A 57,671-nucleotide genomic window follows, 5' to 3' on the forward strand; every position below is an offset into this window, starting at 1 on the left:
GTTCCATCGCCTGCACACAGGCGCGGGCATAATCCGGCGCCGGCACAAAATTGCGCCGCAGCGGTTTGGGCAAGGACTTGATCAGGGCAACACACTTCTCTTCCCTGAGCCCCGGCACCTGCCAGTCAAAATCGGTTTCATCCAACTGATTGAGCAGCGCCACCGGAATAAGCACAGAGACGCCGTCATCCTCAGCCGCCGGTTCAAAATGGTAACTCAGCTTAAGGCTGAGATTGCCCTGCTGCCAACTGTCGGGGAAGTCCAATGCCGATACATGGGTGTCATCCCTTTGCATCAAGAGTTCGCGGCTGAAATTGAGCAGCTCAGGGGTCTCTCTTCTGGCCTGTTTCCACCAGGTGTTGAATTTGGGCTGGTTGTATATCCCTTGTGGAATACGTTCATCGTAGAAGGCGAACAAGGCATCGGTATCCACCAGAATGTCGCGCCGCCGCGATTTGTGTTCGAGATCTTCCACCTCTTCAAGCAACGCCTGGTTGGCCTTGAAGAAGGCTTCATTGCAGCGCAGCTCACCCTCGGCCAGAGCCGAGCGAATAAAGATTTCCCGAGCCTTAACCGGCTCCAGCGGGCCAAACTGTACCCGGCGGCGGTTGACTATGGTGAGGCCATAGAGCACCTGATTTTCCAGGGCGATCACACTGCCCTGTTTGGCTTCGAAATGGGGCTCGTTGTGCTGCTTCTTGACCAGATGCGCCGCCAGAGACTCGAGCCATACAGGATCTATGCGGGCGCAGGTACGGGCGAACAGGCGTGATGTTTCGGTAAGCTCGGCCGCCATAATCCACTTGGGGCCCTTCTTGGCCAGCGGTGAGCCGGGAAACACAAAGAAACGTCGGTTGCGGGCCCCCAGATACTCGTTGTCTTTATCCTTGAAGCCGATATGGCTCAGCAGCCCCGAGAGCAGCGCCTGGTGCAGTGGCTCATATTCGGCGGCCTGACTGTTGAGGCGCCACTTGAGGTCGTGCACACTCTGACGCAGCTGGGCATAGAGATCCTGCCATTCGCGAATACGCAAATAGGCCAGATACTCGGCCTTCACCTGCTTGCGGAACTGACTGGATGACAGGCTCTTCTGTTGCTCTTTGAGGTACTGCCACAGATTGAGCCAGGCAACAAAGTCGGAATCTTTATCGGCAAAACGGCGGTGGGCCTCATCAGCGGCCTGTTTCTTCTCATGTGGCCGCTCACGGGGATCCTGAATCGATAACCCGGCGACAATCACCATCACTTCATGCAGACAACCCAGCTTATTGGCTTCAAGCACCATGCGGGCCAGGCGGGGATCGACCGGGATCTTCGCCAGATCGCGCCCGAGCGGGGTCAGTTTCAGCGCCCCTTTGTGTTTGCTCACCGCCTGCAACTCTTCGAGCAGCAGGAAGCCGTCGCGGATATGGCGCGGATCCGGTGGCTGAATGAAGGGGAAACCCTCAATGTCACCCAGGCCTATGGCCAGCATCTGCAGGATCACGGATGCCAGGTTGGTGCGCAGAATTTCAGGATCGGTAAACTCAGGCCGATTGATAAAGTCCTGCTCGTCATAGAGGCGGATACAGATCCCAGGCCCAACCCTGCCGCAACGTCCCTGGCGTTGATTGGCACTGGCCTGGGAGATGGGCTCAATCGGCAAACGCTGCACCTTGGTGCGATAGCTGTAGCGACTTATCCTGGCAGTACCTGGGTCGATAACATAGCGGATCCCTGGCACAGTCAGCGAGGTTTCGGCCACGTTGGTGGCCAGTACAATACGCCGCCCTGGATGCGGCTTGAATACCTTGGACTGCTCGCCGTATGACAAACGGGCATAAAGCGGCAAGATCTCGGTATCGCGCAGGTTGCGTTTTTTCAGCTGCTCGGCGGTATCGCGGATTTCGCGCTCGCCGTTCATGAAAATCAGAATGTCCCCCGGGCCTTCGCGACAGAGCTCATCGACGGCGGCAAAGATGCCGTCCATCAGATCCAAGTCGGCATCGTCATCCTGCAACAGGGGGCGGTAGCGGGTTTCCACCGGATAGGTGCGGCCGGACACTTCCACCACGGGCGCATTGTCAAAATGCTTGGAAAAGCGCTCCACATCTATGGTGGCCGAGGTGATGATCAACTTGAGATCCGGGCGCTTTTGCAAAATTTGCTTCAGATAACCCAGAATAAAGTCGATGTTGAGACTGCGCTCATGGGCCTCGTCTATGATGAGGCAATCATACTGACTGAGCCATTTATCCGATGCCAGTTCTGCCAGCAGGATACCGTCTGTCATCAGCTTGATATAGGAGTCCTGGGAAACCGCATCGGCAAAACGAACCTTAAAACCCACCGCCTGACCCAGCTCTGTCTTGAGTTCATCGGCAACCCGGCTGGCCACGCTGCGGGCCGCCAGGCGCCTTGGCTGAGTGTGACCAATCAGACCACGGCTGCCAAACCCCAAGTCGAGACAGATTTTGGGCAGCTGAGTGGTCTTGCCCGAGCCGGTCTCACCGGCCACTATCACCACCTGATGATTGATGATGGCCGAGGCGATTTCATCGCGCTTTTGTGACACCGGCAGCTCATCCGGATACGCGATGACAGGCCTGTCTGCCAGCCTTTGCTGCGCCCTTTCATAAGCCTGCACCGCAGCTTCACTGAGCTCGGCGAGTTTTTGCTGTTTGGCTTCTGAGTCGGGGCTTTTTTTCAAGCGGAACAGGCTGCGGCGAATGCGCGCCGCATCGGCCTGAAAGCAGAGATCCAGATATTCGCGGGAGAGAGGGTGCAGCTTAGCGTTCAAAACCTGTGTCCATTGGGGATCAAAAACGGCGATCCTAACAAGGATACGCCGTCTTGGGTATGCTTACTGACTGATAACGCCCAAATTTCAGTCAAATCAAGCGCAGTTGTCAGGCCGGGGTCAAATAACACTGCTGCATATAGCTGTTCATGGCCTTGAGCACATTGGTACGGTTGATGGTGCCCACCACCTTACCATCTTCCAGCACAGGGTATATTTTCGGTTTCTGCCCCAGCATCTGCTCGGCCAACTGCAACATGCTGTCATCCGGCCTGACCCAAAGGACATCGGCGCGCATGCAGTCGCGCACCACGGCGGTCAGATCGCAGTGATAACTGCTCTTGAGCATGGCGGCCATGCAGTCTTGCTGTGACAAAAAACCCACCAGGCTTCCTGCTGCATCCACCACGGGCGCCCCGCCCTTATTGGCCTCAAGCAGTTTTTCCACCGCAGTGGCTATCGACATATCCGCCTTCAACAGCACTGGCTGACGGTCCATATGATCACGTATTTTTATTGAATCCATAGCTTTCCCCAAGTTCAAAACGGCTTCATTGTTCAGTGTAGCCAATATTTTGCCCTTGGGGTTAAAGCCAACAGCGATTGCCTCAATCCAAAATTTTATGCTTCTTGCACAGGACTTGGGCCATTTACTGCGAACCACGCCTTGCTTCCAGGCCTGTAAGCCGATGCGGTGCACAGATGGGACTTGCTCGCACCTTCCTTAGTTATCTCGCCAGATCATCACTTCCGCCGCTTGATTGCTCTTGCGCCAGGCACGGTACATGCCTTCGGTATTGAACGGCGTTGCCACATTGCCTCTTTGGTCTATGGCTATCACCCCGCCACTGCCGCCGGCAGAGATCAGCCGCTGATTGATCACTTCATCGGCGGCCTGCAGAATCGATTTTTGCTGGTACTTGGCCCTGGCACAGATATCACCGGCCACATGGAAACGGATAAAGTACTCACCGTGACCGGTCGCCGAAACGGCGCAGACCCCATTCTCGGCATAAGTGCCGGCACCTATCACAGGTGAATCACCGATACGGCCATAACGTTTGGCTATCATGCCACCAGTCGAGGTCCCTGCCGCCAGATTGCCCTGCTTGTCCAATGCCACTGCGCCGACGGTGCCGAACTTATAATCGAGATCCAGAGGACTCAGGCGCGCCTGAAAGTCTTTATTGGCTTCGGCGGCGTTGATTTTGGCCTTGGCATCGAGAAGCTGTTGATAGCGCGCCTTGCTGTCAAAACGGTTGCCGGGCACCAGCTCCATTCCCATCGTCAAGGCGAACTCCTCGGCGCCCGCTCCCGAGAGCATCACATGTTCTGACTTGTCCATCACGGCTCTGGCGAGATCGATTGGATGAAGTATATGTTTAACCCCGGCAACGGCACCGGCATTCATACTCTTGCCATCCATGATGGAGGCATCCAGTTCATGACTGCCATCAAAGGTATACACGGCGCCAATACCGGCATTGAATAAAGGGCTGTCTTCCAGCACTCTGATGGCGGCCTGCACCGCTTCCATGCTGGCGCCGCCCTTATCCAACACCTTATAACCGGCATTGACGGCTTCGGTAAGTTTGTCACGGTAGGCTTTTTGCTGCTCTTCAGTCAAAGCCGCCTTGGATATGGTGCCGGCGCCGCCGTGAATGGCAATTGCAAACGGCACCTCTGCAGCCTGAACCGACATCATACCTCCCAGCAGGAGTCCCAGGCTCAGACTTAGATTTTTTATTTTTGTTTTCATTGTATTGCTTCCATATTAACGACTGCTGTCTTTGTAACCATTTTAGGTCGGGATGGCAATCTGTTACTTGCCTGAGCCGAGATCTGAGGCGACAATAGCAATAATGTAACGCTAAACAAAAGTTCTGATTTCCTTGACCAAAAACAGTCGCTTTCCCGCATATATCCTGAGTTTTGCGTCGATCATACTGGCCAGCCCCCGGGCAAATGGCGCCGATGATCCTCTGCTTAATCTCCGCATCGAAGGGGTATCGGGCGAGCTTGAGAAAAATATCCGCGCACACTTGGGTAACTTTCCTGAATCCAAGGTGCAACGCCGTGCCTATCTGTTTAATGTCAGCGACAGTGTCGAGGCCGCGCTGGAATCCATGGGCTATTACCATGGCAGGCTGGAACAGGAAATCAAGGAAAACGAACAAGGGCCGTGGGAGCTCAAGCTTACAATTACCCCAGGAGAAGTCACCCGTTTGCAATGGGTCGATATCCGCCTCGAAGGTGAAGTGCTCAACGACCCCTGGATCAATCGCTGGCTCAGCCAGATCAAGATCAAACCAGGCGATCCCCTCAACCACGGCGATTATGAACAGATAAAATCGCAGCTAATATCGCTGGCGCTGGCTCGCGGCTATTTTGACGGCCATTATCAGAAATCGGAGATCCGGGTGAATCGCGATCTCAATCTGGCACAACTCAACCTGTATTTTGACTCGGGCAAGCGTTACCAGTTTGGCGAGGTGAGCTTTGAGGGCCACAGCCTGCAGCCGCAATTGCTCGAAGATTTGGTGCCATTCCAACCCGGCGCCCCCTACAGTACCCGCAAAGTCACACAGCTTAATCAAGAATTGTTGGATACCGGCTATTTTTCCAATATCAAAGTGTTACCTCAAATTGACAAGTTGACTGAAGACAGCATACCTGTGCGGGTCGAACTGAGCCCAAGACCGGATCATTCTATAGAACTGGGTCTGGGTGCTGATATCGGCTCCAGTACAGACAGTAATCTGGATCCCAGAGTCAGAGTGACCTGGCGTACTCCGCAGCTCAACAGTTACGGCCACTCTCAGGAAACCAGTATAGAATGGTCGAGAGACAGACCCAAATTCCTCTCGACTTATACCATCCCCCTGACTCACCCTTTGGATGACCAGCTCAAGATCCGTGTCGGCCTGCTGAGGGACAAATACGGTGTGACCCAAGACTATGTGCCAGAGGATAGGGACTTTAGCAACACAGGTCAGTTGGAATCGACCAAGAAGCTTTTCGGAGTTGGCCGCAGCAAGCGGCTCAATAACGGTTGGCTTCTCAATTACTCGCTGGAGGCAATCCAGGAAAGCTATACCCAGTCGGGCGTTGATTATGACCCACAATTCCTGTTGTTTGGCACCACGCTATCGAAGACCAGCCGCGGCGACAATAGCCTGGACCCCAAGTCGGGTTTCAGGCAACTTTATAGCATTGAATATGCCGATCCTTCGCTGGGTTCAGATGTTCGCCTGACCCGGATGCAGGCCAAGTTCAAATGGATTGAGACTTTCTTTGACAAGCACAGATTTGTCTCCCGGCTCGATCTCGGGGTCAACCTGGCAGCCGAAGGCGATCTGGCAATCATTCCTCCCTCATTGCGTTATTTTGCCGGTGGCGATCAGAGTATTCGTGGTTACAGCTACCAAGAGCTCGGCCCCCACCTGGATTACACCAATGACAAAGGCGGCCTGTCTCGGGAAGTTGTCGGTGGCCGCTACCTGGCAGTCGGCAGCCTGGAGTATCAATATTACCTGACCCCAAGCTGGCGCGTGGGCACCTTTGTCGACGCAGGTAACGCCTTTGATGTCAATCAATTTGATCCTGTGGTTTCTGTAGGTGGTGGTATTCACTGGATATCCCCCATAGGTCCCATCAAACTGGATGTGGGCTTTGGCTTGCACGAATCCGATGCCGAAGACAGACCCTGGCGTATTCACCTTACCATGGGGACAGAATTATGAGCCAACCCCCGATGCAACAGGAACCCAACTCAAGCAACAAACAAATGGCAAAGAAACCGTCTCCCCGTTGGCTCAAGTGGCTGAAGTGGTCTACCCGTACCCTCTTGTACATTCCGCTCGGCTTGCTGGTGCTATTGGCACTCTTGCTGGGCACGGCGCCCGGTAGCCATCTGGCGATATTTATTGCCAGTGCTCTGGTGCCGGATCTGGAGCTGGAATATGCTTCCGGCACCCTGAACCGGGAGCTGCAACTCAAACAGGTACACTGGCAGATGGATGGTATCAGTGTCGGTGCGGATGCCTTGACCCTTGCCTGGCAACCGGCCTGCCTTTTGCAAAAACAGTTATGTGTCGACACCCTGGAGTTAACAACAACCCGGGTCAACATAGACACCCAGGCCTTAGCCTCAGATTCAGAGGCAGAGGAAGAAACGCCAAGCTCGGAAGAGCTGATACTGCCCTTTGGCATCAGCCTGAAACAAGCAAGCCTCACGGATATTCAAGTGCGGGTCGATGAGATGCACTTTGATGCTGCGGCATTGAATACCGCAGCCAATTGGCAGGAAAGTGGATTACAAGTCATCCAGCTTGAGAGCCGCGGGCTCAGCGTGCTGCTCCCGGAGTCAAATTCGCCAGAAGCGCAAGCGGCAGACAAAGACAAATCAGCCGCCGCGGCTAAGCAACAAAAAGCGGCGCAAAAAACCGAGACTGAACAATGGGTGCTGGCGAACATGCCAAAGGTTGCCATGCCTTTCCCCATCTATTTAAAACATGCCGAATTGCTGAACTCGCGTCTGCAAATTATGGGTAGAGATGACAACTTCCAGGAGCTGCGTCTCAGCGCCAGCTACATAGACGCCGAGCTGCGAGTCAACGAGCTTTATGCCAAACACACTGATGCCAGTCTGTCGCTGGAAGGTGAACTGACTCTGGATAAGCACTGGCCCATGGCACTGACGGCGCAACTGGAGTTACAGCGTTTACCTGAGCTACCGGGACTCGAGCAGCAACAGCTGGATCTCACCCTCAAAGGTGATTTCAGCGACTTGCAGCTTAAGGCCAAACTCAGTGGCAAGCAGAGCCTGGCGCTCAATGCCAGTGTCAACCTCACCAAACCGGAACTGCCCTATTCACTGAATATCTCAGAAGGAGAACTGCACTGGCCCTTTGACCTTGCTCAGTACAGTGTCAACGGACTAGAGCTGGAAAGTCGCGGCGACCTCAAGCAACAAACCGCCAGCCTGGTTACACAACTAAGTACCCCCTTCTACCCCGAACTAAACCTCAATACCCGCCTGGTACATCGAGGCCAAAGACTCAAGATTGAAGAGTTCAGCGGTGACAGCAGTGCCGGTAAAGTAATGCTTCTGGGGACGCTGGATTATGCCCAAGCCATAGCCTGGGATGCAAAGCTCGAACTTTCACATTTCAACAGCGGCGCGATAACTCTGCCGACAGCGAAGGAAGCTGCCAAAGAAAAAGAAGCAAATAGCCAAATCACCCAAAATAATAACACCAGCGACAGCGAAGCAGTCAGTGCACAAAGCCAAGCTGACGAAAGCAAATCTGATGAAAGTCAGGCTGAAGATACGCCGGTGATCCCATCCAGCGATATTAGCGGCCAGCTTGCCACTCGTGGCAGTTGGCAGAACGGCAAATGGCGAGTGAGTCTCAAACAGGCTCAACTTCATGGCTTATTGGACCGCCTGCCGTTTGAACTGACTGGCGATCTGGAGATAGATGATTCGCTTGAGCTCAGCAGCCAGGGATTATCGCTGCGGGCACTCAATACCCGCCTGGACCTTTCCGGCAGCGCCAAAGAGCAATGGGATCTCAGTGCCACATTGGACGTGCCCGATTTCAATCTCTGGCATCCCGATGCGTTTGGTGCGTTAACTGCCGATATCCAAGTGGTGGGAGATGCCAAACACCCACAGGTACAGCTAAGGGCCGAGACCCAGAGCATCAGATTTGGCGATTTCAACCTCAGTGGCAGCCAACTCAAGGCGCTCTATGCACCACTGGATCTGCATGAGTTTGCCTTGTCGCTGAAAACAGGTGAGTTTGACGGCGCAGGAATTCATCTTGATGGCATCACTCTCAGGGCCAAGGGCAATGAACAGCGGCAGAAACTGGGACTGGAAACCCGGGGCGATTTGCAACTGGATACTGCCATCCACAGTAAACTGGATCTCACCAAACAAAAGGCCAACATAGAACTTAGCAAATTCAACTTGGGATCCGTTCTGGGACTCTGGCAACTTGAACAAACTGCGTCACTGGACTGGGATCTCAAGCAAAGCCGAGGCGAGCTCAGCGCCTTTTGTTTAAGCCATCCATCCAGCCGACTCTGCCTGACCGATAATGTCAGCCTGGCCGACAAGGGTGAAGCCAAGTTGCACTATCAAGGGCAACCTGGGCAACTGCTGGCCAAGCTGTTACCCGAGCGCTTCACTTGGCAGGGCGATGCCTCGATGGATGCCGCCGTCGCCTGGAAACCCGGCGCGCGTCCACAGGGCCAGCTCAACTTCCAGTTGGCCCCCGGAACGGTAAGCCTTAAACGCAAACAGCAAGCCAGCGCCAGCATCGACTATCAGGCACTGACACTCAAGGCCACCTTGGACGATGATGCACTGAGAAGCCATATTCTGTTCAATTCCGATGCTCTAGCCCGCTGGGAAAGCCAGTTGGATATCAAGGTAACTCCGGATAGAAGCCTCAGTGGTTACGTCAATATTGACCAGGTCAACCTGCAACTGCTTGGTCAGTTTATGCCGCAGCTCGAAACCATTGAGGGTTTACTCGCAGCCAACTTAACATTGGCTGGCAGCCTCAACAACCCCGAACTCAGCGGCCAGCTCAGTCTGCGTGAAGGTGCCCTGGCTAGCACAGCCAACCCGACTAAACTGGAGCAAATCTCCCTGGACCTGGCTTTTGTCGGCCAAACCGCCGAGCTCCAGGGCCAATGGATGATGGGCAGCGGCCAAGCCAATCTCAGTGGTCAGTTGCGCTGGCCACAGGGTCAATTCAGTGGCGATATCCAGCTCAAGGGACAAGAACTCGGCGTTATTCAACCGCCGCTGGCCATTGTCAATATCAGTCCGGATATTCAACTGCATTTCAGCCCGGACGCGCTCGATATCTCGGGCGAGATAAAGGTACCTTCCGGCAACATCAAGGTGGTGCAACTGCCAGCCGGCGGAGTGAGCGTATCATCCGATGTGGTGTTCAGTGACTCCATTTCGGAGCAGGAAGTCAAAGCATCGCCCATGGCCCTGAGTGCCAATTTGAACATAGATGTCGGTGATAAGCTGGCTATCGATGGTATGGGTCTCAAAGGGATGTTGGTGGGTACCTTGCGCATGCAACAAGCGCCCCAAAAGCCGCCGCAACTCTTTGGTGATATCAAGGTGGTTAACGGCAGCTATAAATTCATGGGTCAGACGCTGAAAATTGCCACAGGTGCGGTACAGTTTGTAGGGCCTATGCAGATCCCCAACCTCAATATCGAAGCCATTCGGGAGATCCGCGATGAAGATATTACCGCCGGGGTACGGATCACGGGTACCCCCAAAAAGCCAATAGTGACCCTATTCTCCAACCCGGCCAAGGAGCAGGCGGAGATCATTTCCTATATCGTTCAGGGGAAAGGTTTTGGTGCAGGAAACGAACAGAACAACTCACTGATGATGGGCGCCGCGCTGTCGCTGAGCTCCCAGGTTGATGGTGGCGCCATTTCTACCTTGGGTGACACAGCTGCTGGGCTGGTGGAGATGTTTGGTTTCTCCAATGTGCAGTTGGATACCAATGATGATGGTAAAGTCGCCATCAGTGGCTATATAGGCAAAGATCTAATGATCAAATACGGTGTCGGTGTATTCAACCCAGGCTATGAGATGACAGTCCGTTACTATCTGTTGTCGCAGCTCTATCTGGAAAGTGTATCCGGCACTCTGGGCCAGTCTCTGGATATCTACTACAGCTTTGATCTTTAAGCGGTAAACAGCTCTCGGCAGCAGATACCAACCTTGCAGGCCGCGGCGACTTACCGGACATAAACATGCGATTCTGACTTAAAAGTTAGAATACAGACATAAAAAAAGCGCCCATGGGGCGCTTTTCAACATCCAATTATCGATTAAGCGTAAACGAAGTCTACGTGCTCAATCATTGGCTTGAATACGTGACGCTGCATAGCCTGGGCACGTACTTTAACTTCTTTACCGTCCAGAACTATAGTCAGATCGCTGGTATAGAAGTCTTCGTTGGTTTGGATGTTGATGATATCTTTGTGTTCAAACACGATAGCAACGGCTTCTTTGCCGGCGCCATAGATAACACCTGGAACTTTCCCGTCACGACGCAGGCGGCGGCTCGAACCTTTCCCAATCTCAGTGCGGGTTTGTGCTGGAATAGTGTAAGACATAATAATACTCTTTAAATAGTCAATAACTGGCAACTATTTTCGACCAATAGCTGCCTTCATATAAAGCGGGCGAATACTAGCACAAAGACAACAAAACAAACAAGTTGATTTGGCCTTTACAGGTAAAAGCAAAACCTACTTCCCCACTATCCTGCTGTTGCTCATCTGTAACATCTGTAATCATTACGAAAAGCCATTGCTTAGCAGAAGTTTTACCCTGATCGAGATCACAATTTTTCCATCCAGCTGCTGCTACCCTGCTTTCAGTAATCTGGTTTTATTACATGAAGCAGGCCGATGAACGCCAATCTGCAGCAACTGATACGGGATGATAGCCTGTGCTATAAACTAGCCGCGGAACTCCATTACCTGATCGAACATGCTCCCTTTCAACAAGAGAAGCTCGACCTGATTTTATTGGAGTTTCTCGCCTGTAATCAGCAGAAAAGCGGCCATCTGTTACACCTGATGCGTGCCTGCAGTTGTCCGGATCTTATCGAGCAATTGAGCTCAGATGCCCTTTTTTATGACAGACTCAACACCTTGGTCGCCGACTGGCAACAAACTCGCGAACTGTTACGTCTCAGATTCCAATTCAGCGAGTTGATGGCACTGCTGGAAGACAGAAAACCCCGCGAACAGAGCTTTATCCGCAGGGCAGAAACCGATCTTTCTATGGTAGAAAAACCTACCAACTGCGCACCGGCCCGCAGTCAATGTGGACAAATCCCGACTTCGGATAATAACCGACTCCCCCTAGTTTTAATGACAGGGCAGCCTCACGCAAAGTCTGAAGTTTAACACCGGGTATCGCGATATCCATCGCCATACCCCGCATATGGTAACTCTTCTTGGCTACACCGCTACTCTTACCGGCCAACATGGCGTTGGTTTTAGGCGAACGATAACCTGAAATCACGTGGATCTCTTCAGAAATCGACAACGTCTGCTGCAAATTGAACAGAAGATCGAACAGACGTTTATCCATGGGAGCCGCCAGGTTCTGCCTATGATCCCTAAGCAGATGGCTGAACTGAGACAGAGTGCTACTCTGATAATGACCGTCTTTCCAATAAGTCCCATCACCACGCTCCCCTGTATGGCGATTATAAAAACTCAGGTATCGACTACCTTTGGTAGACCGACTCGCCATCGCTTTTGAAGGAAGCATAGAAACCATTGCCGCGCCACCAAGACCCATCAACAACTGCCTACGGGCAGGACATACTACTGACACTTATTCACCTTGCACAAAAAACAACCACAAGGCGGCAAATTATACGGGATTAACGCCAAGGTCAAGCGCCGATTTGGCCCCAGCGCAGGTAAACTTTTCTCGGGGAGCAGGCGAAAAATGGGATAATTCCTTGTGCCATATTAAGTTAATGCGACAGGCTTAACGTTCGGTCAATGCGGCAAAAAAATCAGTTGATGATAATGCCGGTATACCTCAAGGGCCTAACAAATGCGCTTCACTCCCCGACCGCAGCTCTGGCTTGTTAGCCCATTCAGTATCCAATCTCGTCTGTGCCTCAGTAGCCACCTTAACCCCCGGGCTCAACTGATAGATGTCGCTGCGAAATTGCGCTCTTTCCCGCTCATCTATCCAGGCTGTCCAATAAACCAGATGAACAGGCAGGCGCTGTTCAAATGCAAACCATTGAGTGGTGTGATAATCACTCTGCATCCGTTGCCAGCTTCTCTTATCCCGTACCAGATTATTAGCCATCCAGGACGCCAACTCTTCCACCTTGTCGACCCGAATACAACCTGAAGATAGGGCGCGATTGGCCCTGGCAAACAGATGCTTGTCCGGTGTGTCATGCAGATAAACACTAAAGCCATTGCTGAAATGAAATTTGTAACGCCCCAGGGCATTATCGGCACCCGGTTGCTGCACCAACCGATAAGGGAAACGGCCTCTCGCCTCTTTTTGCCAGGCTTCGGCACTCTCTTCAACTTTATTGCCCTGATAATCATAGACATTGAAATGCCGCTGCTGCAGATATTCACCGTCTTTACGGATCTGCGGCAGTAAGTCGCGCCTCAATATGCCCCTTGGCACAGTCCAGGTTGGATTCAAAACAATGTTGGATATCTCACTGCTGAGCAGTGGGGTTTGACGATAAGGTTTACCGACTATGACCTTGGATCGTAGTTGCACCTGGTTGTCATCCACCAGAGTCAACTCAAACGCCGGGATATTCACCAACAGGTAACGCTTCCCCAACTGCTGTTTATAAACGGTGCGAGCGACGAAATTGCTGGCCAGCATGCGGGCACGTTGCAATGGTTCAGTATTGAGCCAACGCAGTGTATCTGGTCCTATGATGGCATCGGTTTTAAGCCCGTGGCGGGACTGAAACACTTCTACCGCCGAAGCCAACTGCGGTGAATAAACCTTGTTTTCTCCCGGAGTCTCCTCAAGATCGCCAAGCCAATATAAACGCCTGGCAATCGTCGGGATCAGCAGATGGCTATCACCTGGGCGTAACCAACCTCCGGGATCCAACCTAGGCCATTGATGCCGCTCTGCGAGCCAGATCAAATAGCGTATCCGGCTGCTGGTTGCCAGATAATCATCCCCCTGAGGTTCCAGCGCCAGCGCTCGGCTGAGCGAATCCGCATCAGAAGCTAGCGTGTTGAAGGCCAAAGGAACGCCGCGGCGCTTCCAGAAATACGCAATATCCTGTTCTATGCCCTCACGCAACTCCAGCTGTAGATTGAGATCACCACGGCTCATGGAACGTAAATCTTCGGCAAACTCTTGCCCTTCTGGCAGCAGAGCCAGCAACTGCAACTGATTATTCAGGGTCCTGAGCGCGGCATCATCGGCTTTCACTGTAAAGACCGCACTGCAGAGGAGCACAATGATCAGTAAAGGCATTAACACGCACTTTGTCATATCGGCCTCCCGGGACATAAACTCAATTATGGCAAATATGCGCTGTGATTCGATGATATTTTGCAAACAACGGGCTGAATAGCCGTTGATTAACATGGAGCATTAACAGGCAACTTATTATTAGCGATTGATAATTAACCAGTTATCAGCACAAGCCTGTGATTATAGAGCTTATTCTGATATAAAATCCTGCCAAAGTAGTAACAGGCAATATAATGAACAGACAAATGCTCATTCGGCAGATGGCCGAAAGACAACAGATCTCAAAGGCTCAGGCCAAAGTACAACTGCAACATATTCTCGCCAGCCTTACCCAGGCTCTCAGTGAAGGTGAAAAGGTTTATCTGCCGCAATTCGGCACTTTCGAACTCAGATACCACCTTCCCCGCAACGGTCGTAACCCACAAACAGGCGAACCCTTGGAGATTGCCGGCAGCAATCAGCCAAGCTTTAAAGCTTCCCCATCACTGAAACAGGCACTACAGCAAGATTAATCCGTTCTCGGGGCAGGATCTCTGCCCCTTCACAAAAGGCGATGCCTGTTTTCAGCCAAAGGTAACGATACTGACGCTTGTATCTGAAGTTTGGGCCGGGATTGGATCTGATATAAGTCAGCCGCCATTACGGACGTAAGCTTGGCTTGAAAACAAGTAATAAGTTTGCTTGGAGTGACTTTAAGGGAATTCAATGAGGAGGACTAAATTTGGAGGCGCGACCCGGAGTCGAACCGAGATCGACGGATTTGCAATCCGCAGCATAGCCATTCTGCCATCGCGCCTTCTTGGGATCACAGCATCTGAGTGCCATGTAAGATTGGAGCGACATATCGGGTTCGAACCGATGACCTGTACCTTGGCAAGGTACCGCTCTACCAACTGAGCTAATGTCGCATCACTTTTCTTGCTTTGTATTCAGAGCCAGCCCTGACTACGGATTGGCATTCTACGCTTTTAACCCCGACTGTCAACGAAGAATTAGTGCTTAACTGTTTGCTTGAACACTAAATAATCTTATCGAAACATTATTGTGCAACCAGGTACAAATTAGCGCCTTTTAACCGGCTATCAGATCCTTCCAGGCGGCCTTGATATAGCTGATCATCGACCAGAAGGTTAAGAAAGCCGCCACATACAGCAAGGCGTAAGCGGCATATATCATCCAATCACCCTGCTTCCAGATAAGGCCGATAATTGCCACCATCTGAGCAGCAGTCTTGTACTTGCCAATCCAGGATACCGCCACAGCACCGCGTTTACCTATCTCTGCCATCCACTCACGCAGTGCCGATATCACCAACTCACGTCCTATCATAAACATCGCCGGCAGGGTCAGCCAGATAGTGTTGTAATCTTCGACCAATAGCACCAAAGCCGTGGTCACCATTAGCTTATCGGCTACTGGGTCAAGGAAGGCGCCGAAACGAGTGGACTGCTCCAGTTTACGGGCCGCATACCCATCCAAGGCGTCAGTAATAGCTGCAAGCCAGAAAACAAATGCAGCAACAAACGGTGCCCAAGTGTACGGAAAGTAAAATACCAGAACAAAAACAGGCAGTAAGAACAACCTAAACCAGGTAAGGGCGATGGGTATATTAAACGGCATGATAAAACCAAATAATCAAAAGCAGCGCCAATCTTGCCTGATTTTTACTACCCCCGCAATGCATCGTGTATCGTTTGAGCCATTTCTGGACTGATCCCGGGCACTTTTGCCAGTTCTGCCACACTTGCCCCCTTCACTTGTTGTAATCCGCCCAGATATTGCAGCAAAGCCTTGCGTCTTTTCGGGCCAATCCCAGGAATAGACTCCAAGCTTGAGGTGTTGCGGGTCTTTTGACGTTTATTCCTATGACCGGTAATCGCAAACCTGTGGGATTCATCGCGAATATGTTGAATAAGATGCAGCGCCGGCGAATCATCCGGCAGTGAAAAGCTCTCTTCGGTATCACCGAAGATAAGGGTTTCCAACCCGGGTTTGCGGCTTTCACCTTTGGCGACCCCGATAAGCGTGGGTACGGCCTCTATTCCGACAAACTTCTCGTTGACCACTTCCTGAGCCATTCTGAGTTGTCCAAGGCCGCCATCGATAAACACGATATCCGGGATCTTACCTTGGGCACTGACCTTATCAAACCGGCGAGTCAAGGCTTGCTTCATCGCCGCATAATCATCTCCGGGAGTTATGTCCTTGATGTTGTAGCGCCGATACTCGCTCTTGTCTGGCCCTTCGCGATTGAACACCACGCAGGAGGCCACAGTGCTCTCCCCCATGGTATGACTGATATCAAAGCACTCCATACGTTTAATCGGGGTGCTTTGTTCAAGCGCCTCTTCAAGAAGAAGAAATCTTTGCTCCACCGTATTGCGGTGAGCCAGCTTGGTATTGACCGCATTGGTCGCATTGGTCTTGGCCAGACGCAGATAACCGGCTCTGTCGCCCCTGACCCGAGTGCGGATGGCCACTTTCTTGTTCAGCGCTTCCATCAACACCTGTTCCAACTCTTCCAACTCCTCGTAGCTGTCACTCAGGAGAATTTCCCGCGGGATAGTACGTTGAATATCGACGTTGAGATAAAACTGCAGCATAAAGGCTCTGAGTACCTCGGCCATTTCAGTCTGCGCCGGCACGCTAGGGTAATAACTGCGACTGCCAAAAATCTTGCCCTCGCGAATGAACAACAGGTGGAAACAAGCAACTCCTGAGGCGTAGTGCACCCCAATCACATCAAGGTCACCATGGCTGGATGATACTTCCTGCTGCTCGGCCACTCGTCTGAGCGCCATGATCTGATCCCGATAGCGTGCCGCCTGCTCGTAAGCCATAGACTCGGCCGCCAGTTCCATTTTCTTGACCAAGGCGCTGAGCACCTGCTGATCCTTGCCCTTGAGAAACAGGGTCGCCAACTTGACCTGCTCCTGATATTCCTCATCAGAGACCTTGCCGACACAAGGGGCACTGCAACGCTTGAGCTGGTACTGCAAACAGGGACGCGAGCGCGACTTGTAATAGAGATCGTCACACTGACGAATAGGAAACAGCTTCTGCATCAAATGCAGACTTTCACGCACCGCACCACCATTGGGATAAGGCCCGAAATACAGCCCTTTCTCCCGCTGTGGCCCCCTGTGATAGGCGAGCCTGGGATGCCGGTGCTGGCTCAATAAGATAAAGGGATAAGACTTGTCATCTCTTAGCAGCACATTGTATTTCGGCAAGTACTGCTTGATGTAATCATTTTCCAGTATCAGTGCTTCAGTTTCACTGTGAGTCAGTGTCACATCGATATTGGCGATATGGGACACCAGCGCCTGAGTTTTCACATTAGGGAGATTCTTGCGAAAATAAGATGCGAGCCGTTTCTTGAGATCTTTGGCCTTGCCCACATAAATCACGCTACCGCCGCTGTCGTACATACGATAGACGCCCGGTGCTGAGGTCAGATTTTTAAGAAAAAGCTTGGGATTGAATTCCTGCGGCATGAACCCACTCTATAAATAACGGCTGAAGAGATAAAGATTTCAGGGACAGAAAACAACAAAGAAAGAGGGAGCCGTGGCTCCCTATGTAAATCAGAACTGCCCGGTGTCGAGCATTTTATACCGAATCGCCAATCGGGTCAGCTCCACATCGCCGCTGATCCCCAGTTTGGCGAACAAGCGATAGCGGTAGCTGTTAACCGTCTTGGGACTGAGGTTCAACTGCTCGGAGATATCATTGACCTTCTCACCATTGGTGATCATCATCATGATCTGCAGTTCCCGCTCTGACAGCGACTTGAAGGGGTTCTCATCAGTCTGATCAAACTGGCTCAAGGCCATCTGCTGAGCAATTTCCGGTGACAAATATCGCTGACCGTGAGCAACTTGCCGAATGGCTTGAATCACCTCAGGCGGCTTGGCTCCCTTGGTCAAATAACCGGAAGCACCGGCTTGCATCACCTTGGTCGGGAAAGGATCCTCTGAGTGGATAGTCAATACTATGATTCTGGCATGAGGCTGATAACGCAGAATTTTCCGGGTAGCTTCAAGCCCCCCTATTCCGGGCATATTCATATCCATCAAAATCACATCGGCTTCATTCTGCCTGCTCCACTGCACAGCAGCTTCACCATCACCGGCTTCTCCTACAACTTTAATGCCTTTTTCATCTTCAAGGATCCGGCGGATCCCGGTTCTGACCAACTCATGGTCATCCACCAAATATACGGATATCAACTTCAACCCACCTTATTATTGTCGGCCTTATCGTGTAGCTCTGTTTCTTCGAAGCCTTTGGGATAATTTAGCCGATCTGCCAACAATAGAAAAGCGCAAGTTAACTTTATGATTATAAAAGAAACTCATTCGTATATCGGTACCAATTGTCATCAGTGTGCAACAATCTTGTTTTTTGTTGCCGAAGAATTTGCTTGCAAAGGCGATGACACACCACCCAAAACAGTGTCATATCCAGCTAAGCAAATGAAGTTCAATCCTCATCTATCAACATATGTAAGTTTCGGCCAACTCGTTTCAGATCTCTCAGGGCAGTTGCTTGTGTAGCCATACGCAGCGGCCTTTGCTGAACTTTGATGGTATTGTACAAAATATCCATGTCATCGCGCTTGGTATGGGTAAATTCGATAGTGCCATAAGGAGTCTTGAAGATACCCTTTCGCCCCGTAGTCATCACAGTAAGATAGCTGATAGGGATCTGCGAAATCACCCCGTATTCAGACAAAGCCGATTCCAGCGAAACATAGTTATACTCACCACGCCGCAGTGCACAGGCGATGTGCTCCACCGCATAACTATCTCGTCGGCTCAGCGCAAACAGGTATACACCGCGGCAGGGCCTTTCCAGGATCCCCTGCTTTATCAACCTCGACAGGCTTTGTTTGAATGCTTCCTGGGTATCATCGAAAAACACCCGCCTGAGATTCCCTTTGGTGTAAACATAGATACCTTGAAGGTCAAAACGATGTAGCCGTTGCAAAGCAGTACTGATATCCATAACGCCACCAAGTCAACTTAAAAGTTAATAATAGAATACCTAAGTGTCCACTTAATACCTATTGATAACTGACTTTGTCTGACTAAACGGCCCTATTTATCGCGCTGAACGTTGCAATCCTTTGCCAGGAACAGCCTAAATCAGCCTTTGAATAATGGCGCAGGAATCCGCCAGCGTAGATGCGCAGCAAAAACGATAGATATCCCAACCGACACCAGAAAGAATCCTGTTATTTGATGAGCAAGGCGCTATTGATGCTCACAAAGGCAAGAAAGCTATCCGCTATTAAATGGTTAAGAAAGGTGCAAACCAGTCTCAAAATAGCCCCAGGCTGAGGAGCATCATATTCAAATCTGCTTTCAGGACTTGTATCACAACCACTGTTACTCACTTTAAAGGCATTGATGCCTAATACATTTACGGCGTCATATCGAAGAAAACCACAAAATACGGTTGATTCGGCTACACTCAAAACTGAACTCACCACAGGTTTGATAAACTAGGTTTAATCGCTAAAAAAGCGCGATTTCAGCCTCTCTGCTTCAGGAGAACCTATCGATGAACTCCCCTTTTACCACCCATGGAGCCTTAAGCTGGCACGAGCTGACCGCCAGTGACTCCGAACAGGCGATGCGATTTTACGGTGAGATTTTTGGATGGAGTTTCAAAAAAATGCAGTTACCACAAGGCCCCTACCACATTATAGAAAATGACGGCATCAGCATAGGTGGCATCACTGACAGCCCGGCGCCGGCCATGCCAAGCAACTGGACCGGCTATATTACCGTGAAAGATGTCGACGCCGTCGCCATCAAGGCCAAAGAGTTAGGAGGCGATATTCTTTATGGTCCGGAAGATATTCCCCAAGTAGGCCGATTTTGCTGGATCAAGGATCCCTGCGGCGCCATTATCGCTGCCATCACTTACAACAGCACCAAAGGATAGGTAACGAACAGCAGCTATGGTTTGAGGTTTGAGGTTTGAGGTTTACGATGTTGACCCGCAACATCCCGAATATTTCCAAACTTGAATATCGCCCTTTTACGAATGAAATGTTCAGGGAAAAATTCTTGATTATTGCAGCTTTAATTAGCAATGTTTTCTTTTTGTATCATGCATGTATAAGGCCGGATAACAGAGATTATAGATTCAGAAGTGACTTACAAAGCATGCCGAATACGCGTTAGAATAACGCCAACTTTTTGCTGTAAACCTGCTTCAAGGGATCTCACACCGTTATGCCCAATGTGCTGACTCAGCTCTTTTCCCGCTTTCGCCGGGCACCACTCGCCATCAAGACAAGCGTCTATCTGCTCCTCGGGTATAGCCTCTACGCTCTGCTGCTTGGTGGGCTTGCTCCCTGGGTAATAAAGTCGCAAACCCCAAAGCAATTGCAACAGCTGCTCGGCCGTCAGGCCAGCCTGGGCGATATCAGCATCAACCCTTTCCTTCTCAGAGTCCGCCTGGATAATTTCGCCCTGCAGGAGAGCGACCCACAGCAAGTATTTATGTCTTTCACGCAGCTTGAGTTGGAGCTGGCATTTTGGCGCTCGCTGACCCAAGGGGCCATAGCCATAGATCACATCCACCTCGCTTATCCACAAGTGAAGCTGCAAAGGCTTGCGTCAAAGAATGGCCAAGCTCAATTCAACTTCAGCGATATACTCGCCCACCTTGAAGCCAAGCAAACACCGCAAGCCGAGGCTACAGAAGACGCCTCTGAACTGCCCAGAGTCATTGCCCGGGATATCCGGGTGACAGAGGGTAAGTTCGCTTATATGGATAAGATCGCCAATACAGAGCTCAGTTACGACAAGCTTAATTTCAGCCTGCAAGCTTTGGATACCAAGGCCTATAGCCTCAGCCTGCAGGAAGACGAAAACAAACCGGTACTGGCGAAAGATGCCAACCGCTATGCCCTGTCATTGACCGGCAGCGATAACGGACAATTGCAGACTCAAGGCCAGTTTCAGCTGCAGCCTCTCGAAATCACCGGCGAGCTGCAACTGGCCAAAATTTCCCTGCTGCCCTTCTGGCCGTTTGCCGATGGGCTTATTGCCGCCAAACTCAGTGACGGTGAACTCAGCTTCCAAAGCCAGTACCAGTTGAAACAGCAACAAGACCAACTGCATTACAGTACCCACAAGGGCCGGTTTATTCTGGAAAACCTGCTGTTCTCCGACCAACAGCAAGCCAGAGTCAAGCTGCCACTGTTGGCACTGGATAACATTCGGGTGGACGGCGACAACCAGAGTGTTAATGTCGACGAACTGGCGCTGCAAGGCCTGTGGGCCTATGCCCGCCTGGATAAGCAAGGCCTGGATCTGCAACAGCTCTTTATGCCCGCCATGCCTGCCACAAATGCCAAGCCGAATGACATAGCGGCCAAGGCGCAAGTGGAACCAGCACTAGCCCAACCAGAGGCGGCAGATGAAACCGAGGCGCTAAATAAAGCTACAGTGCAAGATAAGGCCACAGCGAAAGAAAAAGCCACAGTGCAAGATAAGGCCACAGCGCATACAGCCAAAGAGCCAAACAAAACTCTGGAGCAAGACAAACAATGGCTACTGAGTATTGGCAAAATCAGTCTCAAGGATACAGATCTCAATCTGTTTGAGCAGCAGCAAAGCAATGGTGTCCACTGGCGTGTTTACCCTTTGGATATCACCACAGGTCCTGTGCGTTCCGATCTCGAAGGAAACATAGACTACCAGGTGCAACTGGCACTGAGTTCTGATGCCCAAAAACAGCCAGAGACCAGCCAGGGCCAGTTCAGCTCCACCGGCGCAATAGATGCCAATGCACGTACTGTCAATGCCGAGCTGACGCTGACCGAGTTGGAGCTGCAACAGTTCCAGCCCTATCTGGCGCCCTACCTCAATATGCAACTTGAAAGCGGCAAGTTGAGCACTCAGGGCAAGTTCACTGCCAACGCCGAGGGTAAGGCCCATTTTCAAGGACAAGCCGCAATTGGCAAACTGCTTATCAAGGATGGATTGGCATTTGAGCCTCTGCTGAAATGGCAGAATATGACGATAGATGCGATGAACTTTGATTCCGAAGCAAACAGCCTGAAAATCAGCAATATATTGCTGGAACAGCCATACGCCAAGGTGATGATCACCGAAGATCAGCGCACTAATATCGGCGAGCTGATCCGCGCCGAACCACTTGGTGATAACTCAGCGGCTCAGTCGCAGGCAAAACAAAGCCAGGCAAACGAAGCGCCGCAGCAAACCGCCGCCAAGGAAAAAAACACCGCCAAGACTGCTGCAGATAAGGCATTTAAACTGGATATCGGCAGCATTGCCATCAAAAGCGGCTCGGCCTATTTTGCCGATAACTCCCTCACCCCTAACTTTGCTTCAGGTATCGAAGGGCTGGAAGGCAAGATAAGCCACCTATCCTCCACCCCGGGAACCAAGGCCAGTGTCGATATCAAGGGCAAGATAGACAAGTATGCTCCAGTCACCCTTAGAGGTGAAGTGAATCCGCTGCTGGAAAAACCCTATCTGGATCTGGATTTAGTATTCAAGAGTGTCGAGTTGACCTCGGTGAATCCCTATTCGGGCACCTATGCCGGTTACTACATAGACAAGGGCCAGCTGTCTTTGGCGCTCAACTATCAATTGGAAGACAACCAGCTGAAGGGAGACAATCATCTGGTGATAGATCAGCTCAAGCTGGGTAAACCCAGTGATTCCGATCTGGCCACCAGTTTGCCGATTACCTTGGCTATCGCCCTTTTGCAAGACAGACATGGGGTAATAGATCTTGGCTTACAGGTTTCAGGAGATCTCGACAGTCCAAGTTTCAGCTTCGGCAGCATAGTGATGACCGCCATCACCAACGTCATCACCAAGGCGGTCACCGCCCCCTTCTCTTTGCTGGCCGGTCTGGTTGGCAGCGATGAAGAGCTGAATCTGGTCGCTTTCCAACCCGGTATAGCCACGCTGGACGCTGACGCCGAAGATAAGCTGAGCAAGCTGGCCAAGGCGCTGGATGACCGACCCAAGCTACAATTGAGCATTGAAGGCGGCGTAGCATTGCGGGAAGACAGTGAGGCGCTGGCAGAACAAAAACTGCAGCAGCAACTGCTCAAGGCCAGCAAGCTTGCGGCCCTGCCGGACGAGCTGAGCGCCAGTCGCTTCCCTACCAAAGGTAAGCTTGCTGATACCCTGGTAGCGCTTTTTGAGCAGCAGCTCAAACAGGATGCCGATGCGGAAAAAGACAAAGTGAAGCAAAAGCTTGCCGAAAAAGCCGGCAGTGAAACAGTCGATGAAGACGCTCTGCTGACTGTATGGCATATGGGCCTTTACAACCAACTGCTCAGCGCCCAAGAGATAAGCAATAATGAGCTGGCCAATCTGGCTCAGGCCAGGGCCCAGGCCATCAAGGCCTTCCTGGTAGACAGTGCTGCCGTTGCCCCCGAAAGAGTCTTCCTGCTGGACAGCAAGACAGAGATGAAACAGGATGCTTCTCAGGCAATTTTGTCGCTGAATGCCGATTAACCAATAGCGATAACCCCGGAACCAGGCGCGCACGCGCGCCTTTTTACCCGGATCTGAGCTCAGACTTTCTTATCAGGGGATTACTTGTTGCGACACTTTTCCTGACGAGCCATCAGACTGGAAGTATCCCAGCGGTTACCGCCCATGGCCTGTACTTCACCGTAAAATTGATCGACCATGGCGGTCAGCGGCAGATGTGAGCCATTGCGTCTAGCTTCATTGAGGGCGATGCCCAAGTCTTTGCGCATCCAGTCCACCGCAAATCCAAAATCATACTCACCCTTCAGCATGGTCTTGTGACGATTTTCCATTTGCCAGCTCTGGGCCGCGCCTTTGCTGATCACCTCAACTACCTTCTCGCCATCTAGCCCGGCGCTCTTGGCAAAATGCATGGCTTCAGCCAAACCTTGTACCACCCCGGCGATGCAGATTTGATTGACCATCTTGGTCAACTGCCCAGCGCCAACATCTCCCAATAGTTCGGCGCAGCGGGCATAGGCAGCCATCACAGGTTTTACCCGCGAAAATACCGCCTCAGAGCCGCCGGCCATAATGGTCAACACTCCATTCTCGGCACCAGCCTGACCGCCGGAAACCGGCGCGTCCATAAAAGCGATGTCCTTCTCGGCCAGCAAAGCGGCCAACTCCCGCGCCACATCGCATGAGGCAGTGGTGTGATCGACAAAGATACTGCCCACAGCCATACCATGCACAGCGCCCTCTTCACCCAGTACGACCTGGCGTAAGTCATCATCATTGCCGACACAGGCAAAAACAATATCCTGTCCCTCGGCGGCTTGGGCCGGAGTCGCGCAGCAGCGCCCGCCAAACTCTGCCGCCCAGGCTTCAGCCTTGGAGAAAGTACGGTTATAAACAGTGACCTGGTGCCCCTGTTTTTGTAGATGCCCAGCCATGGGATATCCCATAACACCTAGACCGAGAAATGCGACATTCGCCATGATATTTCCTTGATTATTTATGCGCGGGAACAGATTGGCCCAATTGCCGACCATGCTGCAAAGCCTTTGGCGTAAAGCCAAGAGTGACAATTCAAGCCGATGTTTAAGCCGCATTTTGCCATGAGGCAGCATAAAGGAGAAGTTGATACGGGCAAACTCAGCATCCCGCATACAGAAAAGAGCCACGAATGTGGCTCTTGAAATCATCACTCAAGGATGAACGTGCGCTTCCATTTCCGCACCGATTTTCTTGCGCATCTCCATCAACTTGATTGCCGAGTCCCTAAGCTCTATGTCTCTTGCCGATGTCGGCTGCCATTCAGGCACAGGCGTTGGTTTACCTTCATCGTCTACCGCCACCATGATGACAATACAGTGAGTGGTCAACTGACGTTCTGAATCCTTGGGATCGCCGGCTCTGACATCCAAACCTATATGCATGGAGGTACTGCCGGTATAGATCACCTTGGCGCTCACCTCCACTATATTGCCCACATGTATGGGTTTGACAAACCTGATCCCCCCGGCGTAAACCGTGATGCAGTATTTACCACTCCAACCGGCCGCACAGGCATAGGCAGCCAAGTCAATCCACTTCATTACGGCGCCGCCATGTACCTTGCCGCCAAAGTTGACGTCTGCGGGCTCGGCCAAAAACCTCAGGGTTATTTGTCTCTCTGTTCCTGCCATGGGATCCTCTCATCAGGCTTGGCGGTCTGCTGACCGCACTTGGCTGAGAGTGTACGCGAAAATTTCGCGATCACCCAAACTTAGATACCAGGAAACTTCCGCCAATCACCAGAGGTAAAGCCAGCCGATAGATCCAAAGCTGCAATTTGCTGCTGATAAAACGGGACAAATGAAACAGTGAGTAAATTCCCATCCCCACCAGGAAGGTGCCCAGCACCTCTACCCCGGCCATCACATCGGCATCGCCGCCGGCATAAACCGCCGCTGTCAGTAAGGCAAACCAAAGCATGGTATAGGCGGCTATGGCCAAACTAAAAGTGCGAACACCAATCTCCATCGCTGGTTGCCACCGGCTGTTTTCACCCCGTACCAACTCGGTCAAATTGGCAGCAATCGCCCCAAGCATGGCCATAACAGGAAACATTGCAGGATTGAGCATAATGAAAACTCCAGAATTATTTGGCGGGATTCTGGCGCTATATTCAAAGAATGCCAATAGAGATGAACAAAGGTTAATTCTGGATTTAGCTTTAAAATATGACTAACTGATTTTAAAGATAAAAAAAGCGCCATCAGGCGCTTTTACAAGTGGTAACCTTAAACTCGCTTCAGTAGCAAGGAGCCATTGGTGCCACCGAACCCAAAAGAGTTACATAGCACATGCTCCACTTTGGCCTGACGCGCGGTATGGGCAACAAAGTCCAGATCGCAACCTTGGTCCGGGTTGTCCAAGTTGATGGTAGGCGGAACCACCTGATCTTTAAGAGCCAACGCGGAGAAAATGGTTTCCACTGCCCCGGCAGCACCGAGCAAATGCCCCGTCATTGATTTGGTGGAGCTCACCATCAGCTTGTAGGCATGATCGCCAAAGATAGACTTCACTGCCGCCGCTTCGGCCTTATCGCCTGCCGGCGTAGAAGTACCGTGAGCATTGATATAACCTATGCTTTCGGGGGCCAGGTTTGCATCTCTCAGCGCATTTTTCATGGCAGACGCAGCGCCGGCACCATCGGCTGGCGGCGAGGTCATATGGAAAGCATCGCCGCTCATACCAAAACCAACCAGCTCGGCATAAATCTTGGCACCGCGAGCCTTGGCGCGCTCATACTCTTCCAGGACTAACACCCCGGCGCCGTCACCGATAACAAAGCCGTCTCTGTCTTTATCCCATGGGCGACTAGCCGCCTGAGGGTCATCATTACGGGTAGACAAGGCCTTGGCTGCGGCAAAGCCACCGACGCCCAGAGGACAAGTGACATCTTCCGCGCCACCGGCCACCATCACATCGGCATCGCCATAAGCTATGGTACGGGCTGCGAAACCTATGTTGTGCACCCCAGTGGTACAGGCGGTTGTCACCGCAAAGTTAGGACCAGTCATGCCGTACATGATCGACAAATGACCGGCAATCATATTGATAATGGTGCTGGGCACAAAGAAGGGGGAAATTTTACGTGGGCCACCGGCCATCAAGGCGCTGTGGTTTTGTTCAATCAACCACATCCCCCCCATACCGGCGCCGATAGCGGTTCCGACTCGACTGGGATCTTCTTTATCCATCTCCAATCCGGAGTCACGCATGGCCTGAATGCCGGCAGCCATACCATACTGAATAAAGAGGTCCATCTTGCGGGCGTCTTTACGGGACAGATACTGCTCTACGTCAAAATCTTTGACTGAGCCTGAAAAACGGGTGCTGAATTCGCTGGCATCAAACTTGGTGATAGGCGCGATACCGCTCTGACCTGCCAGCAAGGCTTGCCAGGTGCTGTCCACTGTGTTGCCGACCGGGGTCACCAGACCCAGGCCAGTGATAACAACTCGACGTTTAGTCACTGTGTCCACCTTAGATTAACGGGTGAGTTACCATGATAGGCTAGGCTGTTGCAGCCTACCATTGCCTCCGGCCAGCAGCCGAATGGTCACAAGACACGATAATACATCGGCTGATACTGGTACAACCAGAAACTGACGGGGCGAAAACAAAAACAGGCGGCAATTATGCCGCCTGTTTTCTGGAATTCTGGATTACTGATTCTTGGAAACGTAATCGATCGCTGCCTGAACGGTAGTGATTTTCTCAGCTTCCTCATCAGGGATCTCGGTATCAAACTCTTCTTCCAGAGCCATAACCAACTCAACAGTGTCCAGAGAATCTGCACCCAGATCGTCTACGAAAGAAGCTGCTGGCTTAACGTCTTCTTCTTTAACGCCCAGTTGCTCTACGATGATTTTCTTTACACGTTCTTCGATGTTGCTCATTAGTTTTCTTTCCTATTCAAATTACGCACTTGCGTAAGATTGCGAGTAGTTTATTAGATTTGACCAACATTGCAAGCCTAGAATTTGTGGTCTAACCACGATTTTAAGCCCTCAATTGCTGCAGATCACCACCCAATTGCGACAGTATCCCTGCCATTCGCCCTTAAACCATATACATCCCGCCATTTACATGCAAGGTTTCCCCTGTGATGTAAGCAGCAGCATCAGAGGCCAAAAAGAGCACGGCGTTGGCAATTTCCTGTGCCTGACCCAAGCGCTCCATTGGAACCTGGGACATGATGGCCTGTTGCTGATCTTCTGTCAGCTCATCCGTCATATCTGTCTGGATAAAACCAGGAGCAATAGCATTAACTGTAATTTGACGAGATGCAACCTCTCTGGCGAGAGATTTTGTAAATCCGATCAAACCCGCTTTGGCCGCAGAGTAATTTACTTGGCCTGCATTGCCCATGGTACCTACCACAGAACCAATATTGATGATACGGCCATGACGTTTCTTCATCATTGAGCGCATCACTGGCTTGGATAACCTGAAAAGAGATGTCAGGTTGGTGTCCAGGATATCCTGCCACTCATCCTCTTTCATCCGCATCAATAAATTGTCACGGGTGATGCCAGCGTTGTTCACCAGAATATCAACATCGCCGGCTTTTTCTTTGATCGAGGCAAATAAATTTTCAACAGATTGTGGATCTGTGACATTCAGCACCAAACCCTGGCCCTTATCGCCCAAATAAGCCGAGATGGCTTCGGCGCCGCGCTCACTGGTTGCAGTACCGAATACTGTAGCACCGGCTTCGGCCAGAGTCGTTGCAATCGACTTGCCAATACCACGGCTGGCGCCAGTAACCAGGGCAATCTTGCCGGTTAAGTCTAATGTTACGCTCATGAAAAGCTCCTTATTCGATCAATGCAGCTAAAGAAGCGGCATCGTTGACTGCCTTGGCAGTAAGGGATTTGTTAATGCGTTTGCAAAGCCCGGTCAAGACTTTACCCGGACCCACCTCATAGAGCTCGGTGACGCCCATGGCAGCCATGGCTTCCACGGTTTCGGTCCAGCGCACAGGGCTGTATAGCTGACGAACCAAGGCATCACGGATATCAGCAGCATCTTGAGGCTGGGCGACATCCGCATTGTTGATTACGGGGATTTGCGGCTGGCTAAATTCGATATCACCCAGAGCAGTGGCCAATTTATCGCCAGCGGGCTTCATTAAAGCGCAATGGGAAGGCACGCTCACAGGCAAGGCAACCGCCATTTTGGCGCCTGCAGCCTTGCAGGCTGCGGCGGCGCGCTCAACTGCGTTTTTTTCACCGGCAATCACCACCTGGCCTGGGCTATTGTAATTAACCGGGCTAACCACAGCGCCTTCAGCACTGTCTTCACAGGCCTTGGCAATAGCGTCGTTATCCAGGCCTATGATGGCAAACATGGCGCCGGTTCCGGCAGGAACGGCTTGTTGCATCAACTGACCACGCAGCTCAACCAACTTAACGGCATCGGTAAACTTGAGCACCCCGGCACATACCAGCGCCGAGTATTCACCTAGGCTATGACCCGCCATCACGCTGGGCGCGGCTTTGCCGGCTGCTTGCCAGGCGCGATACAGAGCGACACTGGCACTCAGCAAGGCAGGCTGGGTCTTGTCAGTCTCGTTAAGAGTTTCGGCCGGACCTTGCTGGACAAGCTGCCACAAGTCGTAACCCAGCACTTCACTGGCTTCACGAAAAGTCTCGGTCACGACCGGATAGCCTTCGGCAAGATCAGCAAGCATGCCTACAGCCTGAGAACCTTGTCCCGGGAACACGAAAGCGAAATTTTCCATATTCATTTACCTATGATTGCAGGCAGCAAAGCTGATGCCGCTGCCCGAGTCTACTGATCTGCCCGGCAGATCAACTAGTATGCATTGAGACGTCCTACTCACTTGTGCGAAGCAAGTAGGCACTGAGTATCAGAAGCGAACCAAAGCGCTACCCCAGGCAAAACCGGCACCAAAGGCCTCAAGCAGCAGGAGTTGCCCGCGCTTGATGCGGCCATCGCGCACCGCTTCATCCAGTGCAATCGGCACTGAGGCAGCTGAAGTATTGCCATGTTTGGCCAGCGTCAGCACCACTTTATCAAGACTCATGTCCAATTTCTTGGCTGTGGCATTAATAATGCGGAAATTGGCCTGGTGTGGCACCAACCAATCTATTTCTGACTTGTCGACATTATTCAATCTCAGGGTTTCTGTCACCACATGGGATAACTGAGTGACGGCGACCTTGAAGACATCGTTGCCCTTCATGGTCATAAAGCCTACAGCCTCGGAGGTTTCTCCGGCTCTGGGCGGAAAGGCGCATTTGAGCAGTTCACCATGACGACCGTCGGCATAGATGTGGGTAGAGATGATCCCCGGTTCTTCACTGGCGCCCACCACGGCGGCACCGGCACCATCACCAAAGAGAATAATGGTGGTTCTGTCTTCCGGCTCACAGAGCCTGGAAAGCACATCGGCGCCTATTACCAGCACTTTCTTGGCCGCACCGGTTTTCACGAACTGATCGGCAACCGACAGCGCGTAGACAAAGCCGGAACAAGCGGCCGCGACATCAAATGCGGGGATGGTATGAACCCCCAACATGGCCTGCACTTCACAGGCAGCAGCCGGAAAAGCGTTTGCCGCACTTGTGGTGCCGCAGATAATCATATCGAGTTCGCCGGCTTCGATGCCTGCCATTTCAATGGCCTTCAACGCCGCCTGATAACCCATAGTGGCAACCGTTTCACTGGCATCAGCGATCCGACGCTCAGAAATACCCGTGCGCTCAACAATCCACTGGTCACTGGTTTCCACCATTTTTTCCAGATCCTGATTGCTACGCACCTGCGCCGGCAGATAACTGCCAGTTCCAAGAATTTTTGTATGCATAAGGAGAAATCAGCTGTTTATATCTAAAAGTATCGACTCGAGACGCTGCTTGATCATCTCTGGGAGTCGACGTCTTGCTTCAGTGACTGCCAAGCTAATCGCTTGTAAATAGGCAGTTTCATCCGCATTCCCATGGCTCTTGACGACTATTCCGCGCAATCCTATCAGACTTGCTCCATTATAGTGGTCGGGGTTCATCTGTTTGAGCACGCTTTGAATACTGGGAGCCAATAATTTGGCCAACATGCGTACAAAAAAGCCTCGGGTCAGCCCTTCCTTAAGCTGATGGATCAACAGTCTGGCAATGCCTTCTGAAGTTTTCAGGGTAATATTACCGACAAAACCGTCGCAGACAATCACATCGACTTTGCCGCGGTAAATCTCATCCCCTTCGATAAAACCTTGATAATTGATTTGAGGAGTATGTTGCAACAACTGGGCAGCCTGCTGCACCTGGTCGTTGCCTTTGATCTCTTCGCTGCCGACATTGAGCAGCGCGACCTTGGGTCTGGGTTGTTTGGTCACGGCTTCGCAGAGCACTGAACCCATGACGGAAAACTGGAACAAAGTATCTGAATCACAAGACACATTGGCCCCGAGATCCAGTAGATAGACTGGCTTATGGTTGATGGTGGGAAGACAACTGACCAACGCGGGTCTGTCTATGCCCGGCAGCGTCTTTAGTACCACCTTGGCCATCGCCATCAGCGCGCCGGTGTTACCTGCGCTGACACACGCCTGAGCCTCACCTTTATGCACAGCATCCAGCGCCCGACGCATGGAACTGTCACGCCGACAACGCAAAGCATGCACTGGCCTGTCAGACATACTGACCACTTCAGTGGTATGTCTAAGTTCAATTCTATCGGTAATGTCTTGCCCGCATTGGGCCAGGTATGGTTGTATCTGGTCTTGATCACCAACCAGAATAAACCTGAGATCTGGATATAATTTAAGTGCCTGCAGGGCTGCAGGCACAGTCACGTGGGGGCCATGGTCGCCACCCATCGCATCTAACGCAAGCGTCAGACTCGTCATAAGACAATCAACAACTTACTTGTTGATTACCTTTTTGCCACGGTAGAAACCGTCAGCAGTCACATTGTGACGACGATGCAGTTCACCGCTGGTAGCGTCTACAGACAGCTGAGCAGTGCTCAGTGCATCGTGTGAACGGCGCATACCGCGCTTTGAACGAGATTTTTTATTCTGTTGTACAGCCATTGATCTGTCTCCTGGATTACTTGCTCTTCAGTTTTTCTAACACTGCAAACGGATTTGGACGCTCCTCTTGAGCGGCTTCAATCTCGCCTATGGCCACATCCTTGGAACCTGTATAACATTTATCTATGTCATGGGTCGGTATCAAGGGCATAGCCAGTATCAATTCATCTTCAATCAATTGATGCAGACGAACTTCGCCAATTTCATTGTACTCAATAGGGTCATACGCATCCGGGAGCTCATCGATTTCAGCTTCATTCCGGCAAGGACTGAAACTAAACTCGACCGTAACCTCTGTGGTAAATAGTGTCATGCAGCGTTGACATAGCAGAGTGAGCTCCGTCACAGCCTTCCCTTTCAGGTAGACTATCCCCTGTAAATCCACACCACACTCAATTGACACTGTCACATCGGAACAGTCGCCGGCACATAATTCATTCAATCGCTTCAGTTGCGTACCAGGAACAACACCTTGATAGCTAAGGCGACTGGTCGCAGCACGAATGGGATCAATTGAAACCGGTATCTTTACTGTTTGCATAAGGCGCGCATATTATAGTTTGAAACCGCCGGAGTCAAAGGAAAAATGATGATGTGGCTCGCAAAGGAAATAAAACCTGTGCAGTCCTCGCCATCATAGGCCTGTTCCAACGGGTTCGAAATTGACGGACGCCGAATTCTACCCAAGCACAGGACTCTTCACAAGCCGTTGCCGCGCAAAATAAAGCCAGTCATCTCATCTCAAAGCCACTCTTGCCAGGCATTGGCAAATTTGGCGACAATATCCGGCTCTCACAACGCTTTGGAACCCAAGATATGACCCACCAAGATGACAATACCAAGGCTGCGGTTTCCCCCACAGAACCTCAGTTGATTTTAGCCTCAACCTCAAGCTATCGAAAGGCACTATTGGCAAAATTAGGTTTGGCGTTTGAGTGTGTGGCTCCCGAAGTAGATGAAACGCCCCGGCCTGATGAAACCGCCTTTGATTTGGTCAGACGTCTGGCAGCAGTCAAAGCACAGGCCGGGGCAAAGCAACTAAGCAACGCACTGGTGATAGGTTCAGATCAGGTTGCCGTGATTGATGGTCAAATCGTCGGCAAGCCACTGACTGAAGAGAAAGCCTGCCAGCAATTGCAGGCCGCCTCGGGGAAAAGTATTACCTTTTATACCGGGCTGGCACTCTATGACAGCCGCAGCGACCGAACTCAAGTGGAAGTCGAACCTTTCATTGTGCATTTCAGAAACCTGAGCCAAGATGAAATCGTCGATTATGTTCGCCGCGAGCAACCACTCTGGTGTGCCGGCAGCTTTAAGTGTGAAGGCTTGGGCATCGCCCTGTTCCGAGCCCTCGAAGGACGGGATCCCAACACACTAATAGGTTTACCCTTAATCCTGCTTATCGAAATGCTCTCCCGTCAGGGGATTAAAGTATTGGGAGATACTGCATCGTCCGGAAGCTAAAGCATTCAAACACTGAATTGCACTCTTGCTTCTCTTTGCTTGTAGCTCGCTCGCCAAGATACATGCGCCATATTGAAACAATATGATATAGATGTCGGATGCGTCTGAATCTTATCTCAACAAGGTAAATTTACGTGCGACCACGGGGCTTTCACTCTACTATAATAACAATTAATCAACATATTTCTTTTGATGATCCCCTGTAGAGTGAAAAGATGACAGATACCGAAGAAGCCTTGGCTCTACTAGCTGCGCCCTGTACAGATAAGCGTTTTTTTCAACGGGCACTGCGCGCACTCGCCTTGGTGACCCAATGTCGCTGGGCAGGTTTTGGCCGACTTAAAAATGCCTCACAAGGCGAGGTCATTGCCTTTTGTGACAACAAACAGTCCCTCCCTGGGTTTGATTTTGAACTGGCGGGTTCTCCCTGTGAGTCTCTCTATCAACAACAGGAAATCTGCACTCATCTACTCCACGCCCGTGATCTGCAAAAACGTTTTCCCCACTTTAGCCTGTTCCGCGAGATAGGCGCCCAGAGTTATCAGGCCGAGCTGATCCTCGGCAGCGATGGCAAACCGGTCGGCCATATTTTTGTGCTAGATACCCTGCCCCAGGCCGAAAGTGCAAAGTCAAAAGAGTTTTTCCGGATCTTGGCCCAACGTATCGGTCTCGAATATCACAGGATGTTGGTCAGTCGCGAGCTCACCATGCACAAGCAGATGATAGCCACCACAGATCATCTGCTGGCATTTATCGGTACAGACTACTGCTACCATATGGTCTCCAAAGGGTATGAGCAGCTTTTCAACCGCACCCAAGAGGAGATAATAGGTAAGCAGATAGCTGAGCTGCACGGTGTAAAGACATTTGAGAAGAAGATCCGACCACTACTTGAACGGGCCTTTAACGGCGAAACACCGGAAGCCAATCATTGGTTGCATCCACCGCATCTAACAGCGCCGCTGCTGATGAGTGTACGACACTCACCCTGCATCAATGATGCTGGCGAAATTTGCGGCGTCATAGTCTCGTCCCACGACATCACCCGCCTGTCGGCGCTGGCATTGTCCAGTCTGGGCACTGAAGCATTGAACCTTAATACCGGGAGCCTTAATACAAAGAACCTAAGCCCAGAGAACCTAAACGCAGAGAACCTAAACGCAGAGAGCCTGAGCCCAAAATTATGCCCGGAGTTAAAAACCGCCAATTCCTGAAATTGCACGCCACGTTTTTAACAGAATACAGCAAGCAAAAGGCCTGCATCTGCAGGCCTTTCAAGGATGTGTTTAGGGAAAGGTTCCAATGAAAATCACAGATGGTGCAACAGCCCCAATGGACTATCGATAATGGCCTTTGGCGCCGCTTCATGTAAGCGTTCGCGGCTATGGGCGCCATAACTGACCCCAATGGCATCCATACCGGCACCGGTAGCCATATTGAGATCGTGTACCGAATCACCCACCATCAAGGCTCTCTCAGGCGCTATCTTTAATTCAGCCAATAGCTGTTGCAGCATGTCCGGGTGGGGTTTACTTCTCGCCTCATCGGCGCTACGACTGGCATGAAAAAAATCTCCAAGCCCAGTTTCCCGCAGTACACGTTCAAGACCTGCCCTTGCCTTACCTGTCGCCACCGCCAGCAGATACTTCTCACTGCGAAGCTGTGACAGCAGTGCCGGAGTTTCACTGAAAAGTGGGCTAGGCGTGGTATCAAGCATCAGGAACTGCTGCTTATATTCCTCTCTGATCGCCTGATATTCGTCAACACTTCCTGCTGGATAGAGGCATTGCAGAGCCTCTGTCATCGACAGACCAATAATGTCACGTACTGCCTGCTCCGAGGGGATAGGCAATGCCATAGCCCTTGCCGTATTTTCCATGCAGCGGACAATCTTGCCTATCGAGTCCATCAGGGTACCGTCCCAATCGAATATCAGTAGCTCATATGCCTTCATGGGCGGTTTCCTTATTTCTTTCTATACCCGAGTGAGTTTGTCCAACAACTCAAGCAGTACAGGATCCAGGGGGGCCTGCACTGTCATTTCAGTCTCTGTGTCAGGATGAGTGAACTTAAGTTGCGCCGCATGCAGAAACAGGCGGTTCAACCCAAGTGCCCGCATACTGTCATCAAACTTTTGCTCACTGTACTTTTCGTCACAGGCAATAGGATGACCGGCATACTGGCAGTGCACCCGGATCTGATGAGTACGGCCGGTTACCGGACTCGCCTGCACCAGTGTCGCACCATCATAACGCTGCAAAATTTTGAAACGGGTTTCCGAGGCCTTGCCTTCGGTATTCACCCGTACAATGCGTTCACCCGACTTAAGTGTCAACTTCAGCAATGGCGCCTTAACCACCTTGTCGTGCTTTTGCCACTCACCGCGAACCAGCGCCTGATAGTCTTTTTGCATCTGCTTATGTCTGAGTTGGTCATGCAGGTGCTTTAGCGCGCTGCGCTTCTTGGCAACCAAAAGCACTCCTGAGGTGTCTTTATCCAAACGGTGCACCAACTCAAGAAACTTTTGCTGCGGTCGCAGCGATCTCAGCGCTTCAATCACGCCGTAATCGACACCACTGCCACCGTGTACGGCGATGCCGGCAGGTTTGTTCAGTACCAGAATATGCTTGTCTTCAAACAGAATTCTGTCTTCTAGGCGCGATACCCGCTCCAGATTGGCAGAAGGCGCAGTGCGATAGTTATCTTCACTGACCCGAACCGGTGGAATGCGTACCTGGTCCCCTTCGGCCAACTTATATTCGGGCTTTATCCGCTTCTTGTTGACCCTGACTTCGCCCTTGCGCACTATGCGATAGATCATGCTCTTGGGCACGCCCTTGAGTTTGCTGAGCAAAAAATTGTCAATGCGCTGGCCAACATTGTCTTCATCAATGGTCACCAGGCGAACTTGCTGATTGGGTGATGGCGTCTCGGTATTCATAACACTTATGTTGCGGTTCGGGGCGCGCTATTGTACAACATGTTGAGGCTTTTGATTGCCGATTTTTTTGAATTCGGCTATATTTCAGCGGCGAACCCTGCGTATTGATGAGCCTTTGCTCAATCTATGAACGGTTCGAACGGTGGAAAGCGCTTGAGCGATGTCTGACCTCCGAGGTCGCAAATAATTGATTTGCAAACTGTATATAAAAGAACACTACTGAAAAAATTGTTTTTACGGTTAAACCTGGACGGAAACACGAAATTCAGACCACTTTCAAGCCGCCACTATGCTGTTTTCGAAAGTTAATGTTAACTCGTCATCAAACGACAAGGCTCGACTTCGGCATTACCGGATTATTATTGAAGAATTTATGGGGTTGGTTGATGTTTTACAACGAATTCCTTGTTTTTGTAATCATTGAAAAATAAGCCATAAATAGGATGCGACACGCAGCGAATGCGTCTAACAGCAATGCGCACCTCCCTGCCTGGAGGAACGCCGAGAGGCGTCGCCCGAATGAGACCAGGCCCGTAATGCAGCGACCTGTACGTTTGATGACCTCTTATTAAGAAGAATTACGTCATCATGAAACGGATGTTAATCAATGCGACTCAATCCGAGGAGTTGCGCGTTGCCCTGGTTGATGGGCAACAGCTTTATGATCTGGATATCGAAAGCCCAGGCCATGAGCAGAAAAAAGCCAATATTTATAAAGGTAAAATCACCCGCGTAGAACCCTCTCTGGAAGCGGCATTTGTTGACTATGGCGCCGAGCGTCATGGTTTTCTACCACTGAAAGAGATCGCCCGTGAATACTTCCCTAAAGGTTATTCCTTCCAGGGGCGTCCCAGTATTAAAGAAGTGGTCAGCGAAGGCCAGGAAGTCATAGTTCAGATAGATAAAGAGGAACGTGGCAACAAAGGCGCTGCCTTGACCACCTTTATCAGTCTGGCCGGGTCGTACCTGGTACTCATGCCCAATAACCCTCGCGCCGGTGGTATCTCCCGCCGGATTGAAGGTGATGAGCGCACCGAGTTGAAAGCGGCCATGGAAAACCTGGAAGTGCCCAACGGTATGGGGCTGATTGTTCGCACCGCAGGTGTTGGCAAGGCTGCCGCCGATCTGCAGTGGGACTTGAAGGTATTGCTGCACCATTGGACAGCGATTCAGGAAGCGGCCGAGAGTCGCCCGGCTCCTTTCCTTATTCATCAGGAAAGCAATGTTATCGTTCGCGCCATCCGTGATTACCTGCGCCGTGATGTAGGCGAAATTCTAATCGATCACCCACAAATTTATGCCGATGCCAAGCAGCATATCGCCCTGGTACGTCCTGATTTTGTCGACAGAGTCAAACCCTACTCATCTGAAGTGCCGCTCTTTACCCACTATCAGATTGAGTCACAGATAGAATCTGCATTCCAGCGCGAAGTCAGACTGCCTTCCGGCGGTTCTATCGTTATCGATCCCACCGAAGCGCTGACCTCTATCGATATCAACTCAGCCAGAGCCACCAAGGGCGGCGATATCGAAGAAACCGCACTGAATACCAATCTGGAAGCCGCCGACGAGATTGCCCGTCAGCTGCGTCTGCGCGACTTGGGCGGCCTGGTGGTTATCGACTTCATCGATATGACTCCGGTCAGACACCAACGCGAAGTGGAAAACCGTCTGCGTGATGCCGTTCACCATGACCGTGCCCGAGTGCAATTAGGCCGTATTTCCCGCTTCGGTCTGATGGAAATGTCCCGTCAGCGTCTGCGTCCGTCTCTGGAAGAGTCAGCCGCTCACATCTGCCCTCGTTGTAACGGTCAGGGCACCATTCGTGGTACCGAGTCACTGGCACTGTCGATTCTGCGCCTGATGGAAGAAGAAGCCATCAAGGAAAACACCTCTCAGATTGAGGCCATAGTGCCCGTGGATGTCGCAGCTTACCTGCTGAACGAAAAGCGCAAGGCCATACGCATCACAGAGCAGCGCCATGAAGTTGAAGTCTATGTGATCCCGGATCCACATATGATGACCCCGAACTACCGTGTGGTGCGTCATCGCAAGGACGACCAGATCTCTGAAGTCAGCTACCAGCGTGTGGAAGAGCCGGAGAACAAACTGTATGAACCACGTAAACTGGAACGTGCTGCTGCACCCAAGCCAGCACTGAGTGGTTTTGCTACACCTATCAAGCAGGAAACTGCCGAAGCACCGCAGACAGCCAAACCAGCGGTCAAAGCCGCAGCGACTGAAGCGGCCAAGCCCGGGATAATTTCCCGTTTCTTTGCCGCCTTGGGTGCCCTCTTCTCCTCTTCCGAGCCACAAGCCGACAAGAAGCAGGAAAAGAGCACTAAAGACAATCAGGAAAGCAACGGCCAGAACAACCGCCGTAACCGTCGCAATGACCGCAACGACAGACGTCGCAAGAGTGGTGATGACAAAGACGCTAACCGCGATTCACGCAGCCGCAACCGCAAATCGGCCGCTAACGAGCGCCCTGCCCGTGATAAGGACGAACAAGGCAACAAGCGCCAGGCAAACGACTCCGGTAAACCAACCCGTAGTGACCGTAGCGACAAGGCTCCCAAGTCTGAAGCTTTGGATGAACGCAAGAGCCGCAGCAAGGCCCGTGACGAAAGCGAGCAGGAACCAAAACAGGAAGCCGCCCGTGAGCGTCGCCAACGTCGCAACCTGCGTCGTAAAGTGCGCATTGAGGCCAACGATGCACAGGAAGCCGTTGATAACACAGCAGAGGCAACCAGCGCCGAAGTGAAAGCCAGCGCCCAGGCCAAACCTGAAGTAAAGGTCGAGACAAAAACCGAGACCAAGCCGACTCGCGCCAAAGAGACAGGTAACAAGGATAACGCCGAGCAAGCCGACAAACCACGCCGCAGCCGCCGTAAGCCTGCCGCAGCTCAGGCTGAGTCCAAGGAAATGGAAGTTCAGGCCAAAGTTGAAGCCAAGTCAGAAGCCAAGAGCGAAACCACTACCGAGCTGAAGGGTGAAGAGTCAACTCAGGTTGCCACTAAAGCCCAAGGTACAGGGGTTTCACAAGACATTCAGGCAAGCGCCGAAGTCAGCCCTGTTGTCAATGCTGAGCAAATCGCTGAAACCAGTGTTCAAGATAGTGGTGTTCAAAGTAATGCCGAAGCCATCGAGAGCGCTGAAGAAGACGATAAGCCCAAGCGCGAAGGACAACGCCGTAGCCGCCGCAGCCCTCGTCATTTGCGTGCTGCCGGTCAGCGTCGCCGCCGTACCGAACAGGAAGGCGAAGAGTCCGAAAGCCCTGAAAAGGTAAGCACTGAAAAAGCAGCCACTGAAGCAGCAAATAACGCTAAAGAAGTGGTTGTTACCGAGGCATCAGCGCCGGCTGCTGCCGTTGAAGTCGATGCCGAGCAAGCAAAGCCTGCCGACAAAGCTCAAGAGCCAGCACAAGCTGAACCTCAAGTTGTTGCCAAGCCGACTCCTCAGGTTGAAGCCAAGCCGGCTCCTCAGGTTGAAGCCAAAGCGGAAACCAAAGCCGAAGCTCAGGTTGAGACAAAGCCTCAAGCCGAGGTCGCTGCCAAGGTAGAAGCCGTTGCCGATGCAAAAGCCGCCGAAGTAGAGGTAAAGGCTGAGCCCAAAACAGCAGAAGCCGAACCAGCGCCTGAAGCCAAAGCTGAAAAAGCTGAAGTTGCAAAAGCTGAGCCCGTCGAAGCTGCGCCATCAAAGGCAGTAGAGAAAGCGAGCGAAGCACCCAAGGCTAAAACTGTTGAAGTCGCAGCAGCCAAGCCCAAGGCAGAAACTGCATCGGCAAGCGTCGCCGCCTCAGCCCCTATGGCCAAGCCGGCTGCTATCAGCCGCCCTGCGCGTCAGGCAAGCAATCAAGCCAAGGAAAGCCCGGCAGCAGCACCTGCAACAACCCAGGCAAGTGCCGCACCAAGAGTCAGTCGCTTCAGCACCATGGTTGGCTCAGATACAACCAAGCCACAGGTGGATCAACGTGCTCACGTTGAAGTGCCCAAAGGCCGAGAGTATCTGGCCAATGGCGAAACCGCGCCACGCAAGAGCCATGGTAACAGCGCCGAGTCAGATATGGCCCGTCCCTGAACCTAAGTGTTGCTGAGAAAAAACCATGCCCTCGGGCATGGTTTTTTTATTTTGATCTGCTTCACACTTCTGTCACAACAGAAATTTTGCTAGTATGCGCAACTTTGTTTTTAACCCTCAAGATGGGATCCCAAGCTGAATGTTTGAACTGATACGCCATAAAACCAGCAGTCACAAGGCGGATATACTCTCCGGCCTAACGGTTGCTATGGCGCTGGTGCCCGAAGCGGTAGCCTTTGCCTTCGTTGCTAAAGTAGAACCTATGGTGGGCCTTTATGCCGCCTTTATCATGGGACTGATCACGGCCCTCATCGGCGGCCGTCCCGGCATGATCTCAGGCGCCACCGGCGCGATGGCCGTGGTCATGACCAGCCTGGTGGTGTCTCACGGCGTCAGCTATCTGTTTGCTGCCGTGGTGCTGGCCGGGGTAATTCAAATTACCGCCGGAGCACTGCGTCTTGGCAAGTTCATCCGCATAGTGCCTTATCCTGTGATGATAGGCTTCGTCAACGGCCTGGCCATAGTGATATTCCTGGCGCAACTGGGGCAATTCCAGGTCAAAGTCGGCGAAGAGGAGATGGCCTGGTTGCCCGGTGCCGATATCTGGCTGATGCTGGCGCTGATAGCCATGACGATGGCCATCATACATTTTCTGCCTAAACTGACCACAGCCGTGCCTTCATCCCTGGTGGCCATACTGGCAGTAACCGCTCTGGTGGTAGGCCTGGATTTGGATACCCGCAACGTGCTCGATTATTTGCGCAATATGAGCGGTAATCCTGAGGCAACTATCGCCGGCACACTGCCAAGCTTTGCCATTCCGGCCGTGCCCTTCAACCTGGAAACCCTTTATATCATAGCGCCCTATGCCGTTATCCTGGCAGCTGTTGGCCTGATTGAATCTCTGCTGACTCTGACAGTGGTCGATGAGATGACCCAGACCCGCGGCCGTGGCAACAAGGAATGTGTCGGCCAAGGCGTGGGTAACGTCACCAGTGGCTTTTTCGGTGCCATGGGTGGCTGCGCCATGATTGGTCAGTCGATGATTAACATCAACTCAGGGGGCCGCGGTCGTCTTTCCGGGATCACCGCCGCCCTCACCTTACTGTGCTTTATTCTGTTTGCCGCCGCCTTTATCGAGATGATCCCGCTGGCCGCCTTGGTCGGGGTCATGTTTATGGTGGTGCTGGGAACCTTTGAGTGGGCCAGCTTTAAAGTGATGCGTAAGGTGCCCAAGCACGATGCCTTTGTTATTGTGCTGGTGACTGTGGTGACGGTATTTACCGATCTGGCGATTGCGGTATTTGTCGGGGTGATAGTATCTGCGCTGGTATTTGCCTGGGAGCATGCCAAACAGATCAGTGCTCAAAAGAGCATAGATGCCAACGGTTGGGCGGTTTACCGTCTCAATGGCCCACTGTTTTTCGGCTCAGCGGCTTCGTTCCTTGAGTTGTTCGATGCCAACAATGACCCCAAGGATGTCGTGGTCGACTTCCAGTCATCCCGGGTCTGTGACCACTCGGCTCTGGATGCCATAGACACCTTGGCCGAGCGCTATGTGAATCAAGGCAAACGCCTGCATCTTCGTCATCTTTCCAACGACTGCAAACAGTTGCTGCACAAGGCCGGCGATCTGGTGGAAGTCAATCTGATTGAAGATCCCAGATACAAGATTGCCGACGACAAGTTGGACTCATAATTTAACACTGTCCAGGCCTTAAAAAAACGGCAAGCTGAGGCTTGCCGTTTTTTCTATTCTACTTCAGCTTGGCCCTGAAACGCCGCCTCACCTTATCCAGCTTGGGTTTGATCACCAAGGCACAATAAGGCTGCTCACCATGAAGCGCAAAATAGTCGTTATGATAGTCCTCCGCCGGATAGAAACCATCAAAGGCGGTCAACTCTGTCACTATAGGTGCGCCGAATAAGCCTTCCTCATCCAGCGCTTTAATCATGGAGGACGCCACCTCAAGCTGCTTATCCGAGTGCGCGAAAATCACCGAACGATACTGAGGCCCCACGTCGTTACCCTGGCGATTCAAGGTGGTGGGGTCATGACTGACAAAGAACACCTCCAACAGCTCGGCATAGCTGATGACAGTGGGGTCAAAAACTATCTGCACCACTTCGGCATGGCCGGTTGCGCCGCTGCATACCGCCTTGTAGTTGGCATCTTTTGCCGCGCCGCCGGCATAGCCGGAAGTCACTTGCGTAACCCCGGCCAAGCTTAAAAAAACCGCCTCTGAACACCAAAAACAGCCGCCGCCCAGGGTGGCCGTCTCCAAACGCTTTTCAGTTGCCGGCTGCAAAGCCTCGGCATCATCTATGGCCTCAAAGACCATGGAGACAGAATTGACGCAATGTCGCAAGTTCTTGGCCGTTAACCCCTCTCCTTCAAACACATGTCCCAGATGACCACCACATTGACTGCAGACAATTTCGGTTCTGCGACCATCGGCGTCGGGTATCCGGGTGACGGCACCGGAGATTTCATCATCAAAGGCGGGCCAGCCACAATGGGCATTGAATTTATGCTCGGACAAATACAATGGGGCGCCGCATTTGCGGCAAAGATATCGCCCCTTGGCATTGTGTTGATACAGCTCTCCACTGAAAGGGCGCTCTGTGCCTTTTTCCTCTATGACATAACGCTCAAACTCGTTCAGGGGTTTCATTTAACGCTCCTCGATTACTCTGCGTAACCCATAAGACCCAAATTGCAGCGGTTACCCTTCACTCTAGTTACACAGAGCCATAAAAGTGACTTGGATCACTTTACGTTGCCCCTATAAAGACATCAAGGTAGACTTGCGCCCGGGTCACCCGACTGCCAACAAAATGTCCATAGAGACACAAGTATCGGGTCAATAAAAAATAACCAAGAAAGATGATGATGAAACTGGAAACCATAGACTATCGCGCCGCAGATGCTGCCGAGCGCTTTGTAGAATCCCTGCGCAGCACCGGCTTTGGCGTGTTGAGCAACCACCCTATTTCACAACACTTGGTGCAGGATATCTACCGCGACTGGCAGGAGTTCTTCAACAGTGAAGAGAAGCAGGCCTTCATGTTCAAGCCGGAAACCCAGGATGGTTTCTTTCCGGCGAGCATTTCAGAAACCGCCAAAGGCCATACGGTCAAAGACATCAAAGAGTACTTTCACGTCTACCCCTGGGGCCGCATTCCTGAGCAATTGCAGGACAATATCCTCACCTACTACCAAGAAGCCAATGCGCTGGCCGCCGAGCTTCTGGACTGGGTCGAGGTGCACTCGCCTGCCGAGGTGGCAGCCAACTACCGCACAGCGCTGTCGCAAATGATAGCCAATAGCCACAAGACGCTGCTGCGGGTACTGCATTATCCGCCGATGACTGGCGATGAGACCCCAGGCGCCATTCGTGCCGCTGCCCATGAGGATATCAACCTGCTCACCGTATTGCCCGCCGCCAACGAGCCCGGGCTGCAAGTGAAGAGCCTCGACGGAGAATGGTTGGATGTTCCCAGCGATTTTGGCAACCTTATCATAAACATAGGCGATATGCTCCAGGAGGCTTCCGCCGGTTACTTCCCATCGACCACTCATAGGGTGATCAACCCGGAAGGCGCCGATATGAGCAAGTCGCGGATCTCACTGCCGCTGTTCCTGCATCCTCGTCCCGACGTTGTGCTGTCAGAGCGCTATACCGCCGACAGCTACCTGATGGAGCGCCTGCGCGAACTTGGGGTTATCTAGCGCCTGCGGGCGCTTTTTTCAGTTCGGAATGCTACAATAGCGCTCTTTTTTCAGTTTTCAGCAGGATAAGCAATAGATGGCGATTCAATGGTATCCGGGACACATGCACAAGGCCCGCAAAGAGATAGAAGAGGTGATGCCTCAGATAGATCTGGTGATCGAAGTGCTGGACGCCCGAATACCTTACAGCAGTGAAAACCCCATGGTGGCCAAGCTGCGCCAGGACAAGCCTTGTATCAAGTTGCTGAATAAGTCTGATCTGGCCGATCCCGAGATAACCAATCGTTGGATTGAGTACCTGGAGCAGGAACAAGGAGTGCGGGCACAAGCCATCACTACCCTGCAACCTGCCATGGTCAGAAAGATCCCCGAGCTATGCCGCAAACTGGTTCCCGTGAGCGAAGGTGCGCTCAAGGATATTCGCACCATGATCATGGGCATCCCCAATGTGGGCAAGTCCACCATCATCAACACCCTGGCCGGCCGGGTGATTGCCAAAACAGGTAATGAACCTGCGGTGACCAAGGCGCAGCAAAGGATCAACCTCAAAAACGGCATAGTGCTGTCCGACACGCCGGGGATCCTTTGGCCCAAGGTGGACAATGAAGCCTCGGGTTATCGTCTGGCGGTCACAGGTGCCATCAAGGACACCGCCATGGAATATGAGGATGTGGCCCTGTTTGCTGCAGCTTATTTCCTGCATGCTTACCCGGAGGCGATGATGGAGCGTTATAAGCTGACCTCCCTGCCCGCCACCGATATCGAATTACTCGAAGAGATAGGCCGCAGGCGCGGCGCCCTCAGAAGCGGCGGTCATATCGATTTGCACAAGGCCTCGGAACTGCTGCTGCATGAATTCCGCTCTGGGAAAATCGGCCAGCTGTCACTGGAAACGCCGGAAATGGCCCAGGCAGAAGAGGCGGAAGTGGCCAAGCTGCTGGCAGAGAAAGAGGCCATGAAGCAGGCAAAGAAAGAAGCCGACAAGCTGAAGCGCGCCGGCAAACGCCATCAGGGTTAAGCTTCCCTCAAGAAGCAAGCTTAACGGAAACGGGCCACAAATCGTGGCCTGTTTTTGTTTGTCACTTATCCGACCAATTATCCAACTAAATTCCGCATAAGCTTAATGTTAGTCCTTTGCAGAACCGCTCACCGCACAGGCGGGATAATCTTCTGTCTGGCGGCCTGGATCCGGGCAAACAGTCCGGCAATGCTCAACTCCAACAGATCCAAAACCTGCTCAAATCCGCTGTCGCCACCATAGTAAGGATCCGGGACTTCCCTGATGGGGGTATCGGCAAAGTCCAGCATCAAGGCCAGCTTGTGTTTGTAAATCTGCGGACAAGCCTCATATAGGGCCTGAAGATTCTCACGATCGGCCGCCAGAATAAGATCGAAATGAGCAAAGTCCTGTGCGCACACCTGCCTGGCTTTGATCCCTGAAAAGTCCAGCCCGCGCCGCTCACCGGCGGCGCGGGCGCGCCTGTCCGGCGACTCCCCAGCGTGATAGCCTATGGTACCGGCAGAATCCAACTCCAGTGTCAGCCCCATGGCCTGAGCCTTGGCCCGGGCCACAGCTTCAGCGCTTGGTGAACGGCAAATATTGCCCATACAAACCATTAAGATACGGTTGATTTCACCCTCATTGACACTTGGCACGCTTTGAAATTCCACCTTAAGGTTCCTTATTGGCTGACTCGGCAGGATTGCGTTCCGCAGCCGGGTCGGCGACAGAGACTTTTGCCTCAATAACCTCTGCCGGGAAACTGAGTCGATAGTCGGATCTTACCCTAAGGAAGCGGGCAAACCTAGGCTTGCCGCCCGAGGTCAGCCCGGAGAAAGCAAAAGTCACCCAGGTTCCGGGAAGAGGCGGTGAAGCCCTCTCGGCATCGGTGAAACCTGTTCCCAAGCGAAAGCTTACCCCAGCCTCGGTTTCCACCAGCAAGGCGCCCATCATGCCTTGATACTTGCCCTTTCCCGGAAGTATCGCCAGCACTTTCGCCTCGGCATCTTCCACAGGTTTGAGCTTTAACAAGGCGTCACTGCGTCCCTCCAGATACATGGCATCGATGCGGTGCGCCATCAGGCCTTCGCCCCCTTTGGCCACCACCTGTTGTAACCACAGATGTAGCTCTTGCGTGCTGCTGAGACGCCGCTGCTCAATGACATAGAGATAAGGGGTCAGTTGGTGATACTGCTTGAACGCCTGATAACGTTCGGCAAACGCCATTGTCAGCCCGGGGGCATCGAACAGATAAAAGCCCAGCTGACGCCAGGAGTCTGCTTCGCCTAAACCTCTGGCCAGCAATGATGCAGTATCAAAGCTGTGATAGCCGCCCCAAAGTTCTCCTTCGAGTGCCACTGCAGGAAAGTCTTTCACAAACCAAACTGGTGCAGGAATCACTCTGCCCGAGCGGCTCAGCAAACGCCTGCCGTCCCATCTGGCGCGGACACCATCGAGTTTTTCACTGACAAGGAAATCCTTGATTTCGGCCTTTTGTTGTTGCCAACGACCGGCCAGCTCCGGGGCCGGCAATTCTCTATCGGCGCCCGCCGGAAACGAGATCAGAAAAGACAAGGCCAGCAGAAAAGTTTGCAGCAGTAACAGCATGGCCGGAAAACATTTAAGGTATGCTGTTGTCGGTAAAGATTGCGAATATTGCATAAGCCCTCCCTGGCTGTCGGCCAATTGCCTGCTACATCCTATAGCAGAGACCATAACTACAAGGATCAAAACTATAAAGACCAAAACTATAAAGAGTATAGAAAGTCTTGGCAGTTATGGTGACAACAGGTGTAACGATTATCGAAACGACCCTACCCGCTTTGCCAAACCTTCCGCCTTGGCATAATAACGGCCAAACACCCTTGGTGGGTGAAGTAACTGTTATATCAGCGGCAAGATGAGCTGCTATAATGCCGCCGCACCTTGGAAACCTCAGCGCCACTACACTACTAGCCAAACTAGTCACTGGTGACCAACGCGAGGACAATAAAGGAGCGACAAGTTGCAACCCCATTAACCCAGGAACCTTTCACGGTTCAACGGGTCTTTATACAGCAACCGGCCATAGCCACAGATCAAGAATTGAGAGAATATGAAACCCGCCAACAATCACGGACTGAAACGCATTTTCCGCGCCACCGGCTTTTCCATGAAAGGACTGAACTCAGCCTGGAAACATGAAGCCGCCTTTCGTCAGGAAGCCGTACTGGCATTGTTAATGATCCCATTGGCGTTATATCTGGATGTGGCCAAGACAGAAAAATTACTGCTGATAGCAACGATATTTATCGTCATTATTACCGAACTGTTGAATTCAGCCATTGAAGCCGTGGTCGACAGAGTGGGTGATGAAATTCATCCCTTGAGCGGCCAGGCCAAAGATATTGCCTCGGCGGCGGTCTTTATCAGCTTGTGTTTATGCGGCCTGACCTGGGCCGTGGTTATCTGGCCTCTGGTGTTCTAAAGCGCTTTACTATGTTGAATGCACGCTTTGGTATTTTGAATGCTTCAGTAAGGAAACCGGGCATCAAGGCAAAACGCTCAATGCCCAGCCAAATTTAGAACTGACTTCTGAGGTAGTTGACCGCTTGCAGTATCTGCTCCAAGCGGTCGTTGCCCGGCAAGTAGGCTACATAGACATTACGTCTGAGCGGTGTTTTATCATCAATCACAAACAGCTCCCCTTTCGCCAGATAAGGTTCTATCATGTTTTGCGGCAAAAATGCACTGCCGCCATTATTGAGCAGAAAGTCCAGCGCAATACGGGCCGAGCCGGTATGCAGCACGGGAATGGGTAACTCGGCATAGTCTCTGGCATGTTGAATATTAAACGCCGTGCCCCAATCGACCTTGATGTAATGCCTGCCTGCCAACTCAGTCACTGAGGACGCCGCAGCAGTGCTCACCAGATGCAGTGACACCTCCCCTATCTGCAACAGTTCAAACTCGTCCAGCTTAGGGGGATCAAAGGCAATGGCCAGATCCAGCGTCCGGTCCATCAGCTGTTTGGTCATCGCCGCCGACGCCAGAATTTCGGTGCGCAGCGCCACTCCGGCAAGCCCCTGATGTAAACCCTGCATATATCCCTGTAGATATGCGTCCCAAATATTGGGCGCCGCGCCGATAACCAATTGTACCGACTGGTGCTCACTCAAGGAGATATCCTGTTTGGCCCGCTCCCAGGCGGTCAGTACCGCTTCGGCATGCGCCAGCATCCGCACCCCGGCCGGGGTCGGTTGTATGTTGTTTCGCTGCCGCTCAAACAGCTCAACGCCGAGAATACTCTCCAACTGCTTTACCCTGAAAGATACTGCACTGCGGGTCAGATAGAGGTTCTCGGCGGCCTTCCCAAAATGGCGGGTATGGGAAACTTCCAGAAATGTTTTGAGTAAATCCGTGTCCATAAAAAATTCTTTATCGTCATAGACAAATTTTTTTGATTTATAAATCAATCATACTAGCCAATACTCTGCTTGCAAATCTCCTCAAGAACCATTTTGTAAGGAATATCGCCATGTTGACCACGACTCCTTCACCATCGGCACTGCAGAGTGCATCTATGCAACAAGCCGCCAATGAGAGTTTCGTCAGCGAACGCCGTTTCTATGACGACAAGAACTTCCCCAAAGGCTTTCGCCGCAGCGGGGATTTTACTTACAACGAAGCAGAATTACTCGAAAAACATGGCGTTGCCATGCAGGCTCTGGCGGAAGGACGCCAAGCCCCCCGAAATCCGGAGGAGAGTCATTTTGTTGAAGTTGTCCGCGGAAATTCCGCTCCCGGTAGCTTGTTGGAAAAGATCTGGGTAAAGTATGTCAAGTTGGCTTCTGGGAAGCCTTTCTACGCAGTTGTCGGCACCAATTTGGTGAAAAAGGCCGATGCTGAGTATCTTGACGATATGATAGATGACGATGTTCAGGATGAGCCTGAACTAGAGGATGACCAATGAAAATTAGGGTTTGCGACTAAATGCGTGGTTGGATTTTATATAAAGAGACCGCGACTCAGCTAAAACCTGAATTGTATGAAATTAACCGATTGTTGGAGGCTGCCAAGGCCGACAATATCGAACTTGAGGTCTATGCTCCCGATGAGTTTGACCTCACAGTGACCCGAGAGGACAACAAGAGTATTTTACTGAACGGGCAACCAGTGGAGTTGCCCGATTTTATTATTCCCCGTATGGGCTCGGGTACCACCTATTTTGCCTTGGCGATTATCCGCCACCTGGAACGTCTTGGCGTTTATTGCCTTAACTCTTCCAAGGCGATAGAAACCGTTAAAGACAAGCTGTTTTCCCAGCAACTGTTGGCCGAAAAGAATCTGCCAACTCCCAAGACCATGCTGGTGAAATTCCCGGTGGATGTTGACCTGGTTGAACGTCACTTGGGTTTTCCTGTAGTGATCAAGACACTGTCCGGCTCGCAAGGCAGCGGTGTGTTTCTGTCGCACAAGGCGCGCGAGTTCGATGATCTGATGCAGCTTATCGAGGCCACCAACAAGAATGCCAACATTATTCTGCAGGAGTTTATCTCCAACAGTCACGGTCGGGACTTGCGAGTCTTTACCATAGGTGGCCGGGTAGCGGGATGCTATGAGAGACGCGGCCAAGAGGACAGTTTCAAAGCCAATGTCAGCGCCGGTGGCTCAGCCAGCCCCTTTGCGGTGACGCCTGAAATAGAGTGGCTGGCAACCCAGACCGCCAATATTTTGGATCTGGATGTCGCCGGAATCGATCTGCTATTCGATAATGGTCACTACAAGATTTGCGAGGCCAACTCCTCGCCGGGCTTTGAAGGACTGGAATCCTGCCTCAATCTGGATATCGCGGCACAAATACTGCACTTTATCCGTATCCGTTTGGGCATGTTCAACAAGGACTCCAAGAAAAGCAACAGCAGCGAGTCCAAGGGCTGATCCGAACACGAGCTTTAATATAAGACTGAAGCGCTCCATTAACGGAGCGCTTTTTTGTTGCGGATCATAAAAATCGATAACTTTACAAACATTTTATTCACACAAAGCACTATTCTGGTTTAGACTCTCTGCAACCGCGCGGATTTTCAGCATCCGAAAATACAAGAAGTGTCGCCCCAAGAGCGAACCCAAAAGCACTCAAACCGCGCATGTGCCGAATTACCCCGGATAAGGAATCTCTGAGAAGGCACTTGGATTATCTGAGTAATAAAAAGAGATCACCCCATTGTTGATAACACATTCAATTAACATTTCGGGTTCAAGACTGGTGTTGACACTACTCCTGCTCTGCTGCGCGGCCAACTCTGCTCAGGCCGGCGAGTGGAGTCTGAATATAGGTGGTTTCTATTCCCAGTCCGACACCAATATGCAAGTCACAGATCCCTTGTTAGGCAACGATTTCGAACTGGATTTCGAATCGGATCTGCAGTTGGCGGAAAATGAGTTTCTGCCCTTGTTTGAATTGGGATATCGCTTCAACGACAGACACCATATCTATATCGACTGGAAACAACTGCATCGCAGCGCCGAAACTCAAGCCGTCAGCAGGCCATTTCAAATCCAGATTGATGACACTGTTTATGACGTCAAGGCCGGGGGCCAATTAGGCACAAGCCTTAATATTGATATCGTTCGTATTGGCTATGGCTATGATCTGTTTCAGGGCAACGGTTATAACATAGGGGTCAGTGTCGGCTTGCACACTATGTTGATTGACAGCAGTTTTGAGGGTTCCATTGGCGCCTGTGCAACTTCAGAACTCAGCGGCAATATCTGCAGCGCTCAACCTATTCCCAGAGTGGTAGATGAAAGTGTGACTGCACCTTTGCCGAATATCGGCCTCTTTGGTGACTATGAACTGGCGCCAGGTTGGCAACTTAATCTACATGCCCAATATTTTTCCGTGCGTCTGGATGACCTTGAAGGCTCATTGGTCGATATCAGAGCCGGTATGAAAACAGCGCTGAGTGACAACTGGGACATCAGTGTGGCGTACAACTATTACAAGGTAGATGTGGATGTGCGTCAGAGCACATCCAATGCCGAGGTAAAAGTGGCCGACTACAATATTTACTATAGTTTTATCGGCCCCATGTTATCTGTCAGCTATCGCTTCTAAGACCAATGTAAAAAACCGGGGACAGAACCCCGGTTTACGCTTTAAAGCATCCTTCTCAGCGCAGATCCTGAGCCCGACGTTTCTTGAAATCCGAATCTTCAAGCCATTGGGGCCAGTCATTGTTGTTGGCCAACCGTGCCAGAATATCGCTTATCAAGGCCAAGTCCTGCTGAACCCCATCCAGACTCCAGCTGGGGTCATAATCATCGGCTGCCTTATGATATTTGTGGGCAATATAATCCGGGTCTGTATCTCCCAAACTCATAAACAGCAAGCCGGGTACCCCTTCCTTGGCCAGAGCGAAATGGTCCGAGCGGAACATTAAGCCATTTTGCGGCCGCGGATCGGCCTTGACACTGCGTCCCTGCCCTTTGGCGGCATCATTCAGATACTGCTCCAACTCTGACACGCCCTCACCATAACGCAGGATATAATCCACGCCTTTGCCCATATTCATGCCGTCTATATTGAGAAATGCCACCAGTTGCTTGGTGGGAACCGGAGGATTTTCAGCAAAGTACTGGGCGCCAATGAGTCCGGTTTCCTCGGCAGTAAAGGCGCTGAACAGAATCGAGCGTTTCGGGGCTTCAATGCCCTTTTGCTGTTTGAAATGCTTTGCCAGTGCCAGAACACCGGCCACACCGGAGGCATTATCCACAGCGCCGTTGAGCACCACTTCCTTGCCATCTTCAATGGTCTTTCCCAGGTGATCCCAGTGAGCATGCATCACCAAGTATTCATTTTTACGCTCGGTTCCAGGCAACAGGGCCGCCACATTGTGGGATTGCGCCAGTTCTATCTTGTTGTTCAAGGTCAGATTGGCCTTGAGTTTCAACGGCACCGCCTTGAAGCCTTTATTGACCGCCTGTTGCTTCAAGGTGTCAAAGTCCAGACCCGCCTGGCTGAACAGCTTCTTGGCACTATCGTGCTGGATCCACCCCATCACGCCAAGCGATGATGCGTTGTTGTCTTTATCCACCAGGGTGTACTTGGTATTGGTGTTACTGTTACGCACCACTCCCCAACCGTAAGCGGCGGGCGCAGTTTCATGCACAATAAACACGGCCTCGGCGCCCTGACGGGCCGCTTCTTCATATTTATAGGTCCAGCGACCGTAATAGGTCATGGCATTGCCCTTGAATACCAGGGGATCCTGAGTGGCAAAGCCGGGATCATTGACCAGCACAATCAGGGTCTTACCACGAACATCCAGGCCTTCAAAGTCATTCCAGCCGTATTCCGGGGCATTGATACCGTAGCCGACAAATACCACTTCGCTGTCTTGCAGCTCCACCTTGGGCGTCACTCTTTGAGTGCGGGCGGTAAACTCCTCGCCATTGCTGAAACTCATTGAACCCAGCTTAAGCTGCATATTCTGATCTGCGCTGATCCTGGCCATGGGAACGGCTTGCAGGTAACTGTTGCCAAACCCGGGCTCAAGCCCTATCTCCTTGAAAGCCTCGGTAAGGTAATCCAAGGTCAGCTGTTCACCTGTCGACAAAGGCGCACGGCCTCCAAAAGCATCGCTGGCAAGGGTTTTCACATCCTGGCGATAGCGGGATTCATCCAGTTCAAAGGGAGCTGCCAACGCCAGAGCAGGCGTTAACAGTGTGGCCAACAGGCTACACACAGAGGTAAATTTCACGACTTCATTCCTTGCTATTATCTATTTTGTTCAGCCATTGTAACAGCGGCGCAGCATTCGGCAATCGGCGCAACAAGGTGACATTCCGTGAGCCTTTGGATCCACAAGCGGCCTGATTTATGTCAAGCTGAATAGCTAATTGCATCAACAATGAGCTTCTCCATCGCCATGACTCTGCTTCAGCAAGCCGCCCAATACCTGAAAAAAGCCTTACCGCTGATGTTGAAATATCGGATACCGACGACGCCGGTCAACTATGCGCTCTGGTATGCCTATGTCAGCGAGCGCAATCCGGCACTCAATGCCAGCCTGGATCAAACCGTCAGCCAGTACAATACCTGTCCGCCCTCCACTGCGGAACTTCTCTACCGTTATCATCTGGCCCCGGAAGATGAACTGGATGTCAGAGATATTCGCCAGAGTATGGAGGCGATAGCGACCGAGCTGTCGCAGTCGCTCAAGGATACCAGCTGCAATGCCGACAGCTTTCGCGCCAAAATCGAGCGTAATTTCGGCCGTCTGAGCCGCTTGGATCAAGACGCCATGGATCTTGAACAGGTGATGGGCATGGTCCGAGCCCTGGTGCAAGACTCGGATGATATTCGCAGCAGCACGGATTATTTGAGCTCGCAACTGAGCAAGGCCCAGCAGGAGATAGACAGCCTGCGGCTACAGCTGCAAAACACCGAAAAAGACATATTGTTTGATGCACTCACCGGCTGCCTTAACCGCCGCGCCTTCGATGCCGACTTCGATAGCTTGTTGAGTCAGTCACCGAAGGGTTGCTGCCTTATTCTGGTGGATGTGGATCACTTCAAGCGTTTCAACGATGAATATGGGCATCTTTTGGGGGATCAGGTGCTCAAGGCGGTGGCCAAGCGTCTGCAGGATAGTTGCCGTGACGGCACCAAGTTGTATCGTTTCGGTGGTGAAGAGTTCGCTATTCTGGTGCCGACCAGTCAGCTGAGAGTGGCACGGCAACTGGCCGAAGCCATGAGACGGGCACTGGAGAAGGTTAGCGTCAGAGACAGACGCAAGGGCCAGCTCATCAGCAATATCAGCGCCTCCTTCGGGGTTGCCGAGTGGCAGCAAATGGATACCCGCCAATCCCTTACCGAACGCGCCGACACCTTGCTCTATGAAGCCAAGCGTTTGGGCCGCAATCGGGTGATGCCGATATCAGGCTGAAACCGCCAGCGTCTGCAAGGCTTCTGCCTGCACCACAAATCTAAGCTCGGCACCGCCACTCAGGCTGTCGAAGGGATAACAGGTGATCAGCGTCAATAGCCGCTCATCACTGCCCATCAACCAAGGTGTCTCAGATTCATGCACAACTGCGGTAGCCCGTATTCGATAAAAATGGATCTGGCCATCCATGCCCTGCAAGCGGATCTCCTGCCCCACCCTGGCCCCGGCCAGAATCGCGAAATGGGTATCCCTGTGACCGGCAATCACGGTATTGCCTGTCTCTCCGGCACCGGCTCCCGAGAGCATCTGCGCCGGTCCAAAGGCCAGGTTACGGCCACTGGCCCCGGCCAGCACATAGAGTGGCTCATGCTTGCCTATCCACAATTTGGCCGTAGGGTGGGTATCGGCCCAGGACCAGGGTTTGTGTGCCTGACCGTCAGTCAGACTCTTGGCCCAGGCCTTTTCAATCAAAAACTGGGCGAACATGGCTTTGGCTTGCATATATCCTCCTTTAACCAGCATGGCCGAACCCGCCACGACCAGAACAACTATCACTATTGAGCAGATATCGCTAAAGCGCCCCCTATTGACCGAGGGCATAGCGCCTGCTGTCAGGGCCTGATGAGCCTGGCTCATCGCCCCGCCTCCTCACAAGCACGGCCGCCAAAGGCCCTGGGGAAAGCCGCCAGCATCAGCGCCGCCAGCAAACTTGCCAACCCCAACAGCAACATCAGCCGGCTGTCGGTGGCGGTCTGCGGCAACTTGCCCTGCCAGCCCTTGGGCGCATGACTGGCCACTTGCCCTTCCCGGGTCGCCGCGGCGTCCGGATTGACCGGGGTGACATCCACTGCCACCAGGCTGGTGTACGGACTGACCAAGTGATACTTAAGCGACAGCGCTGTGACCTGGCGTTCAATGCGTTCACTGTTGGCAGCATCTTTGGTCAGCTCCAGCGCGGCTATCTGTTTTCTGGCCCAGATGAGATCCAGCCCTTTGGGCTCAGCCTTGGCATTGAGCGCCAGCTCCTGCTGCCAGAATTGGCCATCGATAAGACCGGATACGATAACGGCCTTGTGGTCATTGCTACGCTGTTTGATGCTCACCAATACCGGCTCACCCTGATAGAGATCCGGAATTTGTGCCGGCCAGTAATCCGGCACTGTGCCGTCAGGGTAGCGCAGCGACACATCTGTGATCCTGGGAGCAGAGATTTTTTCCAGCAAGGCAACCACCTTTTGCTCCACCTCCTGCATCTTGCCAATATAGGTAAAGCTGCCACGCCCCAGTTCGGCGGCGCGCTGCATAAAGTGGGAGTTGGGCGCACTGCCTATGCCTACGGTAAACAGGCGGTTGTCGCCGAGCCTGTCTTTAATCAGTTCAAACAGCGCCTGTTCATTGCCTACGGCGCCATCTGTCATGAAAATCACTTGCCTGAGCGCCTTAACCTCACCTTGTGTGCCGACTTTATTTTGAGCGGCAAAATCATTATTCAATGCCAACTCCAGCGCCTTGGACATCTCGGTGCCACCGTTGGCTTCCAGGGCGCGAATAAACTGCTGCGCCCGACCTATATTGTGGGCGGTCGCCGGCAAAGAGTTTGCCGCCATGGTTTGCACTGTAGAGTTGAATTCAACAACATTGAAACTGTCCTCCGGTTTGAGGCTGCTCAAGGCATACAGCAGTGCCTGTTTGGCCTGAACTATTGCATCTCCCCCCATGGAGCCGGAAGTATCTATCACCAGAATAAGCTCCCTGGGCAAGGGCTTGGCCACTTCTTTGTTCTGTGGAGGCATCAACATCAATAGACTGTATTCATCCCTGGCAGCTTGGCCTTCGGCCTGCGCTAAAGAAGGTGCTGGGGTATGGGTCTGGCCTTGCTGGCTGAACAGCGCCGCTGCGGGCTTAACGCCCGGATCCGCTTGCCATTGCAACACAAAGTCGCTGTCGGCCTTGGTATTGTCTTGTTGCAACTGCACCCGAATACGGCCATCACTCAGGGTTTGTTGAGAAATAGCATGATAAGGGGACTCCAGCGACAGCAAGGGAAAACCGGCATCCAGGATAATATCCAAACTGAGGCGATTATCCTGGCCACTGCTGTGCGCATGGGGGCTTTGCGCTTGGGAGCTTTTAAGATCAAAGCTTTCGCCATCAGCGCCGGTGAACATCTTTTCAAGGCCCACAGCTTCAATCACAGGGCTCAGCAACCGCGCCGCCTCTTCCACGCCTTTGAAGCCTTGCAGCATGCTTTGAGGCAGATAACGGGGCGTGTGGGTCATGGGAAAGCGCAGGCTGAACTGACCATCACGGTAATCCAATGCCTGCTGGTAGCTGAAGCTGACTTTAAGGGTTTCCCCCGGGGCCAGATTGGCCACCTGAGTGGTGAACAGGTTGGGCCGCTCCTGGCTCAGTAAACTGGCGCGCTTGCCCTGAGCCTTGGCCTGCTCAAAAGTGCGCTTGGCCTCTTCCTTTGGTTGAATGACCCCCTCGATGATCCGCTCACCTATTCTCAGCTGCATGCTGTCCACCGCCGCCTCATTGGGCAGCGGGAACAGGTAACGGCCGTGGATCCACTCCTGGGTATCATTGGTGAATGACTGGGTGACGTTGACTCTGTTACTCCAGCCACTGATGCTCATGCTGACGTCGGTTGCCAGTGCCGGGACCTGAGTGTCGCCAAAGGCGAGTACCCCGGCACCGGGCCACTGCGGATTATCTATCAGTTGAAGGGTACCTTCCTGAGCCTGGGCACTTGCAGACTCTTCGGCAAGTTGGGGGCCATTCTCGGCCCAGGCTTCAACCGAGCTCACCAGGTTGAACACCAGCAGTGCCAGCAGGGCAAAGCCTGAAAATTGCAGGGCGTTAACGGCCCGGCATAAATAAGTATCCGAATCGCTGTGACTGGCAGCAGGCATTCTCTGAAACTGCTCGTTTTCCTGCCGAGGGATATCCATATTCATTTTATCGTTCCCTCTCAATTGCCGCTTTGTTGATTGGCTGCCAGGGCAGCGCCCTGAGTCTGCAATTTCAGCGTGACCCGACGGTCAAAGAAGTCGCTCTCGCGGCTCTGTTTGGCACTGAGGGGTGAACTGGCGCCAAAAGCCTGGGTTTGCAAACGCTCTTCGGCAACGCCTTGGCTAATCAAATAACTTTTCACCGCCTCAACCCGCTGCTCGGACAGCGTCTGGTTGTAATCAGAATTACCGCGGCGATCGGCATAGCCGGTCAGATCCAACATCAGCTCAGGCGACAGGCTCATGGCAAAAGCCAAATCGTCCAACTGGCGGGCAAAGTGGGGTTCGATTTCGGCGGTGCCGGTACGAAACTGCACATTCATACCCACTATCAACTCTTCGAGCTGGGCAGCCCGGTCGCGGGAAAGCGCATTGAGGCGGCTCTGGGCATCGGCGTATTGCAACGATAACTCCTTCAGCGCCCGCTGCTTCTCACTGAGACTCGCCAGTTGTTCGGTTTGCTCGGCCAACTGTTGCTGCTGACTCTTGAGCTGCTCGTCATCGCCCACAGACTTACCCACTATGCCGCCGGTGAAGGCACCGATAACGGCCCCTACAGGCCCCCCAACCACGGCGCCCAGCAGTGCGCCTGCGCCAAAGCCAACCAACTCTTCATTGTGGTCTCTCTCCTGAGTCGGTAAGTTTGGCTGGCTGTCGGCGTGCGCCAGAGAAGAAGTCAGCAACAGTGATGCCATGATCAGGGAGGCTCTGGGGGTCTTTTTCATCATCTCGATTCCTTTTGTCTTGTAGAGCTTGCTGCCAAACTGGCAGCGTTCCTCGTCGTTGAGATGATTAAACCCCATTGAAATGGCAAGTCTGGGGAGCAAAAATGGCACTTTGGCTATCAATTGTGGCAACAAAATGGCAATCGGAAACGATCGCTTTTTTCACGGCTAAAATCCTGTATAGTCACGGCTATTCAAGGCTCGGCAGGAACAAGAGGCAGATGAAACGCATTGCCATAGTGGAAGATGAAGCTGCAATAAGAGAAAACTACAAAGATGTGCTGCAATCACAGGGTTACTCTGTACAGACTTACGCCAACCGCCCCGAGGCGATGCAGGCCTTCAACACCCGCT

General features: G+C 52.2%; 48 protein-coding genes, 2 tRNA genes and 1 pseudogene (2 of these 51 cut by a window edge). 18 read left to right on the forward strand and 33 right to left on the reverse strand.

Features of this window, described 5'->3' with window-relative positions:
- From hrpA to RC73_RS03220, 3 genes are all read right to left on the reverse strand, one after another.
- On the reverse strand, nt 1-2,779 hold the 5' portion of the coding sequence (gene hrpA, locus RC73_RS03210) for an ATP-dependent RNA helicase HrpA (protein WP_039033273.1). 1,097 nt of this gene lie to the left of the window's left edge; only the first 2,779 of its 3,876 coding nucleotides appear in the window; its start codon is at nt 2,777-2,779; its stop codon lies off the left edge, out of view.
- A 109-nt stretch (nt 2,780-2,888) separates the two neighbouring features.
- Nucleotides 2,889-3,305, reverse strand: a complete 417-nt coding sequence (locus RC73_RS03215) for a CBS domain-containing protein (protein ID WP_039033326.1) — start codon at nt 3,303-3,305, stop codon at nt 2,889-2,891.
- 198 nt (nt 3,306-3,503) lie between these two features.
- Nucleotides 3,504-4,538, reverse strand: a complete 1,035-nt coding sequence (locus tag RC73_RS03220; RefSeq protein ID WP_039033274.1) for an isoaspartyl peptidase/L-asparaginase family protein — start codon at nt 4,536-4,538, stop codon at nt 3,504-3,506.
- Nucleotides 4,539-4,665: 127 nt separating this feature from the next.
- On the opposite strand from RC73_RS03220, the gene RC73_RS03225 reads away from it, so the two are divergent.
- Nucleotides 4,666-6,522 carry an autotransporter assembly complex protein TamA gene (locus tag RC73_RS03225; protein WP_405130445.1) on the forward strand — a complete coding sequence of 619 codons (1,857 nt, stop codon included), beginning with the start codon at nt 4,666-4,668 and terminating at the stop codon, nt 6,520-6,522.
- 44 nt (nt 6,523-6,566) lie between these two features.
- Nucleotides 6,567-10,517 carry a translocation/assembly module TamB domain-containing protein gene (locus RC73_RS03230; RefSeq protein ID WP_160289556.1) on the forward strand — a complete coding sequence of 1,317 codons (3,951 nt, stop codon included), beginning with the start codon at nt 6,567-6,569 and terminating at the stop codon, nt 10,515-10,517.
- A gap of 143 nt (nt 10,518-10,660) precedes the next feature.
- Here RC73_RS03230 and rplY read toward each other — a convergent pair whose 3' ends face one another.
- Nucleotides 10,661-10,948: a 50S ribosomal protein L25 gene (rplY, locus tag RC73_RS03235; RefSeq protein WP_039033277.1), complete on the reverse strand. Its 288-nt coding sequence runs from the start codon at nt 10,946-10,948 to the stop codon at nt 10,661-10,663.
- 297 nt (nt 10,949-11,245) lie between these two features.
- Here rplY and RC73_RS20900 point away from each other — a divergent pair, with 297 nt between their 5' ends.
- Entirely contained in the window at nt 11,246-11,749 is a 504-nt protein-coding gene (locus RC73_RS20900; RefSeq protein ID WP_039033278.1) for a hypothetical protein, read from the forward strand.
- Here the strand turns inward: RC73_RS20900 and RC73_RS20010 are convergent.
- Nucleotides 11,637-12,185, reverse strand: coding sequence for a DUF882 domain-containing protein (locus RC73_RS20010; protein ID WP_082014233.1), 549 nt, complete (start codon nt 12,183-12,185; stop codon nt 11,637-11,639). The genes RC73_RS20900 and RC73_RS20010 overlap by 113 nt on opposite strands.
- Before the next feature lie 213 nt (nt 12,186-12,398).
- The gene (locus RC73_RS03245) at nt 12,399-13,853 is read right to left on the reverse strand and encodes a L,D-transpeptidase family protein (RefSeq protein ID WP_082014235.1); all 1,455 of its coding nucleotides are present in this window, start codon (nt 13,851-13,853) and stop codon (nt 12,399-12,401) included.
- Nucleotides 13,854-14,056: 203 nt separating this feature from the next.
- On the opposite strand from RC73_RS03245, the pseudogene RC73_RS03250 reads away from it, so the two are divergent.
- Nucleotides 14,057-14,347 (forward strand): annotated as a pseudogene (locus tag RC73_RS03250) (HU family DNA-binding protein); the annotation flags it as partial.
- A gap of 210 nt (nt 14,348-14,557) precedes the next feature.
- Here RC73_RS03250 and RC73_RS03255 read toward each other — a convergent pair.
- The 6 genes from RC73_RS03255 to abiEi all read right to left on the reverse strand — a co-directional run bounded on the left by RC73_RS03255 (nt 14,558) and on the right by abiEi (nt 18,845).
- Nucleotides 14,558-14,631 (reverse strand) — tRNA-Cys (locus RC73_RS03255).
- A 36-nt stretch (nt 14,632-14,667) separates the two neighbouring features.
- A tRNA-Gly gene (locus RC73_RS03260) sits at nt 14,668-14,743 on the reverse strand.
- A gap of 163 nt (nt 14,744-14,906) precedes the next feature.
- Nucleotides 14,907-15,455 (reverse strand): CDP-diacylglycerol--glycerol-3-phosphate 3-phosphatidyltransferase, encoded by a 549-nt coding sequence (gene pgsA / locus RC73_RS03265; protein ID WP_039033280.1) that lies wholly within the window; start codon nt 15,453-15,455, stop codon nt 14,907-14,909.
- A gap of 47 nt (nt 15,456-15,502) precedes the next feature.
- Nucleotides 15,503-17,332 carry an excinuclease ABC subunit UvrC gene (uvrC, locus tag RC73_RS03270; RefSeq protein WP_039033281.1) on the reverse strand — a complete coding sequence of 610 codons (1,830 nt, stop codon included), beginning with the start codon at nt 17,330-17,332 and terminating at the stop codon, nt 15,503-15,505.
- Nucleotides 17,333-17,422: 90 nt separating this feature from the next.
- Nucleotides 17,423-18,067, reverse strand: coding sequence for a UvrY/SirA/GacA family response regulator transcription factor (gene uvrY / locus RC73_RS03275; RefSeq protein WP_025009635.1), 645 nt, complete (start codon nt 18,065-18,067; stop codon nt 17,423-17,425).
- Between the two features lie 253 nt (nt 18,068-18,320).
- On the reverse strand, nt 18,321-18,845 hold the full coding sequence (gene abiEi, locus RC73_RS03280; RefSeq protein WP_039033282.1) for a type IV toxin-antitoxin system AbiEi family antitoxin: 525 nt from the start codon (nt 18,843-18,845) through the stop codon (nt 18,321-18,323).
- A gap of 558 nt (nt 18,846-19,403) precedes the next feature.
- Between abiEi and RC73_RS03285 the strand changes: the two genes are divergently transcribed.
- Together RC73_RS03285 and RC73_RS03290 are read left to right on the forward strand one after the other, a co-directional pair.
- Nucleotides 19,404-19,790 (forward strand): VOC family protein, encoded by a 387-nt coding sequence (locus tag RC73_RS03285; protein ID WP_039033283.1) that lies wholly within the window; start codon nt 19,404-19,406, stop codon nt 19,788-19,790.
- A gap of 293 nt (nt 19,791-20,083) precedes the next feature.
- A complete protein-coding gene (locus tag RC73_RS03290; RefSeq protein WP_052247965.1) occupies nt 20,084-23,356 on the forward strand; it encodes a DUF748 domain-containing protein in 3,273 nt (1,090 codons plus the stop codon).
- Between the two features lie 80 nt (nt 23,357-23,436).
- On the opposite strand, the gene RC73_RS03295 is transcribed toward RC73_RS03290, so the two are convergent.
- From RC73_RS03295 to yceD, 11 genes are all read right to left on the reverse strand, one after another.
- On the reverse strand, nt 23,437-24,315 hold the full coding sequence (locus tag RC73_RS03295) for an NAD(P)-dependent oxidoreductase (RefSeq protein ID WP_039033329.1): 879 nt from the start codon (nt 24,313-24,315) through the stop codon (nt 23,437-23,439).
- A gap of 210 nt (nt 24,316-24,525) precedes the next feature.
- Nucleotides 24,526-25,005: an acyl-CoA thioesterase gene (locus tag RC73_RS03300; RefSeq protein ID WP_039033284.1), complete on the reverse strand. Its 480-nt coding sequence runs from the start codon at nt 25,003-25,005 to the stop codon at nt 24,526-24,528.
- Between the two features lie 70 nt (nt 25,006-25,075).
- Complete coding sequence (locus RC73_RS03305; protein ID WP_039033285.1) at nt 25,076-25,444, reverse strand: hypothetical protein; 369 nt, start codon at nt 25,442-25,444, stop codon at nt 25,076-25,078.
- A gap of 158 nt (nt 25,445-25,602) precedes the next feature.
- Nucleotides 25,603-26,841: a beta-ketoacyl-ACP synthase II gene (gene fabF / locus RC73_RS03310; protein ID WP_039033286.1), complete on the reverse strand. Its 1,239-nt coding sequence runs from the start codon at nt 26,839-26,841 to the stop codon at nt 25,603-25,605.
- 192 nt (nt 26,842-27,033) lie between these two features.
- A complete protein-coding gene (gene acpP, locus RC73_RS03315; protein WP_006081231.1) occupies nt 27,034-27,267 on the reverse strand; it encodes an acyl carrier protein in 234 nt (77 codons plus the stop codon).
- Nucleotides 27,268-27,430: 163 nt separating this feature from the next.
- A complete protein-coding gene (fabG, locus tag RC73_RS03320; protein ID WP_039033287.1) occupies nt 27,431-28,177 on the reverse strand; it encodes a 3-oxoacyl-ACP reductase FabG in 747 nt (248 codons plus the stop codon).
- Nucleotides 28,178-28,187: 10 nt separating this feature from the next.
- Nucleotides 28,188-29,114, reverse strand: coding sequence for an ACP S-malonyltransferase (gene fabD / locus RC73_RS03325; RefSeq protein ID WP_039033330.1), 927 nt, complete (start codon nt 29,112-29,114; stop codon nt 28,188-28,190).
- Nucleotides 29,115-29,243: 129 nt separating this feature from the next.
- Nucleotides 29,244-30,203, reverse strand: coding sequence for a beta-ketoacyl-ACP synthase III (locus RC73_RS20440; protein WP_039033288.1), 960 nt, complete (start codon nt 30,201-30,203; stop codon nt 29,244-29,246).
- Between the two features lie 9 nt (nt 30,204-30,212).
- A complete protein-coding gene (gene plsX, locus RC73_RS20445; protein WP_039033289.1) occupies nt 30,213-31,241 on the reverse strand; it encodes a phosphate acyltransferase PlsX in 1,029 nt (342 codons plus the stop codon).
- Between the two features lie 15 nt (nt 31,242-31,256).
- The gene (gene rpmF / locus RC73_RS03340) at nt 31,257-31,427 is read right to left on the reverse strand and encodes a 50S ribosomal protein L32 (protein ID WP_025009546.1); all 171 of its coding nucleotides are present in this window, start codon (nt 31,425-31,427) and stop codon (nt 31,257-31,259) included.
- Nucleotides 31,428-31,443: 16 nt separating this feature from the next.
- Entirely contained in the window at nt 31,444-31,968 is a 525-nt protein-coding gene (yceD, locus tag RC73_RS03345) for a 23S rRNA accumulation protein YceD (RefSeq protein ID WP_039033290.1), read from the reverse strand.
- Between the two features lie 275 nt (nt 31,969-32,243).
- Here yceD and RC73_RS03350 point away from each other — a divergent pair, with 275 nt between their 5' ends.
- The gene (locus RC73_RS03350) at nt 32,244-32,891 is read left to right on the forward strand and encodes a Maf family protein (RefSeq protein ID WP_052247969.1); all 648 of its coding nucleotides are present in this window, start codon (nt 32,244-32,246) and stop codon (nt 32,889-32,891) included.
- A 215-nt stretch (nt 32,892-33,106) separates the two neighbouring features.
- Nucleotides 33,107-34,105, forward strand: a complete 999-nt coding sequence (locus RC73_RS03355) for a PAS domain-containing protein (protein WP_052247966.1) — start codon at nt 33,107-33,109, stop codon at nt 34,103-34,105.
- A 95-nt stretch (nt 34,106-34,200) separates the two neighbouring features.
- On the opposite strand, the gene RC73_RS03360 is transcribed toward RC73_RS03355, so the two are convergent.
- A complete protein-coding gene (locus RC73_RS03360) occupies nt 34,201-34,845 on the reverse strand; it encodes an HAD-IA family hydrolase (RefSeq protein WP_039033291.1) in 645 nt (214 codons plus the stop codon).
- Between the two features lie 21 nt (nt 34,846-34,866).
- Nucleotides 34,867-35,832, reverse strand: a complete 966-nt coding sequence (rluC, locus tag RC73_RS03365; protein ID WP_039033292.1) for a 23S rRNA pseudouridine(955/2504/2580) synthase RluC — start codon at nt 35,830-35,832, stop codon at nt 34,867-34,869.
- A gap of 588 nt (nt 35,833-36,420) precedes the next feature.
- On the opposite strand from rluC, the gene rne reads away from it, so the two are divergent.
- Together rne and RC73_RS03375 are read left to right on the forward strand one after the other, a co-directional pair.
- Nucleotides 36,421-39,912, forward strand: a complete 3,492-nt coding sequence (gene rne / locus RC73_RS03370; RefSeq protein ID WP_039033293.1) for a ribonuclease E — start codon at nt 36,421-36,423, stop codon at nt 39,910-39,912.
- A gap of 139 nt (nt 39,913-40,051) precedes the next feature.
- Entirely contained in the window at nt 40,052-41,611 is a 1,560-nt protein-coding gene (locus RC73_RS03375; RefSeq protein WP_039033294.1) for a SulP family inorganic anion transporter, read from the forward strand.
- Between the two features lie 58 nt (nt 41,612-41,669).
- Here RC73_RS03375 and RC73_RS03380 read toward each other — a convergent pair whose 3' ends face one another.
- A complete protein-coding gene (locus RC73_RS03380; protein ID WP_039033295.1) occupies nt 41,670-42,587 on the reverse strand; it encodes a bifunctional methionine sulfoxide reductase B/A protein in 918 nt (305 codons plus the stop codon).
- 218 nt (nt 42,588-42,805) lie between these two features.
- On the opposite strand from RC73_RS03380, the gene RC73_RS03385 reads away from it, so the two are divergent.
- Nucleotides 42,806-43,645, forward strand: coding sequence for an isopenicillin N synthase family dioxygenase (locus RC73_RS03385; RefSeq protein WP_039033333.1), 840 nt, complete (start codon nt 42,806-42,808; stop codon nt 43,643-43,645).
- 76 nt (nt 43,646-43,721) lie between these two features.
- Entirely contained in the window at nt 43,722-44,663 is a 942-nt protein-coding gene (gene ylqF, locus RC73_RS03390; protein WP_039033296.1) for a ribosome biogenesis GTPase YlqF, read from the forward strand.
- Nucleotides 44,664-44,791: 128 nt separating this feature from the next.
- On the opposite strand, the gene RC73_RS03395 is transcribed toward ylqF, so the two are convergent.
- Together RC73_RS03395 and RC73_RS03400 are read right to left on the reverse strand one after the other, a co-directional pair.
- The gene (locus RC73_RS03395; RefSeq protein ID WP_039033334.1) at nt 44,792-45,262 is read right to left on the reverse strand and encodes a low molecular weight protein-tyrosine-phosphatase; all 471 of its coding nucleotides are present in this window, start codon (nt 45,260-45,262) and stop codon (nt 44,792-44,794) included.
- Between the two features lie 55 nt (nt 45,263-45,317).
- Nucleotides 45,318-46,307, reverse strand: coding sequence for a DNA ligase (locus RC73_RS03400; protein ID WP_235369953.1), 990 nt, complete (start codon nt 46,305-46,307; stop codon nt 45,318-45,320).
- A gap of 433 nt (nt 46,308-46,740) precedes the next feature.
- Here RC73_RS03400 and RC73_RS03405 point away from each other — a divergent pair, with 433 nt between their 5' ends.
- Entirely contained in the window at nt 46,741-47,112 is a 372-nt protein-coding gene (locus RC73_RS03405; protein WP_039033297.1) for a diacylglycerol kinase, read from the forward strand.
- A gap of 94 nt (nt 47,113-47,206) precedes the next feature.
- Here RC73_RS03405 and hdfR read toward each other — a convergent pair whose 3' ends face one another.
- Nucleotides 47,207-48,052, reverse strand: a complete 846-nt coding sequence (hdfR, locus tag RC73_RS03410) for an HTH-type transcriptional regulator HdfR (RefSeq protein ID WP_039033336.1) — start codon at nt 48,050-48,052, stop codon at nt 47,207-47,209.
- Between the two features lie 110 nt (nt 48,053-48,162).
- Here hdfR and RC73_RS03415 point away from each other — a divergent pair, with 110 nt between their 5' ends.
- The 3 genes from RC73_RS03415 (at nt 48,163) to RC73_RS03425 (ending at nt 50,745) form a co-directional block, all read left to right on the forward strand.
- Complete coding sequence (locus tag RC73_RS03415; protein ID WP_039033298.1) at nt 48,163-48,597, forward strand: DUF413 domain-containing protein; 435 nt, start codon at nt 48,163-48,165, stop codon at nt 48,595-48,597.
- A gap of 20 nt (nt 48,598-48,617) precedes the next feature.
- Nucleotides 48,618-49,565 (forward strand): ATP-grasp domain-containing protein, encoded by a 948-nt coding sequence (locus RC73_RS03420; protein WP_039033299.1) that lies wholly within the window; start codon nt 48,618-48,620, stop codon nt 49,563-49,565.
- A 328-nt stretch (nt 49,566-49,893) separates the two neighbouring features.
- A complete protein-coding gene (locus RC73_RS03425; RefSeq protein WP_233962340.1) occupies nt 49,894-50,745 on the forward strand; it encodes an outer membrane beta-barrel protein in 852 nt (283 codons plus the stop codon).
- Between the two features lie 55 nt (nt 50,746-50,800).
- On the opposite strand, the gene RC73_RS03430 is transcribed toward RC73_RS03425, so the two are convergent.
- Entirely contained in the window at nt 50,801-52,390 is a 1,590-nt protein-coding gene (locus RC73_RS03430; RefSeq protein ID WP_039033300.1) for a M28 family metallopeptidase, read from the reverse strand.
- Between the two features lie 162 nt (nt 52,391-52,552).
- On the opposite strand from RC73_RS03430, the gene RC73_RS03435 reads away from it, so the two are divergent.
- Entirely contained in the window at nt 52,553-53,578 is a 1,026-nt protein-coding gene (locus tag RC73_RS03435; RefSeq protein WP_039033338.1) for a GGDEF domain-containing protein, read from the forward strand.
- Here RC73_RS03435 and RC73_RS03440 read toward each other — a convergent pair.
- The 3 genes from RC73_RS03440 to pdsO are packed head-to-tail and all read right to left on the reverse strand — an operon-like array spanning nt 53,570 to nt 57,320.
- The gene (locus tag RC73_RS03440; protein WP_052247971.1) at nt 53,570-54,178 is read right to left on the reverse strand and encodes a class GN sortase; all 609 of its coding nucleotides are present in this window, start codon (nt 54,176-54,178) and stop codon (nt 53,570-53,572) included. The genes RC73_RS03435 and RC73_RS03440 overlap by 9 nt on opposite strands.
- A gap of 32 nt (nt 54,179-54,210) precedes the next feature.
- Nucleotides 54,211-56,538 carry a marine proteobacterial sortase target protein gene (locus RC73_RS03445; RefSeq protein ID WP_052247967.1) on the reverse strand — a complete coding sequence of 776 codons (2,328 nt, stop codon included), beginning with the start codon at nt 56,536-56,538 and terminating at the stop codon, nt 54,211-54,213.
- A 14-nt stretch (nt 56,539-56,552) separates the two neighbouring features.
- Nucleotides 56,553-57,320 carry a sortase-associated OmpA-like protein PdsO gene (gene pdsO, locus RC73_RS03450; RefSeq protein WP_039033341.1) on the reverse strand — a complete coding sequence of 256 codons (768 nt, stop codon included), beginning with the start codon at nt 57,318-57,320 and terminating at the stop codon, nt 56,553-56,555.
- Nucleotides 57,321-57,538: 218 nt separating this feature from the next.
- Here pdsO and pdsR point away from each other — a divergent pair, with 218 nt between their 5' ends.
- Nucleotides 57,539-57,671 carry the 5' end (the start) of a proteobacterial dedicated sortase system response regulator gene (pdsR, locus tag RC73_RS03455; protein ID WP_025009526.1) on the forward strand. 560 nt of this gene lie beyond the right edge of the window, so the window shows 133 of its 693 coding nt (coding positions 1-133); it begins with the start codon at nt 57,539-57,541; its stop codon lies beyond the right edge, outside the window.

This window comes from Shewanella sp. ECSMB14102 (assembly GCF_000813075.1).
Classification (GTDB): Bacteria; Pseudomonadota; Gammaproteobacteria; order Enterobacterales; family Shewanellaceae; genus Shewanella; species Shewanella indica.

What these genes read in the sequence shown, in the direction of transcription:
- RC73_RS03215 (WP_039033326.1), bottom strand. Translation starts at nt 3,305, where the DNA reads ATGGATTCAATAAAAATACGTGATCATATGGACCGTCAGCCAGTGCTG.
- RC73_RS03220 (WP_039033274.1), bottom strand. Translation starts at nt 4,538, where the DNA reads ATGAAAACAAAAATAAAAAATCTAAGTCTGAGCCTGGGACTCCTGCTG.
- RC73_RS03230 (WP_160289556.1), top strand. Translation starts at nt 6,567, where the DNA reads ATGGCAAAGAAACCGTCTCCCCGTTGGCTCAAGTGGCTGAAGTGGTCT.
- rplY (WP_039033277.1), bottom strand. Translation starts at nt 10,948, where the DNA reads ATGTCTTACACTATTCCAGCACAAACCCGCACTGAGATTGGGAAAGGT.
- RC73_RS20900 (WP_039033278.1), top strand. Translation starts at nt 11,246, where the DNA reads ATGAACGCCAATCTGCAGCAACTGATACGGGATGATAGCCTGTGCTAT.
- RC73_RS03245 (WP_082014235.1), bottom strand. Translation starts at nt 13,853, where the DNA reads ATGACAAAGTGCGTGTTAATGCCTTTACTGATCATTGTGCTCCTCTGC.
- pgsA (WP_039033280.1), bottom strand. Translation starts at nt 15,455, where the DNA reads ATGCCGTTTAATATACCCATCGCCCTTACCTGGTTTAGGTTGTTCTTA.
- uvrC (WP_039033281.1), bottom strand. Translation starts at nt 17,332, where the DNA reads ATGCCGCAGGAATTCAATCCCAAGCTTTTTCTTAAAAATCTGACCTCA.
- abiEi (WP_039033282.1), bottom strand. Translation starts at nt 18,845, where the DNA reads ATGGATATCAGTACTGCTTTGCAACGGCTACATCGTTTTGACCTTCAA.
- RC73_RS03285 (WP_039033283.1), top strand. Translation starts at nt 19,404, where the DNA reads ATGAACTCCCCTTTTACCACCCATGGAGCCTTAAGCTGGCACGAGCTG.
- RC73_RS03290 (WP_052247965.1), top strand. Translation starts at nt 20,084, where the DNA reads ATGCCCAATGTGCTGACTCAGCTCTTTTCCCGCTTTCGCCGGGCACCA.
- RC73_RS03295 (WP_039033329.1), bottom strand. Translation starts at nt 24,315, where the DNA reads ATGGCGAATGTCGCATTTCTCGGTCTAGGTGTTATGGGATATCCCATG.
- RC73_RS03300 (WP_039033284.1), bottom strand. Translation starts at nt 25,005, where the DNA reads ATGGCAGGAACAGAGAGACAAATAACCCTGAGGTTTTTGGCCGAGCCC.
- RC73_RS03305 (WP_039033285.1), bottom strand. Translation starts at nt 25,444, where the DNA reads ATGCTCAATCCTGCAATGTTTCCTGTTATGGCCATGCTTGGGGCGATT.
- acpP (WP_006081231.1), bottom strand. Translation starts at nt 27,267, where the DNA reads ATGAGCAACATCGAAGAACGTGTAAAGAAAATCATCGTAGAGCAACTG.
- fabG (WP_039033287.1), bottom strand. Translation starts at nt 28,177, where the DNA reads ATGAGCGTAACATTAGACTTAACCGGCAAGATTGCCCTGGTTACTGGC.
- fabD (WP_039033330.1), bottom strand. Translation starts at nt 29,114, where the DNA reads ATGGAAAATTTCGCTTTCGTGTTCCCGGGACAAGGTTCTCAGGCTGTA.
- RC73_RS20440 (WP_039033288.1), bottom strand. Translation starts at nt 30,203, where the DNA reads ATGCATACAAAAATTCTTGGAACTGGCAGTTATCTGCCGGCGCAGGTG.
- plsX (WP_039033289.1), bottom strand. Translation starts at nt 31,241, where the DNA reads ATGACGAGTCTGACGCTTGCGTTAGATGCGATGGGTGGCGACCATGGC.
- rpmF (WP_025009546.1), bottom strand. Translation starts at nt 31,427, where the DNA reads ATGGCTGTACAACAGAATAAAAAATCTCGTTCAAAGCGCGGTATGCGC.
- yceD (WP_039033290.1), bottom strand. Translation starts at nt 31,968, where the DNA reads ATGCAAACAGTAAAGATACCGGTTTCAATTGATCCCATTCGTGCTGCG.
- RC73_RS03350 (WP_052247969.1), top strand. Translation starts at nt 32,244, where the DNA reads ATGACCCACCAAGATGACAATACCAAGGCTGCGGTTTCCCCCACAGAA.
- RC73_RS03355 (WP_052247966.1), top strand. Translation starts at nt 33,107, where the DNA reads ATGACAGATACCGAAGAAGCCTTGGCTCTACTAGCTGCGCCCTGTACA.
- RC73_RS03360 (WP_039033291.1), bottom strand. Translation starts at nt 34,845, where the DNA reads ATGAAGGCATATGAGCTACTGATATTCGATTGGGACGGTACCCTGATG.
- rluC (WP_039033292.1), bottom strand. Translation starts at nt 35,832, where the DNA reads ATGAATACCGAGACGCCATCACCCAATCAGCAAGTTCGCCTGGTGACC.
- rne (WP_039033293.1), top strand. Translation starts at nt 36,421, where the DNA reads ATGAAACGGATGTTAATCAATGCGACTCAATCCGAGGAGTTGCGCGTT.
- RC73_RS03375 (WP_039033294.1), top strand. Translation starts at nt 40,052, where the DNA reads ATGTTTGAACTGATACGCCATAAAACCAGCAGTCACAAGGCGGATATA.
- RC73_RS03380 (WP_039033295.1), bottom strand. Translation starts at nt 42,587, where the DNA reads ATGAAACCCCTGAACGAGTTTGAGCGTTATGTCATAGAGGAAAAAGGC.
- RC73_RS03385 (WP_039033333.1), top strand. Translation starts at nt 42,806, where the DNA reads ATGAAACTGGAAACCATAGACTATCGCGCCGCAGATGCTGCCGAGCGC.
- ylqF (WP_039033296.1), top strand. Translation starts at nt 43,722, where the DNA reads ATGGCGATTCAATGGTATCCGGGACACATGCACAAGGCCCGCAAAGAG.
- RC73_RS03395 (WP_039033334.1), bottom strand. Translation starts at nt 45,262, where the DNA reads ATGGTTTGTATGGGCAATATTTGCCGTTCACCAAGCGCTGAAGCTGTG.
- RC73_RS03400 (WP_235369953.1), bottom strand. Translation starts at nt 46,307, where the DNA reads ATGCAATATTCGCAATCTTTACCGACAACAGCATACCTTAAATGTTTT.
- RC73_RS03405 (WP_039033297.1), top strand. Translation starts at nt 46,741, where the DNA reads ATGAAACCCGCCAACAATCACGGACTGAAACGCATTTTCCGCGCCACC.
- hdfR (WP_039033336.1), bottom strand. Translation starts at nt 48,052, where the DNA reads ATGGACACGGATTTACTCAAAACATTTCTGGAAGTTTCCCATACCCGC.
- RC73_RS03415 (WP_039033298.1), top strand. Translation starts at nt 48,163, where the DNA reads ATGTTGACCACGACTCCTTCACCATCGGCACTGCAGAGTGCATCTATG.
- RC73_RS03420 (WP_039033299.1), top strand. Translation starts at nt 48,618, where the DNA reads ATGCGTGGTTGGATTTTATATAAAGAGACCGCGACTCAGCTAAAACCT.
- RC73_RS03440 (WP_052247971.1), bottom strand. Translation starts at nt 54,178, where the DNA reads ATGCCCTCGGTCAATAGGGGGCGCTTTAGCGATATCTGCTCAATAGTG.
- RC73_RS03445 (WP_052247967.1), bottom strand. Translation starts at nt 56,538, where the DNA reads ATGAATATGGATATCCCTCGGCAGGAAAACGAGCAGTTTCAGAGAATG.
- pdsO (WP_039033341.1), bottom strand. Translation starts at nt 57,320, where the DNA reads ATGATGAAAAAGACCCCCAGAGCCTCCCTGATCATGGCATCACTGTTG.